We start from the raw sequence: 56,373 nt of genomic DNA, 5'->3' as shown, positions 1-56,373 counted from the left end.
CACTTCTCCTGCCCGACATAGTGCGCCCAGCCGCCGCCGTTGCGGCCCATCGCACCGGTCAGCAACACCAGCGCCAGCACCGCCCGGTAGGTGGCATCGCCGTGGAACCACTGGCATATCCCGGCGCCCATGATGATCATCGACCGGCCACCGGATTCCTCGGCGTTGCGCGCGAACTCGGTAGCGATCCGAATCGCTTGGGACGCGGCCACTCCGGTGATCGCCTCCTGCCAGGCCGGGGTGTACGGCTTGGGATCGTCGTAGCCGGCGGGCCAGTCGCCGGGCAGGTCGGGTCGGGCCACGCCGTACTGCGCCAGCATGAGGTCGAACACCGTGCACACCAGGTGTTCGCCGGCCCGTCGCACCGGCACGCCGCGAACCAGCGTCTCGCCGTGGCCGTCGAAGGTGTCGAAGCGCGGCAGCGTGATTTCGGCTGTTTCGCCGCCCTCGGTGAACAGCACCGTCAACGCCGGTACGAGGTCACCCAGTTCGAGGTTCCACTTGGTGACGCCGTCGTCGCCGAAGCGGAATCCCAGTGAGCCGTGTGGAACGGCGACGGAGTCGGTGGCCGCGTCGAGGAACACCGGTTTGAACGCCGCGTTCTCCTGTGCCGCCGCTTCACCGCCGAGGTCGGCCGCGGTCAGGTTCTTGCCGGGAACGAGCCGGCCGTCGCGGTCCTCGAGCTTGACCAGGAACGGTAGATCGGTGAACTTGCGGACGTAGTCGACGAAGAACGGAACGCGCTGTCTGACAAAGAATTCCGACAGCACCACGTGGCCCATCGCCATGGCCAACGCACCGTCGGTGCCCGCTGCGCACGGCATCCACTCGTCGGCGAACTTGGTGTTGTCGGCGTAGTCGGGGCTGACGCTGACGACCTTCGTGCCGCGGTAGCGCACCTCGGTCATCCAGTGCGCGTCCGGCGTGCGGGTGACCGGCACATTGGAACCCCACATCATGAGATACGAGGCGTCCCACCAGTCGCCGGATTCCGGTACGTCGGTCTGGTCGCCGAAGACTTGCGGGGAGGCCACGGGAAGGTCGGCGTACCAGTCGTAGAACGACGTCATCACGCCGCCGAGCAGTTCGATGAAGCGCGACCCTGCGGCGAAGGACACCATGGACATCGCGGGAATGGGGGAGAACCCCGCTATCCGGTCGGGCCCGTAGCGCTTGATCGCGTGCACGTGGGCGGCCGCGATCATCTCGGTCGCCTCGGCCCAACTGACCCGCACCAGACCGCCTTTGCCCCTGGCCCGTTGGTAGCGGCGGCGGCGTTCGGGGTCGTTCTGGATGTCGGCCCACGCGAAGACCGGATCCGACAGACGCGACTTCGCCTCGCGGTACATCCGGACGAGTTCGCCACGCGCGTACGGGTAACGCACCCGCGTCGGCGAATAGGTGTACCAGGAGAACGCCGCGCCGCGCGGACAACCGCGCGGCTCGTACTCCGGTCTGTCCGGCCCCACCGACGGGTAATCGGTCTCCTGGGTCTCCCAGGTGATGATGCCGTCCTTGACGTAGATCTTCCACGAGCACGAACCGGTGCAGTTCACGCCGTGCGTGGAGCGGACCACCTTGTCGTGGCTCCATCGGTCGCGGTAGAAGATGTCGCCTTCGCGTCCCCCACGACGGTGGATGGTCCGCCCGTCGTCGGAAGCCTCACCGGGAGTGAAGAATCGGCCGCTGCGCTCGAGCAGTTCTTCGATCGGGCCGCCGATGTGCGGCGGAGTGATCGTCACCGTGTGGCCTCCTTCGGTTGCGGCTCGTGAGCGTGCAGCCGCAGTGCGGTGTAGGCGAACGCGATCAGCGCGGTCGCCACGAGCAGGATCAAGCCGACGGAGTAGTCGTTCTCGACCGCGTCGTAGGTCGAGCCCATCACCAGCGGCGGGAAGTAGCCGCCCAAACCACCGGCGGCCGAGACGATTCCGGTGATCGAGCCGACGGACTTCGGCGGTGACCGGCGGGCCACCCATGCGAACACGCCGCCGGTGCCGATGCCGAGGAACACCGCCAGCGCGATGAACGTGACGGCTGACCACACGTCCGGCGGCGGTTGCAGCATGGCGATCAGCGCCATCAGTGCGGTGCCGCCGAAGGAGCCCAGCACGACGTACTTCGGCGCGATGCGGTCGGCCAGCGCCCCGCCGACCGGACGCGCGAGGACGGCGGCCAGTGCGAACCCCGCCGTGCGCGCGCCGGCGTCGACGGCGGAGAAGTGGTAGATCGTCTTGATGTAGGTGGGCAGATAGTTGCTGAACGCCACGAACCCGCCGAACACGATCGCGTAGAGGAACGACATCTCCCACGTGACGCGAAGCTTGGCCGCCGCCTTCAACTTGGGCAGCACCCGGTCGGTATTGGGGGCAAAGGTCGGTGAGTCGCGCATCACCAGCAGGCACACCCCCGCGGTCAGCGCCAACGCGACCGCAATGATCACATGGGTGGGAAACAGCCCGAACCATCCGACGAACCGCGGCGTGAAGAACGCCGAGAGCGCGGTGCCCACCATCCCCATCCCGAAGACCCCGGTGGCGAATCCGCGGCGCGACGGGTCATACCAGTTGTTGGCGAACGGAATCCCGACGGCGAAGATCGTCCCCGCGATACCCAGGAAGAAGCCGCACACCAGCAGCATCGGATACGACCCCGCCGAACCTGCGGCGCCGACCGCCAGCACCGGCACGATCGAGATCAGGGAGATCGCGATGAACAACGCGCGGCCGCCGAACCGGTCGGTCAGCGAACCCACGACGATCCGCCCCAGCGCGCCCACCAGGATCGGTGTGGCCACCAGCATCGAGGCCTCGGCGCTGCTCAGCGACAGATCGCCGGCGTACGTGGTGGACAGCGGGCCGATCATGTTCCACGCCCAGAAGTTGATGGCCGAGACCCACGTCGCCAGTGCCAAGTTCAGTGTGCGTCGAGCGCCCGTGTCCGGCGCGACCGCCGTGTTCACTCATCCAGACAACCATGTGTCGAAGACGTGCGCGTGGCTTTCGCGTGAAGGACTGGGACACAACGAAGCCCAGACGTCTAGCTACTCAGGGACAACCCGGCGGCGACGGCGAACCCCAGCACCGCGGCCAGTCCCGCCTGATCGCGAGCTTTCTCGGTGGCTTCGGGGATCATCGACGTGACCAGCATGACGAGCAAGGCGCCCGCGGCGAAACCGTCTATTGCGCCTTGTAATTGGCGGCCCGCCGTTTCCTGCAACTGGTATCCGGCCAGCGTGGCCAGCGTGCACAGCAGCGCCACGGCGATCCAGCCGACCACGATCCGCTGCCGTGGTGTGCCTGCGGCCTTCAGGTCGCTGGCCGACCCGACCGCCTCGGGAAGGTTGGAGACGAAGATCGCGACGAGTAGCGACGCGCTAACCGCGCCGCCACCGGCGATCCCGATGCCCAGTACCGCCTGCTCGGGTATACCGTCGAGCAACGCACCCAAACCGAGGGGCAGACCCGCGGCGCCCCCGTTTCGACCGCCGATCCGGGCGACCCCCTTGTCGGCGAGGAAGAACACGACGCCTCCGATCGCCAGACCCAGGGCGACGGGAACGGCCCCGCCGACGTTGAAACCCTCCTCGGCCAGTTCGAACGAGATGCTGGCAACCAACGCTCCGGCGCCGAAGCCGAGGACCAGACCGATCAGCCGCGCGTTCCAGTCCCGTGCGACCCCGGCGAGTGCGCCGATGATCAACGAGGCTGCCGCGACGCCACCCCAGAGCAATGCGGTGAGCATCGCCTCAGCCTAGGCGCGAATTGTCCTGCGACGCTTGGTCGGGTCGTGCTGGCCGGCGAGTGTCAGCCCGAGGATCGACATGACGACACCCAGACCGAACCACATCCAGTCGAACGCGTTGCCCACCGCGTACCCGTACGCGAACAGTGCGAAGTAGACCAATCCGGCCCCGAGGAAGTATGCGCGGGCGGCCGCATAGGTGCGTGCCATCACCAGCCCCAGTGCCCCGAGTACCAGGTTGGCCACGTTGCCCAGTCCGGACACCGAGATCATGCCGAACAGGGTGGCCCCGGATCGGTGGTCGGCCCACGCCAGCCGGTCATAATCCTGGGTGAGGCCGGGGATGAAGCCGAGGGCGCCGAGCAGGATCAGGACGACGCCCGCGATCACCGCCGCGGCCTGTACGGCCATGTACTTCGGGTCCTTCGCCATCCCTGCCTCCGTCCGAACCCTCGTCGACGGACTCGCAGGTGATACCCGCCGGGCGCGGTCGCTAACCGGCGCGGGACGGCGTGGACGCCTACCGGGTGTTCCGGTTCAACGGGGTGTTGGCGTCGCGGCGGCGCGACAGCAGCACGCCCAGCGCGATCATTGCGACCCCGAGGAACAGGTGAAGCCAGTTGTCGGCGGTGTTCAACGGCACGAAGTTTGCCGCGCTGTCGTGGTCGATGATCAGGCCGTACAGGAAGAGCAGCAGGTAGATGACGCCGCCGACGATCAGGTAGATGCGGGCGGCATCGAACGTGCGCGCCATCAGTACGCCGGCCACACCGAACAGCAGATGCACGATGTTGTGCAGGATCGAGACGTTGAAGATGCCGAGCAGCATGGCTCCGGAATGATGGCCGGCGAACGTCATGGTGTCGTAGTTCGTCGTGATTCCCGGGATGAAGCCCAGGATGCCGACCAGCAGGAAAACTGCGCCGACCGCAAGGGCGGCCTTCTGAACATGTGAGCCGTACCGGGACGCGGCCGTCCGCCCCGGAGGGTGACTGCTGACCATCGTTTGTTCCTTTCCTCGGGTGAGCGCAGTTCTACCCACGAAAAGGCGAGGCAAACGTTGTTTCGCGACCTTGTCGCAACAGGACATGCGGCTGAGGTCTGCGAGCGAACCTGAGCCGATCCCGTCCGGCGTCGACTTTTTCCTCGATGTCGGCCTATTTCTTGATGTAGCAGTTCGGGGGGTTCCCGCAGTGATGACCTTGATCGCATTTGTGGCAATGGCAGGTACAGCCGCTCTTGGCCTTGACCGCAGAAGTACGCATCGCGAATCAACTCCTTTGGTTGAGAGCCGGCCTGCGTCGGGCAAGCACGGACTCAACACGAATATAGGCCGATACGAGCGGAGTCGGGGTGGCTCAGTTCTTCAGGATCGGCTTGAGCGTTTCGATCACCGCCGGGTCCTCGATCGTCGACGGCAACGGCTCGTCACGGCCGTGGGCGATGCCCCGCATCGTCTTGCGCAGGATTTTTCCGGACCTGGTCTTGGGCAGCGCGGGCACGACGTCGACGAGTTTGAAAGACGCTACGGCGCCGATGTTCTCGCGCACCGACTCGATGAGCTGCTCGGCCAGTCCCTCGGTCGAGGCACCCGACTTGAGCACCACGAAGCCGCGCGGCACCTGGCCTTTGATGTCGTCGCGGACCCCGATGACGGCACACTCCGCGACCGCCGGGTGGGTGGCCAGCACGGCCTCGATGGATCCTGTCGACAACCGGTGTCCAGCGACGTTGATGACGTCGTCGATGCGGCCCATCACGAAGAGGTAGCCGTCCTCGTCGAGATAGCCGCCGTCGCCCGTGAGGTAGTAGCCGGGGTGCTCGGACAGGTACGACGCCCGGTACCTGTCGTCGTCGCCCCACAGAGTGGTCAGGGTGCCCGGCGGAAGCGGGAGCCGGATGCAGATGTCGCCTTCCTCGTTGGCGGCGCAAGGCGAACCGTCGGCGTTCAGGATCTCCACGTTGTAGCCGGGCATCGGGACGGTGGGGGACCCGGGTTTGATGGGCAGGGGGTCCAAGCCCATCGGGTTGGCGGCGATCGCCCACCCGGTTTCCGTCTGCCACCAGTGGTCGACGACGGGAATGCCGAGTTTCTGCGCCGCCCACTCATAGGTGTCCGGGTCGAGCCGCTCGCCGGCCTGGAAGAGGTATTCCATCCTCGACAGGTCGTAGCGGCCGATGTGCGAGCCGTCGGGATCCTCCTTGCGGATCGCGCGCACGGCCGTCGGCGCGGTGAACAGTGCCTTGACCCCGTGCTCGGACGCGACCCTCCAGAACGCACCGGGATCCGGCGTGCCGACCGGCTTGCCCTCGTAGAGCACCGTCGTCGCGCCCAGCAGCAGCGGGCCGTAGACGATGTACGAGTGGCCCACCACCCAGCCGACATCGGATGCGGCCCAGAAGACCTCGCCGGGCGCGATGTCGTAGATGTTGCGCATGCTCCAGAGCAACGCCACCGCATGCCCGCCGTTGTCGCGGACGATGCCTTTCGGCTTGCCCGTGGTTCCGGACGTGTAGAGCACATACAGCGGGTCCGTTGCCGCCACCGGCACGGGGTCGACGGGCGCCGCCACCGCGACGTCCTCCCAGTCGAGGTCGCGGTCGGGAGCCAGCTCGCAGCGCTGTCGGTCGCGCTGCGCGATGACGCAGGTGCGCGGCGGGTGCTCGGACATCTCGAGTGCGGCGTCCAGCATCGGCTTGTATGCGACGGTGCGCGACGGTTCGATACCGCAGGACGCGGAGATGACGACCTTGGGTCGCGCATCGTCGATGCGCACCGCGAGTTCGTGCGCGGCGAACCCGCCGAACACGACCGAGTGGATCGCCCCCAGTCGCGCACACGCCAGCATCGCGATCACCGCCTCGGGGATCATCGGCATGTAGATCACCACGCGGTCGCCCTTGGCGACCCCGAGCCCGCGTAGCCCGCCGGCGAATTTGGCTGTGGCATCCCGCAATTCGCGGTACGTGAATGTGCGTTGTGACCCGGTGACCGGTGAGTCGTAGATCAGCGCGGGCTGGTCGCCTCGGCCGTCGTCGACATGTCGGTCGAGCGCGTTGGCGCAGGTGTTGAGCTCACCGTCGGCGAACCACCGGTAGAACGGCGGGTTGGAGTCGTCGAGGATCTTCTCGGGCTCGCGGGTCCACGTCACCGCGCGTGCGGCATCGGCCCAGAATCGTTCTGGATCAGCGATGCTGGCGTCGAACAGCGCTCGGTATCCGGCCATACCGGCACGGTAGCGCGATGGCAGTTCCTATAGTCGCGTTATGGCTTCTGCTCCTCCGCCGATCGAAGGTGCGCGCCGTTCTCACGTCACCGCCCGCGGTGTGCGCTTCCACGTCACCGAGGCCGGCCCCGGCGACGGACGTCCGGTCGTCGCGCTGCACGGGTGGCCGCAACACCATTGGGTGTACCGGGATCTGTTGGGAGACCCGCCCGCAGGCCTGCGCATCATCGCGCCGGACCTGCCCGGCTACGGCTGGTCGGGCCCTGCGCCGCACCGGTGGGAGAAGGACGACGTCGCCGCCGACGTACTCGCGCTGCTCGACGCGCTCGGTTTGGACCAGGTGTTGCTGACCGGTCACGACTGGGGCGCGTACGTCGGGTATCGCATGGTGTTGACGGCCCCCGAGCGGATCGACGGCTTCCTGGCGATGAACATGGCGCACCCGTGGATCACGCCCCGTGTCGTCGCACCGCAGCTGTGGCGGTTCTGGTATCAGGTGCCGCTGGCCACGTTCGGTGTTCCGGTACAGCGGTACACGGACTTCGTCGCCCGGGTGTTCAGAGTCGCCTCGCGGATGGACTCCGAGACGGCGCGGGTCTACGCGGATCGGTTCAAGGATCCGACGGTGGCGCGTGCCGGGCGTGACACGTACCGCAGCTTCGTGCTCCGTGAGCTACCCGCTGCCGCTCGCGGGCCGAAGCCGCCGCGCGCCACCGTACCGATCCGGTGTCTGTTCGGGCTCGGCGACACCGCCGTCCATCCGTCCCTTGCGGCCGAGGAGACGGCCGATGCCGACGACTACCGACTGCAGACGGTCGACGCCAGTCACTTCATCATCGACGAGCGACCCGATCTGGTGCGCGCGGCACTGATCGCCCTGGCGTCGGAGACGGCCGGCGTCTAATCGGTCGCGGCGGGCAGGTCGATCTCGACGGTCAGGCCGCCGCCGGGGGTGTCGGAAGCCGAGATCGTGCCGCCCATCGCCTCGACGAAACCCGAGGCAACCGACAGGCCGATGCCGATGCCGATCGAGTCGTCGTCGCTGAGCCGCTGGAATGGCGCGAACACCTGCTGTTCACTGCCCCGCGGAATACCCGGGCCCTCGTCGACGACGGCGATGAGCACCCGGTCGCCCACCTGCCCCGCGGTCACCCGCACCATGCTGCCGTCGGCGTAGCGCAGCGAGTTGTCGATCAGGTTGGCCAGAACACGCTCGAGCAGTTCGTTGTCGGCCAGGACCGCGTCGCAGTCGATCTCCACTTTCACCCGTTCACTGCCGGGTCGGGTGATCTCGTCTGTGTCGGCGCGGATTCCCAGCAGCGCGCGTTGCACGACGTGCTCCAGTTCGACACGAGCCATCTGCGGTCGGACCGCCCCGGCGGCCAGGCGTGCCGAGTCCAGCAGGTTGGCCACCAGCGTGGTCAGCTGATCGACAGACTCCTCCACCGTCGCCAGGAGTTCGGCGGTGTTGTCCGCGGAGAAGTCGACATCGCTGTTGCGGATCCGCGAGGTCCCCGCCCTGGCGGCCGCCAGCGGGGTGCGCAGGTCGTGGCTGACCGCTGCGAGCAGCGCATGCTGGAGTTTGTTCGCCTGACCGATGATTTCGGCCTTGTTCGCCTCGGCCAGTTCTCGTTGCTTGACCAGGTTGACGGCCTGCTTACCGACGCCGCTGAGGACGCGGCGGTCGCGTGTCGTCAACGCCGGCCCGGACAACAGCATCCAATACTCGTCGTCTCCGATTTCGACAGAGGTGTCGGCGTCGTCGACGTCGGCGCACGGATCGGTGCCGGTGTGGGCGAGCACTTCGCCGGTCTGGCTTCGCACGAGGCTGACGGCGCGCTGGGAGTACGTCTCGCGGACCCGTTCCAGCAGGCCGTCGAGGTCCGCGTCGTGCAGCACGCCGTCGGCGAACAAGGTCAGCAGCGTGGCTTCCTGACCGGCTCGCCGCGCTTCTCGCGCCCGTCTCGAGGTGCGATCGACCAGGGCGGCGACCGCGGCGGCGACAACGAGCATCACCAGCGACGCGATGACGTTGTCGCTGTTGTGCACGGAGAAGGTGTTCGGCGGAGCCACCAGGAAGAAGGTGATCAGCGCTCCCGACAGCGCGGCGGCCGTGACGGCCGGAGCGAGCCCGCCGAGCAGCGCGGTGCCGAGCACCCCGAGGAAGAACAGCGCGCCCGGACCTCCGACCTGGGAGAACCGTTCCGGCAGCAGCAATGTCAGCGCGCAGACCGCGATCGGTATGGCCACGGCGGCAAGCCATGACGTGAGTCGGCGCTGGCGAGGCGAGAGCCGCGACCACGAGATGCCCGTGCTGGCCTGGTCGTGGGTGACCATGTGCACGTCCAGGCCGCCGGCCTGCTGGACGACGGCCTCACTGATGCCCTCGTCGAACATGCGCGACAGCCGCGAACGTCGGGATGTTCCGACGACCAGCTGCGTCGCGTTGATGTCGTGCGCGTAGGCGATCAGTGAGGACGCGACGTCGTCACCGACCACGGTGTGCATGGTGGCGCCCAGGCTGGCCGCCAGCTCGCGCACAGCCTTCTTCTGCTGGTCGGATATCGCCGTCAGGCCTCCGCCGTCGACGACGTGGACCACTCGCAGGTCCGCCCCCGAACGGGAGGCGATTCGCGACGCCCGTCGCACCAGGATCTCGGACTCCGGACCGCCCGTCACCCCGACCACCACGCGTTCACGGGGCGCCCACCGGTCGCTGATCTTCTTGTCGGAGCGGTACTTGGCCAGCGCGGCGTCGACCTGATCGGCGAGCCACAGCAGGGTCAATTGCCGCAGGGCGGTGAGGTTCTCGGGTCGGAAGTAGTTCGACAATGCGGCATCAACGCGTTCCGGCGGATACACGTTGCCGTGAGCCAGCCTGCGCCGCAACGCCTCCGGCGTGATGTCGACCAACTCGATCTGGTCGGCGGCGCGCACCACCTCGTCGGGGATGCGGTCCGGTTCTTCCACTCCGGTGATCTGGGCGGCGAGGTCGGAAACGCTCTCCAGGTTCTGGATGTTGACGGTGGTGATCACCGTGATCCCGGCGTTGAGCAGTTCTTCCACGTCTTGCCAACGCTTCTTGTTCTTGCTGCCCGGGGCGTTGGTATGGGCGAAGTCGTCGACGAGCACGACCTTGGGCCGTCGCTGAATGACCGCGGTGACGTCGATCTCCTGGTATTCGGCGCCGGGTCTGCCGGTGTTCTCGATGGTGCGCGGAGGTATGACTTCGATGCCCGCGAGCTGCTGGGCGACCTTGCGCCGACCGTGGGTGTCGACCACGGCGGCGACCACGTCGGTTCCGCGCTCGAGACGGCGGTGCGCCTCGGCGAGCATCGAGTAGGTCTTGCCGACACCGGGCGCCGCGCCGAGGTAGACGCGCAGGTCCCCGGTCTTTCGTCCCAGTATTCCCATCCCTACATCATTCACGTTGTGCCGGGGGTGGCTCAAACCCTTCTGGGGCACCCTTGTTTTGCCGCCTCTCTGGGCTCGCCGCCTCCGCGGCTCGCGGTGCCACGTGAAATCACTTGTGCCTCTTTGGTTTCAGCGGTCACAACCGGGCCTGGTTTGTCGGTGGGCGCAGTTAGCGTTAAAGTGTGGAATTCGAACGTATGAGCGAAGTGATCGCGGGGATGGCCGAGCAGCTGTCCGCGCTGGTCGCCGAGTCGTTCGACACCTTGACCACCTCTGAGCAGTTGGCGCTGGCCGCGCAGTGGGAGAGCTTCACGCGCGGTTCGGCGACGGTGGGGCACCGCCTAGTGGCTGGACTCCAGCAGGCCCCGCTCGCGGAGTTGGGTGAAAACAGCGTGGCCGGCGCGCTGACGGTGTTGCTGCGCCTCTCCAAGGCCGAGGCGAGCCGCAGGGTGGCCGAGGCAAAAGAGTTGGCGCCGCGGCGGGCGATGACAGGCGAGGCACTCGAACCGGTGCTGGTGCAGACGGCGGCCGCCGTCGAGAAGGGCCTGGTGGGCGCGGAGCATGTGCGGGTGATCCGGCGGTTCTTCGCCAAGCAGGTCCCGGTCTCGATGGCCTTCGACGTGCGTGAGGCCGCCGAAGCGCAGCTGGCCGAGCTGGCCACCAAGCACACGCCCGAGGAGTTGCGTGCGGCGGCGGAGCGGTTGGCGGCGTATCTGAACCCGGATGGGGATTTCTCCGATGAAGTGCGCGCGGCGCACCGTTGGCTGCGACTGGGCCGGCAGCGTCTCGATGGGATGAGTGAGCTGCGCGGACTGATTGATCCCGCCACGCGGGCGGCGTTGGAGGCGGTGCTGGCGGTGTGGGCCGCCCCCGGCAAGAACAACCCGGCCGATGACGCCCCGTCTGTGGACGGCGACCCGCCGCCCGAAGCGGTGTCGGCTGACACCCGTACGACCGGACAGCGCAACCACGATGCGCTGAATGCCATGTGTCGGGCACTGCTCGCGTCGGGCACGTTGGGCAGCCATAACGGGTTGCCGGCCACCATGCTCATCACCGCCGGGCTCAAGGAACTCGAAGCGGGCACCGGGCATGGGTTCACCGGCGGCGGGTCGCTGCTGCCGATGAGCGAGGTGATCCGCCAGGCCGCCGAAGCGCATCACTATCTGGCGATCTTCGATGACCACACCGAAGAGATTCTGTACCTAGGTCGGGCTAAACGCTTGGCGTCCAAAGCTCAGCGGCTGGCCCTGTTTGCCCGCGATCATGGCTGCACCCGACCCGGCTGCACCGCCTCGGCTTACCAGTGCCAGGTGCATCACGGGGACAACGATTGGGCCGCTGGCGGTCAGACCAACATCGATGAGCTGACCCTGGCGTGTAGCCCCGACAATCGGCGGGTCAAACCCGGCGGCTGGCGCACCTACATACGCAAAGACGGGCGCACCGCGTGGCTTCCTCCTCCGCAGCTCGACAACGGCCAAGCCCGCGTCAACAACTATCACCACCCCAACCGCTACCTCGTCCCCGACGAGGGAGACGACGAGGACGGCGGAGAGTGTCCCGACGACGGCGGTCCCGACCACGGCGATGATCGCGACGCGGGCTGACGGCTGGTTTCTTACGCGGTTATGAGGACAGGGGCTGACGTCGGCGTGTGCAGCGTGCGTTTGGTGAAGGCCCCGTCGGGTAGCCCGCCACCATGGCTCAAGGACGACCACTCGCGCTTGTGACGGGCGCTTCGAGCGGGATCGGTTTCGAGTTGGCGAAGCTGTTCGCCGACGACGGCTACGACCTCATCGTGGCCGCCGATGACGACGGCATTCATGCCAGCGCCGACAAACTCGCCGCCGGTGGGACAGAGGTCCGCGCGGTTCAGGTGGATCTGCGCAAAGAGGACGAAGTCGACCGGTTGTACGGCACCGCCACCGCGGACGGTCGCCGGTTGGACGCCGTCGCCCTCAACGCCGGTACCGGTGGCGGCGGTCGGTTCGTCGACCGGGGACTGGAAGAGGATTTCAACATCATCGATCTCAACGTCCGGGGAACCATGCAACTGGCCAAGCTGGTGCTGGCTGACATGGTGAGTGCCAACTCGGGCAAGCTGCTGTTCACGTCGTCGATCGTGGCGACGATGCCCGGCTCGTACCAGACCATCTACAACGCCTCCAAGTCGTTCGTGCAGTCGTTCGCCGAAGCCTTGCAGGACGAATTGCGCGACACCGATGTCACCGTCACCTCGCTGATGCCCGGCCCCACCGACACCGACTTCTTCCGGCGCGTCGGCATGCTCGACACCTTGGTCGGGCGGATGCCCAAGGACGACCCCGGGAAGGTCGCCAAACAGGGGTACGACGCCCTGATGCGGGGACGAAAGAAAGTCGTTGCGTCGTCGCCGCTTTCGAAAGGATTCGGCCTGTTGAACCGGTTCCTTCCCGACTCGGTGAAGGCCGCCTCGAACAGGTTGATCTCGAGGTGAGCGTGTCGGGCTCCGCCGATGCTGTGGTGATCGGGGCCGGCCACAACGGTTTGGTTGCCGCGGCCATGCTCGCCGACGAGGGCTGGGATGTGCTGGTTCTCGAAGAGCAGGAACAACCCGGCGGCGCGGTCAAGAGCGCCGAGTTGTTTCCCGGCTATGTCAGCGACCTGTACAGCGCGTTCTATCCGCTGTCGGTCACTTCACCCGCGCTCAAGGCACTGCACCTCGAGGACCACGGGCTGCGATGGTCACACTCGCCGGCGGTCGTCGGCCACGCGAGCTCCGCAGACGACGAGGACGCTCCGCTGATCTGGCGCGAACTCGACCGCACAGCAGGGGATCTCGACCGTCGCACACCCGGTGACGGGGCACGCTGGCGCAACTTGTTCGCCCAGTGGCAGCGCATCAAGGAACCGTTGCTGGAGACGTTGTTCGCGCCGTTCCCACCGATGCGTGGGGCGGTAGGCCTGCTGCGCGAGCTGGGTACCGCCGAGGCGCTGCGGCTGGCGCATCTGCTGCTTCTGCCCGCGGGGGTGATGGGCAAGCAGCTGTTCGAAGGCGAGGCCGCGCGACTCCTGTTGTTGGGCAACGCGATGCACGCCGATGTTCCCATCGACGCGCCGGGCAGCGGCGTCATGGGATACATGCTGATCATGATGGCGCAGGACGGCGGCTTTCCCGTCCCGGTCGGCGGCGCGGGCCAACTGACGGCGGCGCTGGTGAACCGGGCGACGTCGGCGGGCGCCCGCATCCAGTGCGGGCAGCGGGTCGATCAAATCGACGTCCGAGGCCGACGCGCGGTGTCCGTCCACACCGCGGGCGGCGAGACCGTGCGAGTGCGTCGAGCGGTGATCGCCGATACCTCAGCGCCGCTGCTGTACCGTGAGCTGCTTCCGTCCGACGCCCTGCCCGAATCGGTGGTCCAGAGCATCGACCGGTTCGTCTGGGACACACCGGTGTTGAAGATCAACTATGCACTCGACGCACCGATCCCATGGCGTTCTGAGAGCCTGAGCGAGGCCGGAACGGTCCATCTCGGCGCCGACCATGACGGCCTGATCCGGTGGATGGCCGACCTCAACACCGGCACCGTGCCGCTGCATCCGTTCCTGCTGTTCGGGCAGATGACCACCGCCGATCCGACTCGCTCACCGGCGGGCACCGAAAGTGCCTGGGCGTACACGCATCTGCCACGAGGTGTCGCCGACGATGCTTCCGCTGACCAGCTGTCGGCGGCGGTGGACGTGGTGTTGGAGAAGCACGCACCGGGGTTCAGCGACCACATCGTCGGCAAGTCGATTCAGCGGCCGTCGGACCTGGAGGCCAGTGACGCGAATCTGCATGCCGGTGCGGTGAACGGCGGAACGTCACAGTTGTTCCAGCAGTTGATCTTCCGGCCGTTCCCGGGTTTCGGCGGCGCGGAGACGCCGGTCGAGAACGTCTTCCTCGGCAGCGCGGGCGCGTCGCCGGGTGGGGGAGTGCACGGTGTGTGCGGCCGCAATGCGGCGCGCGCCGCGCTTTCGGCCGCGGGGCGGTTGGGTTGGCCACGCCGACAGGTCAACCGCGCGATCCTGTCGCTAATGACGCGATGAGCCGGTGAACGACTCCGATCGGTTACGCGACGTCGCCCAGAAGGTGTTCGGATGGCAGACGCTGCGGCCAGAGCAACTCGAGGCGATGACCGCGATCCTGGATGGTCGCGACGTGCTGGCGGTGATGCCGACCGGCTCGGGTAAGTCGGCGATCTACCAGGTTCCCGCGGTGCTGCTGCCGCGTGCGGTCATCGTGATATCGCCGTTGATTGCGTTGCAGTACGACCAGATCGCCGCGCTCGAGGAGTCCGATGCTCCCGATGCGGTGGCGATCAACTCGCGGCAGGGCGCGAAGGCCCTCGACCGGGCGTGGGCCGCCGTTGAGCGCGGTGAGGTCCGGTATGTGTTTCTCGGGCCAGAGCAGCTGATGAAGGACGATGTGATGAAGCGGCTGGCCGCGGTGAAGCCGTCGCTCGTCGTCGTCGACGAGGCGCACTGCGTGTCGGCGTGGGGACATGAGTTTCGGCCCACGTACCTTCGGGTCGGCGATGCGATCGAGCGGTTGGGCCGGCCGCCGGTCGCCGCGCTGACCGCGACGGCGTCGGCGGTGGTCCGTCGCGAGATCGCCGACTTCCTGGGCCTGCGTGAGCCGACGGTGATCGCCGGCGGATTCGATCGGCCGAACATCTCGCTCGACGTCCGCCACCACATCGACGACGCGCGCAAACGCCAGGACGTTCTCGATCTGGTGCAGCAGCTCGCGCGGCCGGGCCTGCTGTACTGCGCCACCCGCAGGGACACCGAGTTCTATGCCGAGCAGCTGACGCAGCGCGGGGTGTCCGCCGTCAGCTATCACGCCGGGCTGAACACCAAGCAGCGCAACGAAGTTCACGATGGGTTCCGCGATGACGAGGTCGGTGTCGTCGTGGCCACTTCGGCGTTCGGCATGGGCATCGACAAACCGAATGTCCGATTCGTGGTGCACGCATCGGTGCCGGTCTCCGTCGACGCGTACTACCAGCAGATCGGGCGGGCCGGCCGTGACGACGGTCCCGCGGACGCCATTCTGTTTTACCGGGCGGAGGACCTCACGCTCGGGAACTTCTACGCCACCCGCAACCCGGACGAGGAGTTGCTGCGGCGGGTGTACGGTGCTCTGGATGTCCGGAAGCCGAAGCGGCTCAAGCAAATCCGCGAGGAACTCGGCGAGCGTGGCCGCCGGCTCACGTCGTCGATCAATTTGCTTGAGCAGGCGGGCGCGGTGGAGTCGGCCAGGTCGGGGTTCACCAGCACCGGTATGCGCGCCGATGACGCGGTACGCAGGGCCGTGGAGATGGCCGAGATCGGGGAGCGGGTCGATCGGACGCGTGTGGAGATGATGCGTTCCTACGCCGAGACGCCGGACTGCCGCAGGCAGTTCCTGTTGGCCTACTTCGGTGATTACCTGCCCGAGGCGTGCGGCAACTGTGACCGCTGCCGCGACCACACGGCCACCGACCGCGGTGAGTCGGCCATCGCCATGGGAACGGCCGTCGAACATCGCGAATGGGGTGCGGGCACCGTGCTCGGCGGAGACGCGGACCGGATCACCGTGTTGTTCGACCTCTACGGGTACCGGACGCTGGACGTCGACGCGGTGCGGCACAACGATCTGCTCGATGTGCGCGCGGCTAGTAGCCCGGCGTGACGACGTCTTCCAGTTCTTGTAACTCGGGCGACGGTCCGGGCGGCGCGTGGGGTGGCACTTGATTGCCGGTCGAGCCGGTGCATTCGGCGCCGCTGACTCCGGGCGGGCAGGCGTTGTTGACCGCTGAGGCGGTGTTGGGCACCAGGAAGGGCACGCACGTCCCGCTGTAGAGGTCGCTGTCCTCGCCGGCTGGGCAGGCTGCTAACTGACTGGGACCGCTTGGCGAGGCAGCGACGACAGCCGTAAGTATTGGCGCCGCCGACGCGAGCGCGAGACCACCGGCGATTCTGAGCCGCCGACCGTTGCGGAACCTCGTCACCGCTGACATCTTCGTGCCTTTCCTAGTGGAACGACCAGCACGTCGAGATTATCTTGAGCTTGCCTTGGGCGCGCCATGTCGGGTTGCGCGACGATTGCGCGCGGTAGCGTGCTCGTCGGCACGCTGATAGCGGCGGCCCCCATAGCCCAATTGGCAGAGGCAGCGGACTTAAAATCCGCCCAGTGTCGGTTCGAGTCCGACTGGGGGCACCGGAGTCTTGCAGGCAGGGGTCGATTGCGACTCGAAGAGTCGAGCGGTCGCTGTGGTTGGCAGCTCCCCGCGGCAGCACCGCGTCAGCGAAGAACTTCGACCAATACCTAGACTCCGAGAATGCGCGTTTCTCGCCGAATCGCAGATTTCAACAAGCGAGTCACCAATCCGGCGGCTCGCACGATCACACCGTGGCTTCCGAACCTCGGGACGCTCGAGCACGTCGGGCGGAAGTCGGGTAAGCGATATCGAACGCCCCTTCTGGTATTCAAGACCCATGATGGCTACGCGATCCTTATCGGCTACGGCCTACAGACGGACTGGCTGAAGAACGTGCTGGCCGGCGGACCGACGGTGCTACGCAAGCGTGGACGGGCTGTCACGCTCGTCAACCCGCGGGTGGTCAGCAAGGCCGATGCCGCGGCCCTCGTCATTCCGCGTTCTCGCCTGCTCTACCGAGCGTTTCCCTACAACGAGGCAGCCGTGCTGCTGACGAATGTGGGCTCGGCGGGTTGACCTCTGTACCGCACCGGACTTAGAGCCGAGGAAGCGGCTCAAATCCGCCCAGTGTCGGTTCGACTCCGACTGTGGGCACCTTGTTTGTACCGGTTAGAACGCATTTCACGGCGGTTAGAGCCCGTAGGGAAGCGATCATCACGATCGGCAGTGCTTGTCAGTGCGTGTCAGCGATGGGCGAAGAGATAACAGCGACGACTGGGGTACTCGACGCGCTCAAGGGGCTTTCGCTCTAGCCGCACTTCGAGGGTGAACCCAGCCGCCACAAGCTGCGAGACCACGTCGTCGGGCTCGAGGAAGTACCCGTCGAGTTCAACGGGCTCCCCGAACCAGCTCTTGAGGTGATTGATGTCGCCGGCCGCGAACTCGATGCTATCGACGTGAAAGGCAAGCAGGAGCCATCCCCCTGGCCGTACCACCCGGGCGAACTCGTGGAACGCCGCGGAGCGCTCGGAAGGCGTCAGGTGGATGATCGAATACAGCGACACCGCACCACCCAAGGCATTGTTCGCAACCGGCAGGTTCAGCATCGAACCCACCGTGAAAGCCAGGCGGGGGGCATGCTGGCGAGCTATTTCGATCATCGCCGCGGAGAGGTCTAGGCCGATGATCTCTGCGTGTCGGTCTGCTAGGAAACGAGTGATATGCCCAGGGCCACAACCGATGTCGCAGATGAGGCCCGGGCCGGCAAGATCCGCGAATGCCGTCAGAAGAGCGCGGTCCAGGGGCTTGGCGTCAAGTTCATCGGCGAACGCGGCGTCGTATGCAGCTGCGACCGCGTCATAGGTCGCCCGAGCACCGACGGCTGGATACCCGTCGCCGCTGACTTCATTGGGCATGCCGCGAGATTATCGCCCGCCGGCCCGTCCAGGTCCCCGAGTCTACCGATGGGAAGGATCCTCTTCCTTGTCGGCCGGAATCGGCGCAGGCTGATCGTCATGACCGATGACATGTGGGGGACCGGCGACTATCGGGCGGTAGCAGAGAAGGTGACGTCCATCGCCGACGTCCTGATTGGGCGGGTGGGTATCGAAGCGGGGATGGCCGTGCTTGACGTCGCATGCGGCACCGGCAACGCATCCATCCCGGCGGCTAGGCTGGGGGCGCATGTATGCGGCCTGGACTTCTCGCCGGGCCTGATCGCGATTGCCCGACAACGCGGCACCGAGGCCAACGTAGAGATCGACTGGCGGGTAGGCGATGCCCAGCCCTTCCATTCGAGGACGATAGCTTCGACCGAGTCATTTCCGCGATCGGCCACATGTTCGCGCCCGACCACAAGCGCACCGCGGATGAACTGCTCCGCGTGTGCCGGCCGGAGGGTCGCATTGCGGTCGCTTGCTGGACGCCAAACGGCGCCATCGGCGAGATGTTCGAACGCCTCGGCGCGATTTCTGCCGCGCCGCCGGAGGGCTTCCAGCCACCGGTGCTGTGGGGCACCGAAGAGCATGTGCGTGAGCTGCTCGGCGAGTCAGTCGAATTCGAGCGGCATTACGTCGATTTCGATGAACCCTCGCCCGAGAGCTATACCGATTTCATGCTGGGCAGCTTTCCTCCGTTGATCGCCCTGCGAGCCGAACTCGGCGACGACCTGGTGCGCGAGACCTACCTTGGCTGGGCCACAGATGTGAACGAGGCCGATGACGGAACCCTCCGCTTCCGCGGCGAGTACTTAGTGTCGGTGACCTGACGACAGACCCGCCGACCGAGGGCTGCGCACCTTCGAACGACAACTCGCCGGTCTCCGCGCAGGGTGTAGGGCGCCCACCCTAGGACCACCGAATCTGCGAGTCACCAGCGCAATGCCCAGTATCGTGGCCAGGTGCCGTCAGTCGGACCGATTCGACGCCGACGACCCGTCAGAAGTCTCGCAATCGCTCTGGCCCTGCTACTGGTCGGAGTCCTCAGTCTTGCCATCGATATCACCGCATTCAGCGGACGGTCGGACCCGGCGTCGGCGGACGCGGCCATCGTCCTGGGCGCGGCCGTCGATGACGACGAGCCGTCGCCGGTGTTCGAGGAGCGACTGCGACACGCGGCCGCCTTGTACGAATCTGGCCGGGTCGATTGGATCGTCCTGACGGGCGGCCTTGGACACGGAGACACGCTGTCCGAAGCCGAGGCAGGCCGGAATTGGTTGATGGCCACCGGGATTCCGGTGGACCGTCTGCTCGTCGAGACGCAATCGCGCACCACGAAGCAGAATTTCGCCTACGCCTTACCTCTGCTTGCCGCACATGACGTCGACCGGGTGCTCATCGTCAGCGATCCGCTGCACATGCGTCGTGCCACCCGTGTGGCCGCCGACCTCGGGCTTGACGCGCACGCGTCGCCCACGCCCAGCAGCCGCTTCAAGACCTTCCACACCCAGATTCCGATGCTGCTGCGCGAGGTTTACCACAGCGTGCGGTACTTCCTGACGCGTCAGTGAGGCGCGTGGATGGTCTTATGCCGAGGCGGCCAGCGCCTTCTCGTCCTCGTCCGCGAAGGTGTCCTCCAGCGTCAGGGGCGAGTAGTCCAGGTCGATCTCGCCGACCGGGCGGCCCCTGGCACTGCTGATGGTGCCGAACCGCCGCATTCCCTTGTCGCTCGCGTACTGCTGGAACTCGTCCATCGTCAGATCGAACGGAACCTCGTCATACAGCGCGAACCCATCTTCGGTGTTCTTCAGCGCCAACGGAATCAGTTCGTTCATCCGCTCCTCGAACACCTTCCAGTTCGAGTCATCCGCGGCGACGTGACGTCGGCAGGTGAACGTTCCCCACGCCATGTGGCGCCGTTCGTCGTCGCCGATGCGCCGCACCAACTCCTGCATGCCGGGCAGAATTCCGCGGTCAACGCAAATGCGGTGCCACGCATAGTATCCCGTCAACGCCATCATGCCTTCAATGACGTGGTTGTAGGTCACCGACGCCCGCACCTGCGCGGCGGGGGAGGGGTCGGCGGTCAACGCATCGAGTGAACTCGGCAGTTCCTCGTAGAACATCTGGCGGTAGGCCGGAAGCTCGTCGAGGTAGTGGTGAAGGTCTTCGGTCAGCCCGACGGCGTCGAGCCACATCCGAAACACCTGGGTGTGCTTGGCTTCCTCGAACGCGAACTGGGTCAGATACATCTCGTCGCCGAGGCGTCCCTCGGCCCGCATCGCCGCCATGAACGGCTGGATGTCCTGCGTGACCGCTTCCTCGCCCGCGATGAACTCGGCGCACAGCCGGGCGGCCCAGTCCCGCTCGAGTTCGGTCAGCGACTCCCAATCCTCCCTATCGCGGGAGAAGTCGATGTCGGCGGGGTTCCAGAACTTCGCATTGCCCCCGGCGAACAACTTCAACGGCAGGCTGTCCCAGTTGAGGCCACCCGCATCGAGTGAGGCTGAGTTCTTCCGTGTCATTGTTGAACCTCCTTGAGCGTCTTCCGGGCTGGGCTGTTAGAAGCGAATGCGTCCGCGAGGACGGATACCAGCCTGCGCACTGCGAGCGCCGGCTGATCAGGCGTGGGGTCGTCGAGCCCGAGAACCGGATCCATGCCGCGCACATAGGGCGCCAGCGCCATGTGGGGAAAGATCATCAGCAGCAACGACAACAGCGCGTCGGTGTCGCAATCGGCACGCAGATCACCCCGCGCATGCGCATCGCGCACCAGCGGCCGCAGCACCTCCAGATAGTGGCGGTGGATGACTGTGTGCACCGAAACCCTAGCGTCGGTGTCGATTTCGAAGTTCGACGCGGCATGCAGGGCGCGGTCCCGCGGGTGGTCGGCGAAGTACGCCACCCAGGTGTCGAGCAGATCGGTGAGGAACTCGAAGAAGGGTCGGCTCGGGTCGAGCTCCCGGATTCGCCCTTCGATGTATGAGCGCACCCGCTGGCTGCCGAGGTCTGCGATGTACGCGTAGAGGTCACGCTTGTCGGCGAAGTACTGGAACAGGCTGCCCTTCGCGACGCCCGCGCGGCGCGCGATGACGTTCAGGCTGCCCTGCGAGTAGCCGTGCGCCCCGAACTCCGCCTCTGCCGCGTCGATCACAGCGGCGCGGCGGCTCGGATCAACCCGAGCCCATGTCACAGTTGGCATCGACACCCTCCGGATGATGACCAGTGGTCATACTACTGTGATACGGGTCACAGTCAAGAGGTTCAGTCCGACCACCATCAATGGCGAGACGTCGCATGCGTGCGCCCGGTGCATTGGTGACGCGATGGGAAGCATTGCGAGCGGCCACAATTGGCAGGGTCCATCAGGTGGCGCGGGGGAACTTCCCTACGCCACGTCCAGCAGCACCCCCGAGTTCGAGATCCGGTGGGATTCCGGTCCTGGCGTCGATGTTGCGGGCTGCTTTCGCTCAGCAACGGTTGTCTCATAGTCATCGGTCTGCCATGCCTTCATGAAGACGCCGAGGGGAACCTTCATGTTCTTGCCCTCTTCGGCGAACCCGCTGTCGTTGATGTAGACGATGTTCTTGATGCGGTCCACGCCGAGGATGACCACCTGATGGTCCGCTTTGGTGACGCCCTCGGGTAGCGGCTTGCCTTCGACGGCATTCCAAATGGTTTCGCCGTGAACGCCGACCATCACTGCCTTGTTCGCGGCCAGCGCCATCGTCAGGTCATCGAGCGCCTTCATGCCGTCCGCCCTGTCGTATTCCGTTGTGGTGGCCGTGACGCCGTGGCGGTCCAGCAGAGCGACAGCATCCTGGATGTGGACACCGTCCTTGTGCGTCGGGCCTAGGTACATCATTTGGCCTGGCTTGGCGACACTCTCGGTCTCCGACGCCTCCTTGACGATGTCTTCTTCGGAGGGCATGGTTCCGGTCAGTTGCCCGATGACCATCGTCGTCGCCATCAGAACGCAGTTGTTGCCGTGCGACTGCGCTTGCCAGTACTGCGCGTTCTTCTCCGGATCGCCGTACAGGCTGCCGGTACCGGCCCCACCACCGCCGCCCACCGGGGGGACGAAGTGGTCCGCAAGCGCGTAGAGGTGCTCTGTCACCGCGAACTGGGCGACGTAGATCGCTTCGACAGCGTCATATCCCACCCGCTGCACGGCTTCTGCGACCGCGAGCAGCTGGGTGCGGACGAGTGCGCCAACCGAGGAGTCCGGGAACTTCGCGGGTAGCTCCTGCGCCATTCTCGATATCAGCTCGACTTGCCGGTCGAAAAGCGCCGATATCAGCTCGGCTTGCTTGTCGAAGAGCGCCGATATCCGCTCGGCTTGCTCCCTGACGAGCGCAGCCGCCCGCTCGTTCGGCGTGGCCACCGCTGTCGGAACTTCATGTCCCCCAAGGCCGGACGCCGGGGAGTCGTTCGACGGGGTGTCGAGGATCAGCGTGTTCGTCGTCACCCGCTGTGTGTCGGCGGCCAATCGGTCATCGTTCATCCGCTCCAGATCGCGGCGCACCAAGTCCAGCGAGCCCACCACTATCACACCCGGCAGAGGCGCCACCGGGCCGTCGACTGTGGACAGCGGCGAGCCGACGCCGACCGCCGACAGCAGGCCCGAGACGACATCGATCGGCGCTGTAGCCGGGTCGGGGTCGGGCGCCCGGGTGACGACGGTGCTGTGGTTGTCCGCACCCGAGCGTCCCGCAACCACCAGCGGCGTGTCGACCACCAGCGTGCCTGTGGTCGCTTCGGTGGCGGTCTTGACGCCGGTGCGTTGATCTGACGCTACGACATCGGTTGGGCCGGAATCGCTTACGCGTGGCAGGGATCGAGCGTTGATAGCACTGTCTGGCCCCGGCGTGCCGGTCGCCCCGATGGCGGCCGCGGTGCGCTTCAGCAGCCTGGTCACCGAGGACTCGGTGACCACTCGGTCCAATCGATTCTTCCTCTGCTCCCGCTCGGGCTGAGCCTGGGAAACCTTCGGGTTGGCCGGCGGTGTCGAAATATCAACCAGCACAGGGGGACTGGCCGATGGGCCTTCGGCTGTGTCGCCGACCGGCGTCGCATCCGACGTCGACGCGGTGTCAGTCGCGCGGGCCGCGGTCACCGACTCGGTTGCCGACTGCTTGGCCGGTGAGCCGGGCGACGAAGTTCGCGTCCGCCGTGTCTCCGACGAACCTCGGGTGGGCGCAGTGCCCGACCGTCCCGCACCGACAGACGTCCTCGGTTTCGTACCCGAGGGTTTGAGACTCGGAGAACTGCCCGTCGAGTCCGAAACCACGTCGTTGGTCGACGAAGAGCGAGTCGACCCGGACGTTCCCGTCGATTCCGATGTGTTGGTCGACCCCGACGAACTCGCCGACCCCGACGAGGAGCTCGACTGCCCTCCGTCCTCGGCGAACGCCGACCCCATACCTCCGGTTCCGACCAACCCCGCTACGCCGAGCGAGAAGGCAACGGCCCCGACCCGCAACGCCACCTTCGCCGAATTCACGAGCGGTCGTACACCTCCGTCGGAACGCGGATCGGACCGGTCATCAGCTGCTCAGCCAGACGTACCAGAGGCCGTCACCACCCTCGCGGCAATCCCAATGTCCGTAGTTGGCGTCGCCCTGCGTGATCTCGACGTTCGGGCCATCCACCTGGCAGGCTTCGAGCGTCGAGTAGCCGCCCTCCACCTGCACTTCGTCGGCGTGCGCCATGCCGACACCAAGGGCGAGTAGTCCTCCCAACGCCAGCGTTCCCGCGGCGATCATTCTCTTCATGTTCGTGCCCTCCGTTGATGAATGCGACCACCGCGGGCTTGGTGCCGGCATGGCACCGATTCGCACCGCGACTTGCGAAATATTTACGCCACCGTTATCCCATTGGCGGCAAAAAGTTATTAGTTCATCTGTTCAGATGACAGCGGCGAATCCTCAGGTCACAGGTCGTCGACGCTGAGGATGTCGTCCTGGATCGCTCGAGCGACCAGAGCCGCCTTGGTCGGGGCCGGCCGCCCGACGGCCGCATACTTCGCCCGCACCCGCTGCAGATGAGTCGCGACCGTGGAAGGTTCGATGTACAACCGCTCGGCGACCGCATTCTTGTTCTCGGTCTGAAACCAGGCGATGAGTACCTGTTGCTCGCGGTGAGTCAGCTGCGGCCGGGGCTGTCCGCCGATGTTCATCGTCTGGGCCATCCGCGGGACCGCGTGCGGGCGGTTGTCGTGGGCGGCGTCGATGGCCGCCGCCAGCACGTGCTCGGATTCATGTTTGGCGATACAGCTGACGGCCCCGGCATTGAGCGCTGCGGAGACGACGTCGTCGTTGTCCGAACAGGTGTAGACGACGACGGGGTGGCCTGAGGCGCAGATCCGGCGGAGCGCATCCAGGTCCGGGCCACCGCCGTCGCAGGGTAGGTCGAACAACACCACCAGTCCCGGGGCGGCGGTTCGATAGGCCGCGGTGAACTCCGCCGGACTCGTGAAATGGCCGATGATCTTGGTGCGTGGGCGGCTGCGCCTCAACCACGTCTCGATGCCCGCGTACACGATTCGTTGGTTGCCGACGACGACGACCGATGTCGGGCGCTCCCCGTCGTCCGGCGGTGGCATGCCGCAGACCCCCTATGTCATACAGACGCCGCTTGACCATAACCCTACTGATTGAAACGTGAAAAGAAGCGCAAAGGACACCGATAAGCCAGATCACCGTCGTGCCAGGAAGCCGGCCAAACCATCTCGATCTACCTTGGACGTATGGCGCGCATCCTGATCTTCGGTGGCCACGGCAAGGTGGCTATGCACCTGTCCCGGATCCTCAGTGCCCGCGGAGACGAGGTGACCTCGGTGTTCCGCAACCCAGATCACTCCGAAGAGGTGATGGTTACCGGAGCGCAGCCGGTGGTGGCCGATATCGAGGCACTGGACGTCGAAGCCCTCACCGAAATCGTCGAGGGACATGAGGCCGTGGTGTTCTCCGCCGGCGCCGGCGGTGGCAACCCGACGCGCACGTATGCGGTGGATCGCGACGCGGCCATCCGCGCGATCGATGCCGCCGAACGCGCGCGGGTGGCCAGGTTCATCATGGTGTCGTACTTCGGCGCGAAGGCCGATCACGGTGTGCCGAAGGACAACTCGTTCTTTCACTATGCCGAGGCGAAGGCCGCTGCCGATGCGCATCTGCGGGACAGCGGCCTGCGGTGGACGATACTGGGCCCGGGCCGCCTCACCCTGGAACCGGCCACCGGCCGGATCACCGTCGGCCCCGACGCCGTCGGCGGAGAAGTCTCCCGCGAAGACGTCGCACTGGTCGCTGCTGCCTGTCTGAGGGATGACACCACCGTGGGCCGCACCATCGAATTCAACAACGGCGATGTCCCGATTGGCCAAGCGTTGTCCCGACTCGGGTGAGCGCGCCGCGCCGACAACCCGGATCCCGAGCAGGCGAGGAATCAGCCGAGGGAAGCTCGATCCCTACTTCAAGTAGCGGTCAATCATCCAGGGGCCACAGCAGTGAGTGCACGACACCTGTTTCCATGTAATGGAATTCGTGCGCAGGACGCCGCAGAGGCTCGACGGTGGCGTCGTCATGCACGATGATCCCGCCACCGGAGGGGATGCCGATCCCGGTTGCGCTTCCCTCCAGCGCACCGATCGTTGCCGACAGCCGCGCCCACTCGGAGCGCTCGTCGTGTGTGTCGATGATCGCGGGAACGAACTTGAACACGTCGATCAGCTCTGTGGCCGCCGGCTTCGACGTCTCGACGATTCCGTAGCGGCCGAGCTGGACCGCGCCGGCGGAGATGCCGACCAAGACCGCTCCGTGTGTGTAGCGAGTCCGGATCACCTCCGCCATGCCGGTGCTCTCGAACGTGTTCCAGCCGAGCCGAACATCACCACCGGCGAGGACGATCACTCGGGCCCGCTCGAGGAAGGCGCGATCGTCCGGGCCGAAGGACGAATGGACCATTCGGCAGTCGGCGATTCCGACGGCCTCCATGGCGGCTTCGAAGATCTCGTAGAACTCCCGACGATCACCATTGGAGGCACCGATGTAGGCGGCGCTTACGGGGGCGTCTCGAGCCAACTCATCGACCGTGGACTCGAGCAGCAGTCGGTCCGTGCGCTTCCAGAACAACAGCTGGCTGTCCGCCAGCAGATAGAGCGGCCGGCTTTGGGGGCTCTGCGTCAACTGGCGTCCCGCGACCGAGGCCGGCCCAGGCGCCACTTGGTCTTCTTGGGCGTCTGGTACGCATCATGGGTCCAGGCGTCCCACATGGCCTCGGATTCCTCCTGAACGGGGCTGTTGGTGACCTGCCATCCCAGGTTGACGATTTCCGTTGTGCACCAGCGGAGCAGCGACCCGTCAGCACCGATCTCCTGGGCGAGGAGCACCCGCTCGTCAGGACTGAGCTTGTCGCTGAACGCCTGCATGGTGGTTTTCAGCCGCCAGTAGGGCACGATCCCGTCGCATTGCCGGCAGAGTCTGTGGAGTTCCACTCGCGCGTGCCCGAGCAGGGACGTCGGCTCGTCCTCGGCTGTTGGGAGGTCAGTTGGCTGCGCACTTTGGGAGCTGGGCTCGCGCGCTTCATCGCCGTGCCCGGTCAGTTGGCGATACTCCATGCGGAGCTCTGCGAGTTCGACCTCGAGGGCCAAGGCTCGTTCGCGCCACCATGCGGCGTGGTACTCCGCGACCTTCGCCTCGCAGTCCGGGCAGATCGTCCCTTCGCCCGCGGCTTCGCCGAGCTTCGTGGGGCTGGCGAGCGCCAGGCCGCAGAGCGGCTGGTGGAGGTCTCGGTTGAGGTAGTCCCCGTGGTGTACCACCGACGCGGATGTATCCAGGAGGTAGCTGTGGGGTGGTTCCACATGAGCCAAAGTAATTGAGCGGAACCGACGTTTCCGTTGGTTCTGTGAAAACGGTCGACAGCCCCGGCGCACCGCTGCCCGGGCCTGTCGAGTGGGTGACGTCGTGGTGTCGCCCTGAGCGGCGGCGGCCACCCGGCTCACGCCACCGGCACGTTCACCGCACCAGCGACGAAGTGCTGAACGGGTGACTTGCCCTGGCCGCCAGATATTCGGGTCTGGGAGTCTCGGCGCGATAGGGCGCCACGAGCTGGTTCTCGACCGAGTTAAAGACCAGGAAGACATTCGAGCGTGGGAACGGCGTGATGTTCGAGCCCGACCCGTGCATCACGTTCGAATCGAACCACAGCGCGGTACCGGCGGGCCCGGTGATCTGGTCGATGCCGTAACGTGCGGCGGCCTCGGTGAGCGTGGCCTGGCTCGGTACGCCGATCTCCTGTTTGACCAGCGAGGAGGTGTGGTGGTTGCGCGGAGTCTCACCGACGCAGGGGTAGAAGGTCTTGTGTGATCCCGGCATCACCATCAGCGAGCCGTTGTAAGGGAAGTTCTCGGTCAGCGAGATCGAACACGACACGGCCCGCATGGCAGGCATGCCGTCCTCGGCGTGCCATGTCTCGAAATCGGAATGCCAGTAGAACCCGGTCCCGGTGAATCCCGGCATCAGGTTGATCCGGGCCTGGTGCAGGTAGACGTCACTGCCCAGCAATTGACGGGCCACCGGCAACACGGTGTCGAGGGTGATCACCTCGGCGATGACATCGCTGAACAGGTGGGGCTGGAACACCGACCGGATGCTGCCGCCCCGCTCACGAATGACCCGCGGATCTTCGGGGTCGGCCTTGGCACCGATGTTGTTGAGCTCGCCGCGCAGCGTCGACAGCCAGTTGTCATCCACCGCCGAATGTCGCACCAGGCAACCATTGGCCTCGATGGACTGCAGGTCGGCCTCCCGCAGCGGACCGTCCGTCTCCCGGCCCCAAACGGTGGGCTCGGCGCGCGGGATCGGATCGGTCGGGTGCGCGAGCCGCGTGGGATACCGGTCCGCGGTATCGGTGAATCGGTTGTCGCTCAACTTGTCTGCACCGCCGGAGGAGGGTAGGCACCGGTTTCGTCGTGGACCTCTTGGCCGGTCACGGGGGGATTGAACACACACAGCATCCGCAGCTGAGTATGGCACGTGACGCGGTGGCGTTCATGCCCGTCGAGCAGATACATGGTGCCGGGCCGAAGCGGGTGCTCCTCGCCGGTCTCGTGGTTGGTGAGCGTGCCGGTGCCCTCGACCACCCACACCGCCTCGACATGGTGGCGGTAGTGGAACTCGCTGACGGAGTTCGCGTTGATCGTCGTCTCGTGGAAGGAGAAGCCGACGCCGTCACCCGCCAGGATGATGCGCTTGGATCTCCAGTCGTTCGCCGACACATCGCGTTCGGTGCCGGTGATCTCGTCAGTGGTGCGCACGATCATGTCGTGCTCCTTTCGGCGTGAGATGGTCAGGAAAGCGTTGCGGCGACCGACTCGGCGAGGATGTCGATGCCCGCATCGAGATCCGACTCGGACGTGGTCAGCGGCGGAAGCAGCTTGACGACCTCGTCCGCGGGACCGCTGGTCTCCATCAGTACTCCGCGGTCGAACGCCGCGCGGCACACGGCCGACGCCATCGGCGCATCATCGAACTTGAGTCCCTGCGCCATCCCACGCCCGCGCGCGCTGACGCCGGGATACTCGTCGGCGATCCTCTCCAGGCGGGCGCGGATCTGCTGGCCCTTGGCGATCGTGTCGTCACCGAAAGTTTCTGTCTGCCAATAGACCTCGAGTGCCTTGCTGGCGGTGACGAACGCCGGGTTGTGGCCACGGAAGGTCCCGTTGTGCTCGCCGGGAGCCCATACGTCCAAGTCCCTGCGGAACAAGGTCAATGCCATCGGGAGCCCGTATCCACTGATCGACTTGGACAACGTGACGATGTCGGGAACGATCCCGGCCTCCTCGAAGCTGAAGAACCGACCGGTTCGCCCGCAGCCCATCTGCACATCGTCGACGATCAACAGGATCTCGCGGCGGCTGCACAACTCGGCGAGCGCCTGCAACCACTCCATCCGCGCGACGTTGAGCCCGCCCTCGCCCTGCACGGTCTCGACGATCACCGCCGCCGGATGGTTCAGGCCGCCACCCGAGTCGTCGAGCACGCGCTCGAACCAGTGGAAGTCCTCGGTGGCGCCACCGAAGTAATTGTCGTACGGCATCGGGGTGGCGTGCACCAGGGGAATACCGGCACCGGCCCGCTTCATCGAGTTACCGGTGACCGACAGCGCACCCAGAGTCATACCGTGAAATGCGTTGGTGAAGTTGATGATCGATTCGCGACCTGTCACCTTGCGGGCCAGCTTGAGCGCTGATTCGACGGCGTTGGCGCCGGTCGGCCCGGGGAACTGCACCTTGTAGTCGAGCGCGCGAGGCTTGAGGATGAGCTTCTCGAAGTTCTGCAGGAAAGCCGTCTTGGCCGCTGTCGCCATATCGAGCGAGTGCACGATGTTGTCGTTGGTCAGGTACTCGATCAGCGGCCGCTTCAGTTCGGGGTTGTTGTGGCCGTAGTTCAGCGCGCCGGCTCCCGCGAAGAAGTCGAGATAGCGCCGGCCGGACGTGTCGGTCAGCCACGAGCCCTTGGCAACGGCCATGGTGGTCGGCCACCCGCGGCAGTAACTGCGCACTTCCGATTCGACCGAAGTGTACACCTCGGGAAGGTCGGATTCGTCGGGGCGGGGGAGTGTTGCTGGCGTAGACATGTGTCCTTTCTGCGGTGTCAGTCGGCCAAAGACGTTGCGATGGGGCCGATTCGGACAGTCGGCTCGTCCTCGTGGGACTCGTCGGCCGCCAGGTGCGCGGCGGTGAAGCGGGGCTCCTCGACGATGGGCACCCCGTGTCTCCGAGCGAAAGCGCCGAAGAACGCGCGCGAAGCCGAGTTGCTCGGTGCCACCGTGGCCTCGACGGTGACGGGACGGCCTCGGCGGTTGACGCGAACCCGGTGAACGAGGGCATCGAGCATGGCGCTGGCCAGTCCCGTACCCCGCGCGGCCGCCGACACGGCGACCTGCCAGACGAAGAGCACATCGGGCCGTGCCGGCGGATGATAACCAGTGATCAATCCGCAGATGTGGCCGTCTCTCTCCGCCACGATCGAGGTGCTGGCAAAGTCCGTAGCCATCAATAGGTAGGCATAGGTGGAGTTCAGATCGAGGACTTCGGTCTCAGCCACCAGACGATGCATCGCGATGGCATCGGCCTCATTCGGCGATCGGAGATGATTCGTCCGTGAATCCGGCTGCAATGCTGGGGATTTCACACCAGCTGTCCGCTCTCCCGGATCGGCATCCCGGTCGCGAATGGTCACTTACGTTGTCACCACCGAACAATTCATCGAATCACATCAGTTACGTCTCGGCGTTCTGACCGTATGCCAGCAAAAAATGGCAGGCAAGTCTCGGCGGCTCTCGCAACCGCTACGGGGCGGCGTCGGGCGCGGGAGTCACCTGCGCGGATGGCCAGGTTTGAGACAGCGGTCACTTTTTCAGCCGTTATCAAAACGTTATCTCCGCACCCGCCTGGTTTGATCGTCCGCCGTGATGCGCGGCCGCTCACTCGGCGGCTGAGGTTTGGTAACAAGCTGGTCAAGCGGTGCGTGGCACGCTGAGCACGCCGACGGGGGACTGCTAGCTTGCCCGCGTGAAATCGTCTGTCGGCAGACTCAGGGCTGCGATGTTTGCGCTGCTGCTGGTCTGCGCTGGAATCCAGACTCCGGTGGCTGCCGCGTATTCACGTGACGGGTTGCCGGTGGAGACGCTCGAGGTGCCGTCGCCGTCGATGGGCCGAAACATCCGCGTGCAGTTCCAGGGCGGAGGTCCGCACTCGGTGTACCTGCTCGACGGACTGCGCGCTCAGGAGGATGCCAACGGTTGGGACATCAACACGGGTGCGTTCGAGTGGTTCCACGAGTCCGGTGTCTCGGTCGTCATGCCCGTGGGCGGGCAGTCCAGTTTCTACACCGACTGGTACCAGCCGGCGGTTGGAAGCGCAGGCACCGTCACCTACAAATGGGAGACCTTCCTGACCCGGGAGCTGCCCGCGTGGTTGGCGGCCAACCGGGGACAGGCGCCGATCGGCAACGCCGTCGTGGGCCTTTCGATGTCGGGGAGTGCGGCGCTGACACTCGCCGTATGGCATCCGCGGCAGTTCATCTTCGCCGGCTCTCTGTCGGGCTACCTCAACCCGTCGAGCGGGCTGTGGCCCACGTTGATCGGCTTCTCGATGAAGGATGCGGGCGGCTACAGCGCGGCCCATATGTGGGGGCCGACGTCGGATCCGGCATGGCGCCGCAACGATCCGATGGTCAACGTCAACACGCTGGTCGCCAACAACACCGCGCTGTGGATCTACTGCGGAAACGGCGCAACCTCCGAACTCGACGACGGCGCGAACTTCGGAGCGCAGTACAGCGCGCAGTTCCTCGAGAACATCACGCTGTCGACGAACAAGGAGTTCCAGCGCAAGTACCTGGCGGCCGGCGGACGCAACGCGGTGTTCAACTTCCCGGCCGACGGGACGCACACCTGGGCCTACTGGGGTTCGCAGCTGCAGGCGATGAAGCCCGACCTGGTGCGCATCCTCGGAGGCGCCCGCCCCTGACAGGGTTCGGTCATACGATGGCCGGAACCGATCCTTGGGGGTGGGACGTGACCGATTCATCCGGCGGTTTCCACGACGAGATCGCGCGGTTGGCGCGCAGCCTATACAGCCAGAAGAGCGCGGACATGGACATCGACAATCTCGTCGACGAGGTCACCGCGACGGCGGTGCGGATCCTGCCGAACGTGCACCATGCGGGCATTTCGCTCGTCGACCCCAAGGGGCGGCGGGTGCGATCGGTGGCGGCCACGGGTCCGGTGCCCAAGAACCTCGACAACCTGCAGGAGGAGCTCCAGCAGGGACCCTGCGTGGACAGCATCCACGATCGGGTGACGGTGCGCATCGACGACTTCGAGACCGAGGACAGGTGGGCGCAGTTCATGGCACGCGCTCTCCAAACCACCCCGGTGCGCTCCAGCCTCTCCATTCAGCTTTACACCCACGAGTCGGAGATCGGTGCGCTGAGCCTCTACTCGGAGAGGCCGCGTGCCTTCACGCCCCAACTCGAGGACTTGGCGCTCGCGGTGGCGGCCCACGCGGCGATCGGTCTGGCGACGGCGCGCCGCGACGACCAGTTTCGGAACGCTATCGCATCGCGCGACATCATCGGTCAGGCCAAAGGCATGATCATGGAGCGTTTCGACGTCAACGCCGCCGACGCGTTCAACCTGCTGGTTCGGCTCTCCCAGGAGAAGAACACCCCGCTGCATTCGATCGCCGTGGAACTGGTTAATCGGGATCACCCGCCCGCCTAGCCGCCGCTGAAATCCCGGGCTCCTACTTGGCCCGATATCGGACTAGGGCACCTGACCGGCGAAGATGGGTCCCCGTTTAGGCATCGGTACGGTGAAGTCGCTACCCTATTGCGCGGGTTAAGACTGCAGCCTCGCGCGATCGGCCACGACCGCTACGGTGGTTGCCAAACAAGAGGTGAGGCTTGGACGGACAACTTTGTACCGAGAACTGGGTGGGACGCGTCGCTGTCGTCGCCGCTTCCGGTGACCTCGACATGCTCACTGCGCCGCAGCTGCGGGACGCCGTGCAGGCGGCGCTGGGCAAGGATCCGGTGGGGTTGGTCGTCGATCTGACCAGCGTCGAGTTCCTGGGGTCCGCGGGCATGCAGGTGCTGATGGAGACCCACAACCAGACCGACGGCACCCCGACCAGGTTCGCCGTCGTCGCGGAGGGATCCGCCACCAGCCGGCCCTTGAAGATCACGGGCATCGCCGACCTGATCGACCTGTTTTCCTCGTTGGACGCCGCTCTCGACAACATCACTGCGTGAGCTCGGGCCAGACGGGGTAACTAGAGAACACCATGAACGCTCCAACGGAACTCGGCTTCTCCAGCAACGGCCCCGCAGATGCGCAGACCGTCGCCGAGTTCCGCAATGCGTTCGCCGAGTGGCTCCGGACCAACTTCGCACTCGACGCCGACCGGCTCAGCGACATATTGCTGGCGGTGAACGAAGCGTTGACCAACGCCGCCGAGTTCGCCTACGTCCAGGCCGGCCAGGCCGGAACGATGTCGGTGACCGCCCGTTACGACGCCGAAGACCGGCGTCTGGTCGCCACCATCTCCGACCAGGGGGCCTGGCTGGAGAAGGAGCCTGACGGCAAACCGAACACCCGCGGTCGCGGCATCCAGTTGATGCGCGCACTGTCCGATCGGGCCACGATCGACGCCTCGGCGTCGGGCACCCGGGTAGAACTCGAGTTCGACGGCTGCGCATTCGCCTCGCAGGAGCCTTTCGCAACTTCCGCATGACGTTTGGCCGGCGGCCGGCGAGGGTGGAAGGTTCTTCCATCGCAGGAAGCGAGCGCAGAATGGGCGAGAACATCCCGGGCGTCGACGGCGCCCCACCCGACAGCTGCGCCGAGCGCGTGAATCCGCCGACGCCGCCCCGCAGACCCAGGCCGCGACTGGTGGGCTGAATCGCTGCGCGTTCTGTGACGGTCGTGGCGCCTGTTGCCAATTTGCTGTCGCGTCGGTTTGTGATTTACCGCTCAATTTGAACTCGGAATGTAAGAAACCGTGTTACGTGCGGTTGACCACATTCTTCGGAAGACATTGCAGCAGCGGCGTTTCCACAGGTCACCGGCTATCCCCGAGTCGGTGGATCACTGGTAACAATCGGGTAACGGGCGCTTTTCTAAGCGGTGTCTGAGAGGTTCACAGGTTGGCTCGGGGCGCCTCTTGGCACCGCCGTGGAATGCGGAATTTCGTCGCTAGACTCGGTTCAGACCGCGCCGATTCGGCGCGTTACGACTTGGAGTCTAGGGCCGGTTCACGCCATGCCGGCGGAGGTACCGAACAACGATGGTTGACTTTTTGATGCCTGAACATGCGCCTACCGCGATGAGTGCAGTGAACCTGACGCGGGGGCCGATCGGCGATATCGCCGCAACCGCCACGGGTACGACGGTGGTGACGCACCCCGGCGACGACAGCGTCGGGGTGCTCAATGCCCGCACCCTCGCCGCCGAGGCCATCGTCGCGGTTCACGGTGAGCCTTTCGCGGTGGCAGTCCACGACGACCGCGCTTATGTGAGCACGTCGTCATGGACCCACAAGGACGAGGTGACTGTCCTGGACACCGCCACCGGATCGGTGATCGCGTCGTACCCGCTGGCGGACAACGTCACGGCACTTGTTGTAAGCCCTGACGGCAAGCGTGTCTATGCGGGCCGAACCGGTGACGGGCACATCGACATCGCGGTGATCGACATCCCCGCCGACCGCGTGGGCACCATCGACGTCGCCACGGGCGCCGGCATCGGCATCGATGCTCTCGCGATCGACCCGAGCGGAACGCGGCTCTACGTCGCGACCACCGATGCGCGCGGCAGCGCGGTCCTCACCGTCGAACTCGAGACCGGGCGTGTGGGCGGGCCGGTGCGGATCGGTTCGCCGATTCGCGACATCGCGCTCGCCGACGGCACGGTGTTGGTCCTCAGTTCGGACCGAACCCGCGGCGGTGTGGTGCACGTGGTCGAGTCGTTCTCGGGACGTGTCACCGACGTCATCGAGATCGGCGGTGCCCCAACGCAGCTCGCGATGGGCGAAGACAAGAGCAGGGCCTACATCGTCGACTATGACCACGTCGCGGCGCTGTGCACGCTGACCTTGCGGATCGTCGACACGTTCACCGTCGACGGTCGGCCGTCCTGCGTGGCGGTCGATTCGCGCAGCGGTCGGCTGTACGTGGCCGACTACGCGGGCGGGGTGTCGATGTTCGCCGTGGACGCCTCGATGCCGTTGCTGTATTCGGAGTTCGTCGCGACCGATCGGATCGTGGCCCCCGAGGTGCGCGAGTTGGAGCCGGTCACCGTTTAGGTGTCACCGTTGAACCTTCGTCGGGGCTAGCCCGTCGTACCACCTGAAAGGCCACCGGGGTCTTCGGGCACGAAGGGAGCGCGGCAATGCGCGCAATACTGTTGACAATGGTCGGGTTGGCCGCGGCGGCATGCGGTGCGATTCTCGCGCCGGCGGCCATCGCGTCGGCGGCCGAATCGGCCGAACTGACGATCGCCACACTCGAGGCGCAAGGCTTCGATGTCAAGGTCAATCGGATCGGGAGTGCGCCCCTCGACGAATGCATCGTCACCGATGTCCGAAACGCCCGTGAGCGAACCGATTTGGTGCGCCGCGGCGACGATCTGGTCCAGGTGGTGGCCCAGCGCACGATCACCGTCACCGCCAATTGCTCGCGCTGATGCGAGGCTAGCGGCCGCTGCAGTCCAGCGACACCGAGATCGGCTTGCTGATGGTCACGGGGAACAGCACCCCATCCTGGTTACCGCCGAGCAGCGGCACCAACTGGGTGAACTGCTGGGGATTGCGAACGCTGGTGACCACGCAGTCGGACAGCGGGGCCGTGCCGATCTTGTCTATGGTCACGTTGTAGCCCTGATCCTGCAGCTTGCTGATGACCTCCTGCGCCGATTCCTGGTCGTCGGCCGATGCGACGCCGACGGGCACGGCCATCGTCGCGCACACGACGGCCGCAGCTCCGGCGAGGATCCAAGCAGTGCGCATGCGGTCCATGATCCCCTATCAGCGCTCCGCGCGCTGGTAAGCGGTCACAACTGCCGCGCCACCGAGCCCGATGTTGTGCTGCAGCGCGGCGGTGACGCCCTCGACCTGTCGCTTGTCGGCCGCACCACGCAACTGCCACGTGAGCTCCGCGCACTGCGCCAGACCCGTCGCACCGAGCGGATGCCCTTTGGAGATCAGCCCGCCGGAGGGGTTGACGACCCAACGCCCGCCGTACGTGGTGTCGTTGTTGTCGATGAGCTTGGGGGCCTCGCCCTCGCCGCACAGGCCGAGCGCCTCGTAGAGCAGTAGCTCGTTGGCCGAGAAGCAGTCGTGCAGCTCGATCACTTGGAAGTCGGCCGGTCCGAGGCCGCATTGATCGTAAACCTGCTGCGCGGCTTTGACATTCATGTCGTAGCCGATGAGATTCTTGGCGCTGCCGTCGAAGCTGGACTCGAAATCGGTGGTCATCGCCTGGCCCACGATTTCCACCGCTTGGCCCGCCAGACCGTGCTTGTCGACGAAGTCCTCGCCCGCCACGATCGCGGCTCCTGAGCCGTCCGACGTGGGGGAGCACTGCAGCTTGGTGAGTGGGTCGGAGATCATTTTCGCGGCCAGGATGTCCTCGAGGGTGTACTCCTCTTGGAACTGCGCGTAGGGATTGTTCACCGAATGTTTGTGGTTCTTGTACCCGATCTTCGCGAAATGCTCTGCGGTGCTTCCATGTTGGCGCATGTGCTCGCGACCCGCGGCGCCGAACATCCACGGCGCGACGGGGAAGCCGAACTCGTCGATCTCGGCCATCGCCGCGACATGTTTCGCCATCGGGGATTCACGGTCGTCGTGGCCGCCCTGCAGGGAGCCGGGCTGCATCTTCTCGAAACCGAGAGCGATGACGCAGTCGGCGAGCCCGCCGCGGATCGTCTGCGCGGCAAGGAACAGCGCAGTGGAACCGGTCGAGCAGTTGTTGTTGACGTTGGCGATCGGGATCCCGGTCAAGCCGAGCTCGTAGAGCGCCCGGTTGCCCGACGTCGAGTCGCCGGCGACGTAGCCGACGAACCCCTGCTGGACCTCGGAGTAGTCGATGCCGGCGTCTTCGAGGGCCTTGGTCCCCGACTCCTTCGCCATCTGGGGGTAGTCCCATCCTTCTCGGCGGCCCGGCTTCTCGAACTTCGTCATTCCGACACCGACGACGAAGACCCTGTTGCTTCTGGCGGTCGACATTCTGATCCTTTCGCAGCGTGCGATCTGACAGAAACATACAGTCGCGCCACCTGTCCAGCGGCCGGCGAAAGCGGGGCCCGCCATCGCGGCAGGGCCCCGCTTCGTCGAGGTGATCACCCGAAGAGCACGCCGTTCCCAGGGCAGTAGTGGTCGACCGACGCGACGACGAATGTCGCGACCTGTTCGGTGGTCAGGTCGGTGTTCTCGAGGATCTCCAGGCCGAGGTCGACCGGGTCCGCGCCCCCGTCGAGCCTCGCGCACACGTCGTGTGCGGTGCCGATGGCAGCCTTGGGAGTGTCGTAGGCGATGCCCTCGGCGCTGATCTCGGACAGGAACATGTCGTCTTCGGAACTGAGCGCGGCGGCGGTGCCCGCGCCCGCGACGGCGGCCAGTCCGAACGCACCTGCGGCGAGCGCGATGCCGGTCCATCGGCGAACGCGGGGAGCGGTGCCAGTCGTGGTGAGGTGGTGCTGAGTGAACATCGTGACTCCTCTGTGTCGGTTCCGGGTGGTCCCGGGCTGACATCAGAGTCGGACAGCGTCCTTGAAGGATTCTTGAAGCGATCTCGGCGGCCGGTCAGGCGTACTTGAGCCACCAGTTGTGCAGGTCGACGAGGTTCTGGCTCTGCGCGTCGCCCAGCAGCAAGTCGTCGTTACTGGTCCAGGTCACGTCCTGGTTGCCGTTGAAGACGCCGCAGGCGACGCGCCCCTCCACCTGGTCGGGAGTCTCGGTGTAATGCCATGTCGTCGGCGACTCCGCGCCACTGTTGGGACACGCCACCAATTCTTGATTGGCTGCGACCGAGTCGTCGAAGGCCTTGTCGAGGGTCGGCTGGTCGGCGAACAGCGAATACCGCGCGTTCGCCGGACCGCCCTGCGGTGTTGCGGCGTCGCAGTCCACCGTCGCCAGCGCGCCGGTGGCGGGCGGATGCACGGGCTGACATGCGCCCTGGTCGTAGCCGCGCGGCAGCAGCCCCAGCAACTGCGCGTCGAACGAGCTCGGTGTCGGCGAGACGGGTGTGGAGCGTGGGGTCCGCCGGGTGGTGCGCTCGGGGGATGTAGGCGCGGTCGACATGGAGGTCGTGGCGTCCGACGCCGAGGGTGTGTCATCGGATCCGGCGAGCAACCAGATTCCCACCGCACCGAGCACCAATACGAACACCGTGATCGCCGCGGCGATCGGCAGCCACGGCGTGCCCTTGCGCGGCGGGCCCGGTGGCCTCGGTCGGTTCGGTGGCGGGGCGGCCTGCATCGGCCCGCTCGGCGGCCCACCCCCCGGCGGCGGTGAGTAGAACGCGGCGGGACGCGCCGTGGGTGGCGGCGTTGGCGGTGGCGTGGGTGGCGGCGTTGGCGGCGGCGTGGGTGGTGGTGTGGGTGGCGGCGTCCGATACCAGGTGGGCGGCTGCGCCGAACCACCACCGGCCTGGCTGCGCTGCAGAATCGTGGCGGCTTGGTCCTGATCCCGTTGGGTCAGGGCGTTGGTCGCCGCTGCGGCCAGGTCGCCGGCGCTGGCGTACCGGTCCTCCGGCTTCTTGGCCATGCCGCGGGCGATCACCGCGTCGAAGGCGGCCGGGATACCCGGGCGCTGCTGGCTGGGCCTGGGTATGGGTTGCATCAGGTGCGCGGTGATGACCACGCTGACGCTGTCGCTCGGAAACGGTTGCGAGCCGGTGAGGCATTCGTGCAGAACACACGTCAGCGCATAGACGTCCGCGCGATAGGTCACCTCGTCGTTGGTGAAGCGTTCCGGCGCCATGTAGGCATACGTGCCGACCGCGGTGCCCAGTTCGGTGAGCTTCTCGTCGGTGGCCGCGTTGGCGATGCCGAAGTCGACGAGATAGGCGAAGTCGTCGCGGGTCAGAATTATGTTCTCGGGCTTGACATCACGGTGCATGATGCCGCTCTCGTGTGCGGCGTCCAGAGCCGAGGCGACCTGTTTGACGATGGCCACCGCACGCGCGGGCGTCATCGGACCGTAGTTCTTGAGCACCTTGCGCAGATCGGTGCCGTCGATCATGCGCATGTCGACGTAGAGCAGACCGTCGATCTCGCCGTAGTCGTGGATCGGCACCACGTGGGGTTCCTGCAGCCGGCCCGCCGAGTGTGCCTCGCGCCGCAGCCGTTTGCGGAACACCGGATCGTTGGAGGCCGACTCGGGCAACAGCTTCAGCGCCACGATTCGGTCCTTGGCGGTGTCCTCGGCTTCGTACACCTCGCCCATCCCGCCCTTGCCCAGTAGCCGACGCAGCCGATACGGACCGATCTGGGAACCCACACGTGATTCCCCCCGTTCGGGCTCGGTCATCGGATGCTCCTCGGGGCGGTTCGGTAGCCGGCGAAAACACCCTAATCCGGCATCAGGCCGGATGCGGCTCGATCCGAAACGTGAACTCGTGGTCGCAGATGCGGATGGAGTCGCCGTCGCCGAGCATCGCGGTGCCGCGGATTCGCTCCCCCCGCACATCGACGCCGTTGGCCGAGCGCAGGTCGGTGATCACGAAGCTGGTCCCGGTGTCGATGATCACGGCGTGGTGGCGGCTGACGCTGACGCCACTGAGCACGATGTCGTTGTCGGCCAACCGCCCGATTCGTGTCGCCGTCGCCGTGAGCCGATGAATCTGGCCGTTCGTCGAGTGCAGAGCCGCCACCGCAGCCGATGGCGCGATGGAGGTCCTGGCCTCGATGCCACCGATGGTGTGGACGGCGGTGGTCTGTGCGGCCTTTCGGACGTCCAGGGGCTCTTGACGAAGGATCCGCTCGTGCAGTGCGCGCATCGTGGGGTTTGGGTCGATGCCGAGATCCTCGGCGAGTGTGGTCTTGAGCCGCTGATACGCATCAAGGGCGTCGGACTGCCGCCCGGCGAGATAGTAGGCGGTGATCAGCTGGGCCCACAGCGGCTCCCGGTAGGGATGTTCACCGACCAGGCCCTCGAGCTCGGCGATTACGGCTGACGCACGCCCACAGGCGATTTCGGACTCAGCGTGCGCGGTGTGGGCTATCACCTTGTCTTCGGTGAGAGCGGTGGCGTATGCGCCGACGAACTGGAAGTCGCGCAGATCTTCGAGCACCGGACCGCGCCACTCGCCGAGTGCGTTGCGCAGGTGGCGGCTTGCCTGCTCGAACTGAGCGGCAGCAGCGGCTCGGACGCCGGCAGCCTTCTCGGCGACGAAGCGATCGAGGTCGCATGCGGCGTCGGCGACGTCGAGCCGGTACCCCGGTGGTGCGTTCACCAACACCGACCTCGGATCGGCGCCCGAGTTGGTCAGCAGCTTGCGCAGGTTCGAGATGTAGGAATGCAGGCTGGCCCTGGCTTCGGCGGGCGGCCACTGCTCCCAGGCCGCAGTGATCAACGAGTCGGTGGAGACCGGCCGATTGCGATTCATCACCAGCACCGCCAGCACGGCCCGTTGTTTGGGGGTGCCCAGCGCGACCGGTGCACTGTCGACCGTCATCTGCAGCGGCCCCAGAACACCGAATGCGATCTTGATCGCGCCCATCGCGGCCATTGTGACCCGCACGGTGAGGGTTGTGGTGTAGACCTGCAAGAGTAGAACGTGTTCTAGTTTGGCGGTGAAGGAGTCGGTATGGGCCTACGGGTGGTGCAGTGGGCGACCGGTGGCGTTGGTATCGCAGCGATCAAGGGTGTGCTCGAACACCCCGACCTCGAACTCGTCGGATGCTGGGTGCACTCGCCGGAGAAGGCGGGCAAGGACGTCGGCGAGATCATCGGCACCGATGCACTCGGCGTGACCGCGACCAACAGCCTCGACGACATCCTCACCCTCGACGCCGACGCCGTGATCTACTCGCCGCTGCTGCCCAACCCGGATGAGGTGGCGGCGCTGTTGCGGTCCGGTAAGAACGTCGTCACCCCGGTCGGCTGGGTGTATCCCAGCGACCGGCAGGGCGCCCCTTTGCAGGAGGCGGCTGTCGCGGGAAACGCGACGCTGCACGGCACCGGCATCGCGCCCGGCGGGATCAGCGAGAAGTTCCCGCTATTGTTCTCGGCCTTCTCGACCGGCGTGACATTCGTTCGGGCCGAAGAATTCTCCGATCTCCGCACCTACGAAGCCCCCGACGTCGTACGGCATGTGATGGGGTTCGGTGAGGTGCCTGAAAAGGCGCTCAGCGGGCCGATGCAGAAGTTGCTCGACGGCGGCTTCATCCAGGCGGTGAAGATGATCGTCGACAAGGTGGGTTTCCGCGCCGACCCGAAAGTTCGTTCCACACAGGAGATCGCGGTCGCCACCGCGCCCATCGAATCACCGATCGGTGTCATCGAGCCGGGGCAGGTCGCGGGACGCAGATTCCACTGGGAGGCCCTCGTCGACGAAGAGGCGGTGGTGCGCGTCACCGTGAACTGGTTGATGGGTGAGCAAAACCTCGATCCCGCTTGGACGTTCGGCCCCGAAGGTCAGCGTTACGAGATGGAGGTCCGCGGTAACCCCGACATCGACATCGTCGTCAAAGGGTTCCAGTCGGCGGTCGGCGGGCAGGGGCCGGAGTACGGCATCGTCGGCACCGCGGCGCACTGCGTGAACTCGGTGCCCGCGGTGTGCGCCGCAGAACCCGGTATCGCGACATATCTGGACCTGCCGTTGATCAGCGGCAAGGCGGCGCCGCAACTCGCATAGCGGGCTGCGGGGCGTTGTCGACGCCTGGCACACTCACGGGCTGTGACGAGACGTGCACTGGTACTTGCCGGCGGCGGCGTGGCGGGCATCGCCTGGGAGACCGGCATCCTCGCCGGAATCGCCGACGAGTCGCCCGCCACCGCGGAGGCGTTGCTCACCTCTGACGTCCTGGTCGGCACGTCTGCGGGGTCCACGGTCGCGGCGCAACTGGGAAGCGGACTCGGTTTGGCCGCGTTGTTCGACCGGCAGACCGCGGTGACGTCTGCCGAGATCAAGCCCGGCACGGGGATCGAGACCATCACCGAGATGTTCCTCGACGCGATGACCGCTGCCGGCTCGAAAACCGAGAAACTGCAGCGGATCGGCGCGATCGCGCTGAGCGCGGACACCGTCACCGAAGAGGTGCGGCGGAGTGTGATCGAACAGCGACTGCCGTCGCACGACTGGCCCGACCGCGACTTGCGCATCACCGCCATCGATACCGAGACCGGGGAACTGGTGGCGTTCGACCGCGCCTCGGGCGTCTCGCTGGTCGATGCGGTCGCGGCCAGTTGCGCGGTGCCCGGCGTATGGCCGCCGGTCACCATCGGCGAGCGCCGGTTCATGGACGGCGGCGTCGGCAGCACCGTCAACCTGGCGGTGGCCGACGACTGCGACAGCGTGGTCGCGCTGATCCCACAGGGCCTGTCGTCCCCGTCGCCGTTCGGGGCGGGGGCCAGGGACGAAGTGACCGCGCGGAACGCCTTCGGCGTGTTCGCCGACGACGAGTCGCTGGCGGCGTTCGGCGCCAACCCGCTCGATCCCGCGTGCAGGGCCCCTTCGGCGCATGCCGGACGCAGGCAGGGCCGCAGCGTCGCCGCCCAGCTCGCCGAGCACCTCGGGCTCTAATCCTCGGCGGCGGTTGGATTCTCGGGCTTGGTGTCGAACGCGTCCAGTGCTGCGGCGGCCAACTCGATACCGATGTCGATCACTTCCGCGGCGCGGTGGAACTCAAGGCTCCGGCAGGCCGAACGGGGCACCTCGATCAGCATGTCGGGCGGATAGCCGGCCAGCTGGTGTCGCGCGAGCGCGGCCTGCGCGATGTCGATCGTGCGGTTCATCACCTCGAAGCTGCCGAGCTTGGGCACCACGGACGCTTCCTTCGTCGCGACGACGAGCTCCTCCTCGCTGTCCCCGGCGCCCGGATAGTCGTCCGATCCGGAGCCGAAGCGGTTCAACATCGCGTTCGACTCGAACAACGACGCTGTGCTGCGCCATACCCGAGCCAGCCACTCGGTGGTCGCGCGCGGGCCCTGTTCGGTGGGTTCTTCGACGCCGCCGGACTCGCTGCCGGCCAAGGAGACCGCGATGGTGAGGTCGGCGTTGACGGCCGCGATCGGCGCCATCGGCAGCGGTTCGAGGATGCCGCCGTCGGCGAGGAGGCGGCCGTCGAGCACATGGGGTGCGATCACCCCGGGGATCGCGATCGACGCGCGGATGGCGGCGTCCACGGGACCTCGTTGCAGCCACACCGACTTGCCAGCGATGAGATCGGTCGAGACCGCCGTGTAGGGGATCGGCAGGTTCTCGATCCGCACCTCACCGAGGATGTCGCGGACCGCGTCGAGGATCTTGGTCGCGCGCAGCACGCCCGCGGCGGTGATCGAGGGATCGAGCAGCCGTAGCACGGCGCCCTGGGTGAGCGACTTCGCCCAGTCGGCGAACTGGTCGAGCTTGCCCGCCGCGTAGAGGCCCCCGACCAGAGCGCCCATGGACGACGCGGCGATGCCGACGATCTCGTAGCCGCGGTCCTGAAGTTCCTCGATCACCCCGATGTGGGCGTAGCCGCGGGCGCCGCCGCTGCCCAGCGCCAGCGCGACCCGCTTGCCAGCCATGCCGCCATTGTCGCGCGCGGGTGCCGGTTCTGGCCGCCGGTTTCAGCCGCAGAGGCCATCGGCCGCCGCTTGCACGGCGACGATGACAGCGGCCTGACGCGGCGGTGCCAACTGCGTCCACGGAGTGCCGTACGTCCCGGGTCCCGCCGAATCCGTGGATTGCAACATCGCGAGGTACGGCTCGATCTGTGACTTCGGCTCGCCGCCTTGTTCGACCATCCACTGCCGAGCCGTCGCGCAGGCCTGGAAGTACTCCTCCTCGGTCGAATCGGCCGGAGCGCCTACCGCGGTGGTGACACCGCCGGGCGAGACGGCGACCGAACCCGGTGGTGCGGTGGGTGTTTCCGTGCTGGTGGCCGTGGATGTGTTGTCGGTCGGCGACTCGGAGGTGTCGTCGTCACCTGACGAGCATCCCGCGACGACACCCACCATCACTGCGGCCGCCGCGACGCCGTGACGCATGCCCATGCCCGTCAATCTAGGCAATGGCGCGCCGGTGACGGACACCGCCCGCCCGGATCGCCGCGATTGCGCTCACGGTGAATCTATCCGGCGACCCGGCGCACAGCGTTCTGGCCTGCGACGACGGACCTACAGCCCGGCGCGCGGTCACCTCGGGCCGGGTGCGGACGGCGGTCCCATGCCAGACTTGCCTCCGTGACGACCGGACGTCAGGAGTGTTGTAGGCCCTAGCGCCCCACCCTGTCCCTTTCCGGTTCACTTGGAGCTTTCATGGCCTCCCCTGCAGTCCTGCCCTCTGCCGTCCCCGCAGTCTCCGCGCCGACCCGGCTGCGGCTGCCCGATCTGTTGCTCGCCACCGACCGCGCCGCCGACGATGTGCTCACCGGTCGTTACGACCATCTGCTGCCCGTCGGAGGGCCGCCCCGCGGCGAGCGGTGGTTCACGCGGTTGCACGGTGATGACGAGCTCGACATCTGGTTGATCAGCTGGGTGCCCGACCGGTCGACCGAGATGCACGACCACGGCGGTTCCCTCGGCGCGCTGACCGTGATCTCCGGAGCGCTGCGCGAGACCCGCTGGGACGGTGGGGCCTTGAGACGCCGCCGGCTGCTCGCCGGGGATCAGGCCGCCTTCCCGCTGGGGTGGGTGCACGACGTGGTGTGGGCACCAGATCGGGACACTTCGGCTCCAGTCACACCCACGCTGAGCGTGCACGCCTATTCACCGCCGTTGACCGCGATGTCGTACTACGAGGTGACGGATCGGAACACGTTGCGGCGCAATCGGACCGAGCTGACCGATGCACCGGAGGGGTGATCATGGCGAGTCGTATCGACCGAATCCTGGACGACGCCCGGGCCCGCCTGCGCCGGTTGCCGGCGTCCGAGGTGCCCGCTGCGTTGGACCGCGGTGCGATCCTGGTCGACATCCGACCGCAGGCCCAGCGCGCGGACGAGGGGGAGGTGGTGGGAGCATTGGTGGTCGAACGCAATGTGCTCGAGTGGCGTTGCGATCCGACCAGCACGGCGCGGCTGCCGCAGGCCGTCGACGATGACGTCGAGTGGGTGGTGCTGTGTTCGCAGGGCTACACCTCGAGCCTCGCGGCGGCGTCGTTGCTCGATCTGGGCCTGCACCGCGCGACCGATGTCATCGGCGGATATCACGCGTTGAAAAAGGTTCTGGTCTAGTCTTTCTCGTCGCTGCTCAGCAGCGGCCGAAGACGTTCGGTCTTCTCCGGTGTCCAGCCCGGTGGCTGCAGGATCGCCGCCCAGGCGTTGGCCACATCCTTGACGTACACGTGACCGTGCCCGTCGGGCACGTCGACGGCCACCGCCATGTCCGCCGACACCTGGAGGAACGTCACCACCGGGATCCACTGCATCCGCCCGGAGACGTCGTAGCCGCGTGGCTCCTTGAGCCAATCCGGTTCGGCGAACAGCAGATCCGGGTTGAACCACGCGATCGGGTCGGACGCGTGCTGCAGGTACACCACGCGCGGACTTCCCCACGGTCCGTCCGGCCGGCTCAAATTCTCTGCGCGCGCAGCAAAGTGGACGTTCTCACCCTTGTCGTAGATCGGCAGCCACATCGGCGAGCCAGGGTCGCGATCGCGGGTCAACTGCGTCCAGATCGTGTTGTTGAACGTCGGGCCGCTGAAGAGCGCACCGTCTGTCCGTGCGATGAGGTTGTTCAGCGCGAGGAAAGGCGCTTCGCCGCCGAACGATCCGAGGCTCTCACCGAAGACCACCAGGCGCGGCCGCTCCGCCTCGGGCATCTCCCGGATCAGCCCGTCGACGGCCTCGAACAACGCCTGGCCCGCCTGCCGTGCGTTCTCCTTGTCCACCAGGAACGACAACCAACTCGGCAGGAACGAGTACTGCATCGACACGATCGCGGTGTCGCCGTTGTACATGTATTCCAGCGCCGAGGCCTCCGCTTCGTTGATCCACCCGGTGCCGGTGGTGGTGGCCACGGCGACGACTTCGCGGTCCAGGCCCCCGGTGCGCACCAACTCCCGGGCCGCCAGCGCGGCGGTCGCTTTGATTCCGTCGGCCGAATTCAGACCCGCGTAGGTCCGGATCGGTTCGATGGCCGGCCGCCCGTTGAACGTCGTCAACTGTTCGACCGTCGGGCCCGCGGCCACGAATATCCGGCCCTGATGGCCGAGGGATTCCCAGTTGACCAACGACTCCGGACCGCCCGACCGCAGCGGTGTGGTGGGCGCCGCGAAGTCGGGATCGGTCTCGTTGTTGACGGCCTCGAACGTGTTGTTGATGGTGCTCATCGCGAAACGCACCACGATGCCGTTCAGGAGCGCGATGGTGAGCGCGATCAGCAGCACCACGACCACGACCGCCGAAACCCGGGGCGGTGCAACGCGTTCGAGTTGGCGGACAAGGAAACGGACGAGCCTACCGATCAGCTGTCCGATCTCGACGAGCACGAACAGCGTCACGATGGACAGCACGGCGGTCAGCGGATGATCCCAGAAGCCCATGCGCGGTACGCCGTTGAGATCGCGCACCTCGTCCTGCCAGATGTGGAAGTAGACGATCATCAGGATCTGGCCGACGACGCCGATGATCAGCAGCGCGATCCAGGCCTGGCGCGGGGCGGGTGGGCTGCTGTCCTTGGACCGCATGTAGCGCACGAGCCACACGACGAACACGCCGAGCATGTACCCGAAAGCGCCTGCGCCGCCGCTGACCAGCCCCTGGAACAGCGGGCCCCGCGGGAGTAGCGACGGCGTCATCGACAGCCACAGGAACACCAGGCCCAGCGCGGTGCCGGTGAAGGTGTAGTGGCGCACCCACCACGGGGTGTCCTTGGATGTTCTGGCCGGCTGTTGCCGCGGCTCGTCGAGCGTGGTGGCGGTGTCGCCGCGGGTGTCGGTCACCCCCGCAGATTAACGGTGGCGGAAGGCCGCTGGGCGCTTCTCGGTGAACGCGTTCATGCCCTCGGTCTGGTCTTCGGTCGCGAACGCCGAGTGGAACAACCTGCGCTCGTAGAGAAGGCCCTCGGCCAGAGTCGATTCGAAGGCCCGGTTGACGGCCTCCTTGGCCATCCGCGACGCCGACAGCGACATTGCGGCAATGGTCTTGGCGACGGCGTCGGCCTCGTCGAGCAGCTTGTCGGCGGGCACCACCCGCGACACCAGACCGGCGCGTTCGGCTTCCTCGGCATCCATGTTGCGACCGGTGAGGATCAGGTCCATCGCCTTGGCCTTACCGATCGCGCGGGTGAGCCGCTGCGAGCCGCCCATGCCGGGCAGCACGCCGAGCTTGATCTCGGGCTGGCCGAATTTCGCGGTGTCCGCGGCGATCAGCAGGTCGCACATCATCGCCAGCTCGCAGCCACCGCCGAGCGCGTAGCCGGCGACCGCGGCGATCGTCGGGGTGCGGGTGGCGGCGAACTTGCCCCAGGCTGCGAAGAAGTCGCTGGCGAAGACGTCGGCGAACGACAGCGCTGCCATCTCCTTGATGTCGGCGCCCGCCGCGAACGCCTTCTCGCCGGATCCGGTGATGATGATGGCGCCGATACCCGGGTCGTTGTCGAATTCAGCTGCGGCCGAGACGACTTCGTTCATCACCTGGCTGTTGAGTGCGTTGAGCGCCTTCGGCCGGTTCAGCGTGATGGTGCCGACGCGATCGTCACGGGTGACGAGGATCGTGTCGTAATCGGTCATGAGAACTCCAGTTCGCGATCGGCCGGCGCGAAGTAGTCCTCGACGTCGGCTGTGGTGACGGCCGCCAACGAGGCGGGCGACCATTTCGGGTTGCGGTCCTTGTCGACGACCTGGGCGCGAATGCCCTCGACGAAGTCGTGGGAGCGCAGGGCCCCGCACGACGTCCGGTACTCCTGGCGCAGCACGTCTTCGAGTGTGTCGAGTTTCGCGGCGCGGCGCAGCGCTTCCAGTGCGACGGAAACCGAGACGGGGGAGCGGCTCTCGATGAGCTCGGCCGCGTCGCGGGCAGCGGCGTCGTCGTGACCGCGCAGCGCGGCGACGATGTCGAGCGCGGTCCGGCCGGCAAAGCACCGGTCGATCCAATCGCGTTGCTGCACAAGGCTACTCGGCGGCGACTCGACGGCATGGGCGGCCAGGGCGGCATCGATCCCGTTCGCGACGATCGCAGCCTTGAAACCGGCGAGCTCGTCGTGCGGTACGAAGTGGTCGGCGAAGCCCATCGCGATGGCGTCGGCACCATCGAAGTTCGCGCCGGTGAGCGCGGCGTGGTAGCCGAGCAACCCCGGCGCGCGCGACAGGATCAGCGTGCCGCCGACGTCGGGGACGAAGCCGATGCCGACCTCGGGCATCGCCATCTTGGTGGTGTCGGTGACGACGCGGACGCTGCCGTGTGCGCTGACCCCGACGCCACCGCCCATGACGATGCCGTCCATCAGGGCCACATACGGTTTGCCGAACCGACCGATCTGGGCGTTGAGGAGATACTCGTCGTACCAGAAGGCGCGCGCTTCACGCCCTTTGTCGGGCCCCTCGGCCTTGGCGCTGTGATAGAGCGCGACGATGTCGCCGCCCGCACACAAGCCGCGTTCACCGGCGCCGTCGACCACGACGGCGGTGACGGCGTCGTCGTGCGCCCATTCGGCCAGCACACGCGACATCGTGGCGACCATGGAGTGGTTCAGCGAATTGATGGCCTTGGGCCGGTTGAGGGTGATCAGACCGACCCCGCGGTCAACGGTTACTAGGACATCCTCGTTTTCACCCACGAGTATGCAATGTAGAACGTTGTTCGACCTGCAACTGCTTTGGGTAGGGTTTCTTGTGAACCAGCTGGGAAAGTTGACGGTGCAGCCGGGAACTCGACCAGGGACATGATTCGTTGACGGTGTGTTCGCCGATTGACGATCGACATCATCAGGAGAGGAACCGACGGTGCGGGAATCCAGCAACCCCGTATTTCGATCCCTGCCAAAGACGCAGGGCGGATATGCGCAATTCGGTACCGGGGCCGCCGGCTACGGTACGCAGGCCGTACATGCCGACCCCTATGTGACGCAGTACCCGGAGCAGCGCCAGGCAGGCGTTGCCCGGCCGATGACCATCGACGATGTCGTCACCAAGACCGGCGTCACGTTGGCCGTCCTGGGCGCTGTCGGGGTGGTCTCCTATTTCCTCGTCGGCATGAACCCCGGCCTGGCGATGCCGCTCGCCCTGGTGGGCGCGCTCGGCGGCCTGGCGCTGGTGCTTGTCGCGACGTTCGGCCGTAAGCAGGACAACCCGGCCATCGTGCTCAGCTACGCGGGCCTGGAGGGTTTGTTCCTGGGCGCGATCTCGTGGGTGTTCGGCAACCTCGTGGTCGCGGGCGGCAACGCCGGTGCGTTGATCACCCAGGCGCTGCTGGCCACGTTCGGCGTGTTCTTCGGCATGCTGGTCGTCTACAAGACCGGCGCGATCCGCGTCACCCCTAAGTTCACCCGCATGATCGTCGCCGGCCTGTTCGGCGTGCTGGTACTGATGCTCGGCAACCTGGTGCTGGCGATGTTCGGCGTCGGCGGTGGCGAAGGCATGGGCCTGCGCGCCGGCGGCCCGATCGCGATCATCTTCTCGCTGGTCTGCATCGGCCTGGCCGCGTTCAGCTTCCTGATCGACTTCGACGCGGCCGACCAGATGATCCGCGCCGGTGCGCCGGAGAAGGCGGCGTGGGGCATCGCACTCGGCCTGACCGTCACGCTGGTCTGGCTGTACATCGAGATCCTGCGGCTGCTGTCCTACTTCCAAAGCGAGTAGCAGCCTGAGGAGAAGGCCCGGCACGAAATGTGCCGGGTCTTTTCTGTTTCGGGTTCTGTTTCGGGGTTATTCCCAACCGCGATCGTTTGCGTTGGTTATCCCCAACCGCGGCCGTCACTGCACCCGCAAACGCTGTTCCTGTCCGAGCACCGGTCTTCACTGCGGGCCATGGAGGTGCCGTTCCTCGGAAGCGAAGCGTTGCGCGATGGCCATGTCGCCAACAAGCATCAACTGCGGACCCGCTATCGAGCCCTGTTCCCCGGCGTGTACATCGACGACGGCGTGGTGCCGAACTTGTCGCAACGAACGATGGCCGCCTGGTTGTGGACTCGCCGGTGCGCAGTGGTTGCCGGCCTCGCGGCTGCGGCGCTACACGGTTCCCAGTACGTCGCCGACGATGTCCCGATCGAGCTCATCTGGTCGAACCCGCGTGCGCCGCGAGGGATCGTGACGCGACGAGATCGACTGGCTCGCAACGAATGGGAACTTGTGGCCGGCGTGCCCGTGACGATGCCGGAGCGCACGGCGTTCGACCTCGCCCGGCTGACCCGCGGTGACAAGGCGGTGGCCCGTCTCGACGCGCTCGGCAATGCAACTCGTTTCGACCGTGACCTCGTCGCCGGGCTTGTCGAACGGCACCGCGGATCTCCGGGTGTGCCACGAGTGTTGCCTGTTCTCGACCTGTACGACGCCGGCGCGGAGTCGCCACGCGAAACCTGGTTGCGTCTGCTGCTCATACGAGCCGGTTTTCCGCGCCCGCGCACGCAGATCCCCGTCTATGACGACTTCGGGCGAGCCCGCTACCGCTTGGACATGGGTTGGGGGGACGAGGTGATGATCGCCGTGGAGTACGACGGCGAATTGCACCGGCTGCCGTCGCGGCTCGGAGCCGACATCGTGCGCTCGGAGTTCATCGCGCACCGGGGTTGGACACATATTCGCGTCGTCGCGGGCGTCCATCCGGCCGACATCGTCAACCGGGTGCGGCGCGCCTGGGCCGCTAGTGTGCACTCAGATCGCGAAATCGCCTCGTAACGGTTGAATTCGCGATCTGGTTGCACACTAGACGCCGGCGGGACTGGGGCCGGTCGGCGGCCGCCCCGAGGGTTAGGACAGGCGCTCGATCACCATCGCCATGCCCTGGCCGCCGCCGACGCACATCGTCTCGAGGCCGAGCGTCTTGTCGTAGGTCGTCAGGTTGTTCAGCAGCGTGGCGGTGATCCGTGCGCCGGTCATGCCGAACGGATGGCCCAGGGCGATCGCACCGCCCGAGACGTTGAGCTTGTCCTCGTCCATGCCCAGTTCGCGCGCCGAGCCGAGCACCTGGACGGCGAACGCCTCGTTGATCTCGTAGAGGTCGATGTCGCCGATCGACATCCCGGCGTTGGCGAGCGCCTTGCGCGTCGCCTCGATCGGGCCGAGACCCATGATCTCCGGCGACAGCCCGCTCACCCCCGTCGAGACGACACGCGCCAGCGGCGTCAAGCCAAGCTCGCGAGCCTTGGTGTCCGACATGACGACCAGCGCGGCGGCGCCGTCGTTGAGCGGACACGCGTTACCGGCCGTCACGGTGCCGTTCGGCCGGAACACCGGCTTGAGTTGGCTGATCTTCTCGTATGTGGTGCCCGCGCGTGGTCCGTCATCGGTCGACACCACGGTCCCATCGGGCAGCGTGACCGGAACGATCTCGCGCTCGAAGAAGCCGTTCTTGATGGCCTCCTCGGCGCGGTTCTGCGACCGAACCCCCCAGTGGTCCTGGTCCTCGCGGCTGATGCCGGTGTGCAGCGCGACGTTCTCGGCGGTCTGGCCCATGGCGATGTAGACGTCCGGCAACAAGCCGTCCTCGCGCGGGTCGTGCCACTCCTCGACGCCCGCGGCCGCCTGATCCGAGCGGCTCATTGCGTCCGCGAACAACGGGTTCTTGCTGTCCGGCCAACCGTCGGCCGTGCCCTTCGGAAACCGCGAAACAGTCTCTACGCCAGCGGAAACGAACGCATGGCCCTCACCGGCCTTGATCGCGTGGAACGCCATGCGCGTGGTCTGCAGCGACGACGAACAGTAGCGGTTCACGGTCGTCCCGGGAAGGAAGTCATAGCCGAGCTGGACGGCCACCGCCCTGCCGATGTTGAAGCCGGCCTCGCCGGCGGGCTGACCGCAGCCCATGATCAGATCGTCGATCTCCCGCGGATCCAGGGCGGGCACTTTGTCCAGCACCGCGCGCACCATCTGCGCGGCCAGGTCGTCGGGCCGGATGTCGACCAGTGAACCCTTCGCGGCGCGGCCGATCGGCGACCGCGCGGTCGCGACAATGACGGCTTCAGGCATGGTGTCTCCTCGTATTGACGGCTATGAGGAGAACCTAGCTCGCGGACGCCACGATGGGTGCGGGGACCCCAGTCGACCGCCGCCAGAGCCTGCTCAAGCCGCCGACCCGGGCCAGCAGCGCGAAGCCCTCACCCGACCGTGTTCGCCACGGTAGCTCCGGCGCCGCGCCACCGAGCCAGTCGCCCAACGCATTACACAGTGCCGGCAGCAGTTGATTGGCCGCCAGCGCATACCCGGCGCCGGACGGGTGGAACATGTCGGGGGAGAACAGCACATCGGGGGTGGACCGGAAGTGGGGCGCCAGCAAGTCGGCCAGCGGCACGGGAACTCCGCCCTCGGCTCGCACCGCGGCCGTTTGAGCGCGGGCCAGCCGCAGGCCGCGACTGCGGGCAACCGCACGCAACGGCTGAGGTATCGCGGTGATGACACCGAAGTCGGGGCACGTACCGACCACCACGACGGCGCCCGCGGCGCGCAACCGACGCACCGCCTTCCCCAGTCGATTCGCCGACGGCCGGATGCCGTTCGGCCGGGTGATGTCGTTGGCGCCGATCATGATCACCGCGGCGTCGGGTGGAGGTCCGGCGACGAACATCGCGTCGATCTGACCCGACAGTCCCTTCGACGTCGCTCCGACGATCGCCTTGGTGCTCAGCCGGATTCGCCTTCCCGAAACCTCGGCCAGACCACGCGCCAGTAGCACGCCGGGCACCTCCTCGGCGGTGGTGGCGCCGTATCCGGTGGCGGTGGAGTCACCGAAGACCATCAGGTGCAGGTCGAACGGCACGTCGCGGTGCCAGCGCTCGACAGGTCCGCCGCTGGGCGCGTAGACACCGTCGGCGCGGGGCGGGATGTCCCACGCCTGCGGAATGACGCGCCGAGCCTGATCCGCCTGTCCGATCAGCAGGTTGCGCGCGCCGATGTAGGCCGAACCGACCGAGCCGAGCGTGGCCGCGGCCGCAAACGCGATGGTGGAAGTCCGGCGCGGTGTGCCCACGCAGGCAAGTTTAGGTGCCATTTCGTGGCTACCCGCGTGGCGGCAAGCGATAAGGGGTCACATTGCGGTATCAACTCTGGTATCGAATATGACTCGCTGATTGTTGAAACGAACGTAAAGTGTCAAGCTAAAACCCGAGTCACGTCCAGAAAATTAGGCGTACTCACCACTACGGCGGGGTTGAAACGTCGAAGGGGGTGGTTGTAATGACCGCACCTAGCAAGATCGGCCATGTTCGCCGGCCAGGAGTATCGCCTGTTCAGGCCCGTAAACCGCGCAAGTTCCCGGTCAGCGACGGAGCGCCGGTCGAGGTCGTCGAAGACGGCCCGAGCCTCGGTGGTCGCCTCGCATCGCTCGCGGCCCTGCTAACCGTTCGACCCACGCTAGCTATCGGCAGCTATGCGCCTCGCCTGCCGTGGCCCTGGGGTCTGGTCGACTTCGTCTCCCGCATCGCGCGCCCCGCCCCCGGCACCGTGCGCGCCACCATTTCTTTGCCGAACTGCACCGCGCAACTCGTGCGGGCGCCGGGCGTGTTGCCTGCGGACGGCAAACGCGGCGTCATCCTTTACATGCACGGCGGCGCCTTCCTGACCTGCGGCGTCAACTCGCACGGCCGCCTGGTGCAGGCGCTGTCGGGTTACGCAGACTGTCCGGTGTTGGTCGTCAACTACCGGATGATTCCCAAGCACTCAGTCGGCATGGCGGTTGACGACTGCTATGACGCCTACCAGTGGCTGCGGATGCACGGCTATGAGCCCGACCAGATCGTCCTGGCCGGCGACTCCGCGGGTGGCTACTTGGCGCTCACCCTGGCCGAACGCCTGCAGCGCGACAGCCTCGAGGGCGAGGTGCCGGCCGCGATGGTGACGATGTCTCCCCTCTTCGAAATCGACAACCAGACGCGAGCCAACCACCCCAACATCCGCACCGACGCGATGTTCCCGCCGCGGGCGTTCCACGCGCTCGTCGACCTCATCGAAGAAGCGGCGCAGCGCGGTCGAAAGGACGGGAAACCCGAAGAGGTCTACGAGCCGCTCGACCACATCGAACCCGGGCTGCCCCGCACGCTCATCCATGTTTCGGGCTCCGAGGTGCTGGTGAGCGACGCCCGCAAGGCCGCGCGGCGGCTGGCCGCGGCGGGTGTGCCGGTCGAAGTCCGTGTCTGGCCAGGACAGATGCACGTCTTCCAGATCGCGGCGCCGATCGTGCCCGAGGCGAAACGCTCGCTGCGCCAGATCGGCGACTACATCCGCGAAGCCACCTGGTAGCCCAGCTGGTGACGGCGAGAGCCGCCTGACACGATGGAGTCATGCGGATCGCCCGGCACGTCAGTGAGCTCATCGGCAATACGCCCCTGGTACAGCTGAACTCTGTTGTTCCCCCGGGGGCGGGCATGGTTGCTGCCAAGATCGAGTACCTCAACCCCGGCGGCAGCTCGAAAGACCGCATCGCGATCAAGATGATCGACGCCGCCGAGGCCAGCGGTGACCTCAAGCCCGGTGGCACCATCGTGGAACCGACGTCTGGCAACACGGGGGTCGGGCTGGCCCTGATCGCCCAGCAGCGCGGGTACAAGTGCATCTTCGTCTGCCCGGACAAGGTCGGGGAGGACAAGCGAAACGTGTTGCGCGCCTACGGCGCCGAGGTGGTGGTGTGCCCGACCGCGGTGCCACCCGACCATCCCGACAGCTACTACAGCGTCTCGGACCGGCTGGTGGGAGAGATCGACGGCGCGTGGAAGCCCGATCAGTACTCGAACCCGATGGGGCCCGAGTCGCATTACGAGACCACCGGCCCGGAGATCTGGGCAGACACCGACGGCAAGGTGACGCATTTCGTGGCGGGTGTGGGCACCGGCGGCACCATCACCGGCGCCGGTCGCTACCTGAAGGAAGTGTCCGACGGCAGGGTGCGCGTCATCGGCGCCGATCCGGAGGGTTCGGTGTACTCCGGCGGTTCCGGACGGCCGTATCTGGTGGAGGGCGTCGGAGAGGACTTTTGGCCCAAGGCGTACGACCCCGCGGTGCCCGACGAAATCATCGCGGTCTCGGATGCCGATTCGTTCGAGATGACGCGCAGGCTGGCGCGCGAAGAGGCGCTGCTCGTCGGCGGGTCCTGCGGTATGGCAGTGGTGGCCGCCAACAAGGTGGCCGAGCAGGCCGGTCCCGACGCGCTGGTCGTGGTGCTGTTGCCAGACGGCGGAAGAGGTTATCTCGCAAAGGTTTTCAACGACGATTGGATGTCGTCGTACGGCTTCCTGCGCAGCCGGATGGACGGGTCGGTGGACGAGTCGACGGTCGGCGAGGTGCTGCGCGGCAAGTCGGGGGCGTTGCCCGACCTCGTGCATACGCACCCGTCGGAAACCGTTCGCGACGCCATCGGGATCCTGCGGGAATACGGCGTCTCGCAGATGCCCGTCGTCGGTGCCGAACCGCCGGTGATGGCCGGCGAGGTCGCGGGCAGCGTGTCCGAACGCGAACTGCTCTCAGCGGTGTTCGAGGGACGGGCCAAGCTCGCCGATGCGGTGGCCGACCACATGAGCCCACCGCTGCCGCTGATCGGAGCAGGCGAACTGGTCAGCGCGGCGGCGAAAGAACTTCGCGAGTGCGACGCGGTGATGGTGGTCGAGGAAGGTAAGCCCGTCGGCGTGCTGACCCGCCACGACCTGCTCGGTTTCCTGTCAGACGGAAGTAAACGCCGGGTTCACTAGCGCCACACCGTCACATTGACTCCGACGTTCGGATTCCCGGTGAAATCCCTGTGCAAGAGCGCCTTTCCGGTAACGTAGGCACGCTTGATCCCAGCTAAGCAGCAGACTGGAGTCGACCGATGACCGATCCGCCCCCACCACCGCCCGCAGGCTATCCGCCGCCGCCACCGTCCGAAGATTATCCGCCACCGCCGCAAGGTGACGGCCCCCCGCCGGCGACGGCAACCGGTTATCCACCTCCGGCGCAACCGGTTCAGGCACTGCCGAAAGAGGCTTACACGCCGTGGTTCACCCGCGTGTTGGCGTGGCTGGTCGACTCCATCCCCATGTTCATCCTGTGGGGCATCGGGTATGCGCTGCTGCTCGGCACCCAGGAAACGGTATGCGTCACCGACAGTTCCGAATTCGAGGTCGTGGAGTCCTGCACAACCGACGCGTCCACAGTCGGCCAGCTCGCGCTCACTCTCACGTCGATCCTGGTTCTCGCATACGTCATCTGGAATTACGGGTATCGTCAGGGAACCACCGGCTCGAGCATCGGCAAGTCGATGCTGAAGTTTAAGGTCGTCAGCGAAAAAACCGGGCAGCCAATTGGTTTCGGCATGTCGCTCGTGCGGCAACTGGCGCATATCATCGATGCCGCGATCTGCTATGTCGGTTATCTGTTCCCGCTGTGGGACGCCAAACGGCAGACCATTGCGGATAAACTCATCGCCACCGTCTGCTTACCGTTGTAGTCAACCGTGGAGAAAATATGACTGATCAACCGCCCCCACGCCCATGAGAACGCCTCACCGACGCTATACCTCTGAGGGCCCGGGATCCCGGCCTCCTCGGCGGCGGAT

The 56,373-nt window shown here is 66.4% G+C and carries 56 protein-coding genes, 1 tRNA gene and 1 pseudogene (1 of these 58 only partly in view); 27 read left to right on the top strand and 31 right to left on the bottom strand.

The features are described 5' to 3' along the window. The 6 genes from AU193_RS09130 to AU193_RS09105 all read right to left on the bottom strand — a co-directional run. Positions 1–1,742 carry the start of a nitrate reductase subunit alpha gene (locus AU193_RS09130; RefSeq protein ID WP_064422048.1) on the bottom strand. It extends 1,954 nt beyond the left edge of the window, so the window shows 1,742 of its 3,696 coding nt (coding positions 1–1,742); it begins with the start codon at positions 1,740–1,742; the stop codon falls past the left edge of the window. Continuing rightward, positions 1,739–2,917 carry a NarK/NasA family nitrate transporter gene (locus tag AU193_RS09125; RefSeq protein ID WP_256364335.1) on the bottom strand — a complete coding sequence of 393 codons (1,179 nt, stop codon included), beginning with the start codon at positions 2,915–2,917 and terminating at the stop codon, positions 1,739–1,741. The genes AU193_RS09130 and AU193_RS09125 overlap by 4 nt, the downstream gene beginning before the upstream one ends. 119 nt (positions 2,918–3,036) lie before the next feature. Further along, entirely contained in the window at positions 3,037–3,741 is a 705-nt protein-coding gene (locus tag AU193_RS09120; RefSeq protein WP_064422046.1) for a ZIP family metal transporter, read from the bottom strand. 9 nt (positions 3,742–3,750) lie between these two features. Then, positions 3,751–4,173 carry a DUF4383 domain-containing protein gene (locus tag AU193_RS09115; RefSeq protein WP_064422045.1) on the bottom strand — a complete coding sequence of 141 codons (423 nt, stop codon included), beginning with the start codon at positions 4,171–4,173 and terminating at the stop codon, positions 3,751–3,753. Between the two features lie 88 nt (positions 4,174–4,261). Next, complete coding sequence (locus tag AU193_RS09110) at positions 4,262–4,744, bottom strand: DUF4383 domain-containing protein (RefSeq protein WP_064422044.1); 483 nt, start codon at positions 4,742–4,744, stop codon at positions 4,262–4,264. A gap of 355 nt (positions 4,745–5,099) precedes the next feature. Beyond that, on the bottom strand, positions 5,100–6,968 hold the full coding sequence (locus tag AU193_RS09105; RefSeq protein ID WP_064422043.1) for a propionyl-CoA synthetase: 1,869 nt from the start codon (positions 6,966–6,968) through the stop codon (positions 5,100–5,102). Between the two features lie 40 nt (positions 6,969–7,008). On the opposite strand from AU193_RS09105, the gene AU193_RS09100 reads away from it, so the two are divergent. Then, positions 7,009–7,872 (top strand): alpha/beta fold hydrolase, encoded by an 864-nt coding sequence (locus AU193_RS09100; RefSeq protein WP_064422042.1) that lies wholly within the window; start codon positions 7,009–7,011, stop codon positions 7,870–7,872. Here the strand turns inward: AU193_RS09100 and AU193_RS09095 are convergent. Next, the gene (locus tag AU193_RS09095; protein WP_064422041.1) at positions 7,869–10,382 is read right to left on the bottom strand and encodes a sensor histidine kinase KdpD; all 2,514 of its coding nucleotides are present in this window, start codon (positions 10,380–10,382) and stop codon (positions 7,869–7,871) included. The two genes, AU193_RS09100 and AU193_RS09095, sit on opposite strands and share 4 nt — an antisense overlap. A gap of 182 nt (positions 10,383–10,564) precedes the next feature. On the opposite strand from AU193_RS09095, the gene AU193_RS09090 reads away from it, so the two are divergent. From AU193_RS09090 to AU193_RS09075, 4 genes are all read left to right on the top strand, one after another. Then, positions 10,565–11,992: an HNH endonuclease signature motif containing protein gene (locus AU193_RS09090; protein ID WP_253867707.1), complete on the top strand. Its 1,428-nt coding sequence runs from the start codon at positions 10,565–10,567 to the stop codon at positions 11,990–11,992. A 92-nt stretch (positions 11,993–12,084) separates the two neighbouring features. Further along, positions 12,085–12,861 carry an SDR family oxidoreductase gene (locus AU193_RS09085; RefSeq protein ID WP_064422040.1) on the top strand — a complete coding sequence of 259 codons (777 nt, stop codon included), beginning with the start codon at positions 12,085–12,087 and terminating at the stop codon, positions 12,859–12,861. After that, positions 12,858–14,453, top strand: a complete 1,596-nt coding sequence (locus AU193_RS09080) for an NAD(P)/FAD-dependent oxidoreductase (protein ID WP_064422039.1) — start codon at positions 12,858–12,860, stop codon at positions 14,451–14,453. The genes AU193_RS09085 and AU193_RS09080 overlap by 4 nt, the downstream gene beginning before the upstream one ends. A gap of 4 nt (positions 14,454–14,457) precedes the next feature. After that, the gene (locus tag AU193_RS09075; protein ID WP_064422038.1) at positions 14,458–16,080 is read left to right on the top strand and encodes an ATP-dependent DNA helicase RecQ; all 1,623 of its coding nucleotides are present in this window, start codon (positions 14,458–14,460) and stop codon (positions 16,078–16,080) included. Here AU193_RS09075 and AU193_RS23555 read toward each other — a convergent pair. Next, entirely contained in the window at positions 16,064–16,234 is a 171-nt protein-coding gene (locus AU193_RS23555) for a hypothetical protein (RefSeq protein ID WP_253867705.1), read from the bottom strand. The genes AU193_RS09075 and AU193_RS23555 overlap by 17 nt on opposite strands. A 300-nt stretch (positions 16,235–16,534) precedes the next feature. On the opposite strand from AU193_RS23555, the gene AU193_RS09070 reads away from it, so the two are divergent. Together AU193_RS09070 and AU193_RS09065 are read left to right on the top strand one after the other, a co-directional pair. Continuing rightward, a tRNA-Leu gene (locus tag AU193_RS09070) sits at positions 16,535–16,608 on the top strand. A gap of 121 nt (positions 16,609–16,729) precedes the next feature. Continuing rightward, the gene (locus tag AU193_RS09065; RefSeq protein ID WP_064422037.1) at positions 16,730–17,125 is read left to right on the top strand and encodes a nitroreductase family deazaflavin-dependent oxidoreductase; all 396 of its coding nucleotides are present in this window, start codon (positions 16,730–16,732) and stop codon (positions 17,123–17,125) included. A gap of 167 nt (positions 17,126–17,292) precedes the next feature. On the opposite strand, the gene AU193_RS09060 is transcribed toward AU193_RS09065, so the two are convergent. Further along, positions 17,293–17,964 carry a class I SAM-dependent methyltransferase gene (locus tag AU193_RS09060; protein ID WP_064422036.1) on the bottom strand — a complete coding sequence of 224 codons (672 nt, stop codon included), beginning with the start codon at positions 17,962–17,964 and terminating at the stop codon, positions 17,293–17,295. Positions 17,965–18,012: 48 nt separating this feature from the next. Here AU193_RS09060 and AU193_RS23830 point away from each other — a divergent pair. The 3 genes and pseudogenes from AU193_RS23830 to AU193_RS09050 form a co-directional block, all read left to right on the top strand. Further along, a pseudogene (locus AU193_RS23830) lies at positions 18,013–18,279 on the top strand (class I SAM-dependent methyltransferase); the annotation flags it as partial. A 107-nt stretch (positions 18,280–18,386) separates the two neighbouring features. After that, complete coding sequence (locus AU193_RS09055; RefSeq protein ID WP_371259172.1) at positions 18,387–18,815, top strand: hypothetical protein; 429 nt, start codon at positions 18,387–18,389, stop codon at positions 18,813–18,815. Positions 18,816–18,947: 132 nt separating this feature from the next. Next, the gene (locus AU193_RS09050; protein WP_082682896.1) at positions 18,948–19,556 is read left to right on the top strand and encodes a YdcF family protein; all 609 of its coding nucleotides are present in this window, start codon (positions 18,948–18,950) and stop codon (positions 19,554–19,556) included. A gap of 15 nt (positions 19,557–19,571) precedes the next feature. Here the strand turns inward: AU193_RS09050 and AU193_RS09045 are convergent, their stop codons facing one another. From AU193_RS09045 to AU193_RS09035, 3 genes are all read right to left on the bottom strand, one after another. Continuing rightward, positions 19,572–20,510 (bottom strand): R2-like ligand-binding oxidase, encoded by a 939-nt coding sequence (locus tag AU193_RS09045; protein WP_064422035.1) that lies wholly within the window; start codon positions 20,508–20,510, stop codon positions 19,572–19,574. Beyond that, the gene (locus AU193_RS09040) at positions 20,507–21,187 is read right to left on the bottom strand and encodes a TetR/AcrR family transcriptional regulator (RefSeq protein WP_064422229.1); all 681 of its coding nucleotides are present in this window, start codon (positions 21,185–21,187) and stop codon (positions 20,507–20,509) included. Before AU193_RS09040 ends, AU193_RS09045 begins: the two co-directional genes overlap by 4 nt. Before the next feature lie 186 nt (positions 21,188–21,373). Next, complete coding sequence (locus AU193_RS09035) at positions 21,374–22,903, bottom strand: C39 family peptidase (RefSeq protein WP_172798251.1); 1,530 nt, start codon at positions 22,901–22,903, stop codon at positions 21,374–21,376. A gap of 136 nt (positions 22,904–23,039) precedes the next feature. On the opposite strand from AU193_RS09035, the gene AU193_RS23325 reads away from it, so the two are divergent. Then, on the top strand, positions 23,040–23,717 hold the full coding sequence (locus AU193_RS23325; protein ID WP_064422033.1) for a hypothetical protein: 678 nt from the start codon (positions 23,040–23,042) through the stop codon (positions 23,715–23,717). 200 nt (positions 23,718–23,917) lie between these two features. Here the strand turns inward: AU193_RS23325 and AU193_RS09025 are convergent, their stop codons facing one another. Further along, complete coding sequence (locus AU193_RS09025; protein WP_064422032.1) at positions 23,918–24,589, bottom strand: LuxR C-terminal-related transcriptional regulator; 672 nt, start codon at positions 24,587–24,589, stop codon at positions 23,918–23,920. Between the two features lie 144 nt (positions 24,590–24,733). Between AU193_RS09025 and AU193_RS09020 the strand changes: the two genes are divergently transcribed. Further along, the gene (locus AU193_RS09020) at positions 24,734–25,387 is read left to right on the top strand and encodes an SDR family oxidoreductase (protein ID WP_064422031.1); all 654 of its coding nucleotides are present in this window, start codon (positions 24,734–24,736) and stop codon (positions 25,385–25,387) included. Positions 25,388–25,466: 79 nt separating this feature from the next. Here AU193_RS09020 and AU193_RS09015 read toward each other — a convergent pair whose 3' ends face one another. The 6 genes from AU193_RS09015 to ectA form a co-directional block, all read right to left on the bottom strand. Then, positions 25,467–26,204, bottom strand: a complete 738-nt coding sequence (locus tag AU193_RS09015; RefSeq protein WP_253867701.1) for a Type 1 glutamine amidotransferase-like domain-containing protein — start codon at positions 26,202–26,204, stop codon at positions 25,467–25,469. Continuing rightward, the gene (locus AU193_RS09010; protein WP_253867699.1) at positions 26,165–26,842 is read right to left on the bottom strand and encodes a hypothetical protein; all 678 of its coding nucleotides are present in this window, start codon (positions 26,840–26,842) and stop codon (positions 26,165–26,167) included. The genes AU193_RS09015 and AU193_RS09010 overlap by 40 nt, the downstream gene beginning before the upstream one ends. 154 nt (positions 26,843–26,996) lie before the next feature. Beyond that, positions 26,997–27,911: an ectoine hydroxylase gene (thpD, locus tag AU193_RS09005; RefSeq protein ID WP_064422029.1), complete on the bottom strand. Its 915-nt coding sequence runs from the start codon at positions 27,909–27,911 to the stop codon at positions 26,997–26,999. Beyond that, positions 27,908–28,303 carry an ectoine synthase gene (locus AU193_RS09000; protein ID WP_064422028.1) on the bottom strand — a complete coding sequence of 132 codons (396 nt, stop codon included), beginning with the start codon at positions 28,301–28,303 and terminating at the stop codon, positions 27,908–27,910. Before AU193_RS09000 ends, thpD begins: the two co-directional genes overlap by 4 nt. A gap of 26 nt (positions 28,304–28,329) precedes the next feature. Then, positions 28,330–29,619: a diaminobutyrate--2-oxoglutarate transaminase gene (gene ectB / locus AU193_RS08995; protein ID WP_064422027.1), complete on the bottom strand. Its 1,290-nt coding sequence runs from the start codon at positions 29,617–29,619 to the stop codon at positions 28,330–28,332. A gap of 17 nt (positions 29,620–29,636) precedes the next feature. Continuing rightward, the gene (ectA, locus tag AU193_RS08990; RefSeq protein ID WP_064422227.1) at positions 29,637–30,176 is read right to left on the bottom strand and encodes a diaminobutyrate acetyltransferase; all 540 of its coding nucleotides are present in this window, start codon (positions 30,174–30,176) and stop codon (positions 29,637–29,639) included. Positions 30,177–30,589: 413 nt separating this feature from the next. Between ectA and AU193_RS08985 the strand changes: the two genes are divergently transcribed. The 6 genes from AU193_RS08985 to AU193_RS08960 all read left to right on the top strand — a co-directional run bounded on the left by AU193_RS08985 (position 30,590) and on the right by AU193_RS08960 (position 35,232). Further along, entirely contained in the window at positions 30,590–31,516 is a 927-nt protein-coding gene (locus AU193_RS08985; protein ID WP_064422026.1) for an esterase family protein, read from the top strand. A 47-nt stretch (positions 31,517–31,563) separates the two neighbouring features. Then, positions 31,564–32,271 carry a GAF and ANTAR domain-containing protein gene (locus tag AU193_RS08980; RefSeq protein WP_253867697.1) on the top strand — a complete coding sequence of 236 codons (708 nt, stop codon included), beginning with the start codon at positions 31,564–31,566 and terminating at the stop codon, positions 32,269–32,271. Positions 32,272–32,453: 182 nt separating this feature from the next. Then, positions 32,454–32,801 carry an STAS domain-containing protein gene (locus AU193_RS08975; protein WP_064422025.1) on the top strand — a complete coding sequence of 116 codons (348 nt, stop codon included), beginning with the start codon at positions 32,454–32,456 and terminating at the stop codon, positions 32,799–32,801. Positions 32,802–32,833: 32 nt separating this feature from the next. After that, positions 32,834–33,283 (top strand): ATP-binding protein, encoded by a 450-nt coding sequence (locus AU193_RS08970; protein WP_064422024.1) that lies wholly within the window; start codon positions 32,834–32,836, stop codon positions 33,281–33,283. 591 nt (positions 33,284–33,874) lie between these two features. Beyond that, positions 33,875–34,852: a YncE family protein gene (locus AU193_RS08965; protein WP_253867695.1), complete on the top strand. Its 978-nt coding sequence runs from the start codon at positions 33,875–33,877 to the stop codon at positions 34,850–34,852. 86 nt (positions 34,853–34,938) lie between these two features. After that, a complete protein-coding gene (locus tag AU193_RS08960) occupies positions 34,939–35,232 on the top strand; it encodes a hypothetical protein (protein ID WP_064422022.1) in 294 nt (97 codons plus the stop codon). Between the two features lie 7 nt (positions 35,233–35,239). Here AU193_RS08960 and AU193_RS08955 read toward each other — a convergent pair whose 3' ends face one another. The 5 genes from AU193_RS08955 to AU193_RS08935 form a co-directional block, all read right to left on the bottom strand. After that, entirely contained in the window at positions 35,240–35,554 is a 315-nt protein-coding gene (locus AU193_RS08955; RefSeq protein WP_064422225.1) for a hypothetical protein, read from the bottom strand. A gap of 18 nt (positions 35,555–35,572) precedes the next feature. Next, positions 35,573–36,775, bottom strand: coding sequence for a lipid-transfer protein (locus AU193_RS08950; RefSeq protein ID WP_064422021.1), 1,203 nt, complete (start codon positions 36,773–36,775; stop codon positions 35,573–35,575). A 113-nt stretch (positions 36,776–36,888) separates the two neighbouring features. Continuing rightward, positions 36,889–37,257: a DUF732 domain-containing protein gene (locus tag AU193_RS08945; RefSeq protein WP_064422020.1), complete on the bottom strand. Its 369-nt coding sequence runs from the start codon at positions 37,255–37,257 to the stop codon at positions 36,889–36,891. 94 nt (positions 37,258–37,351) lie between these two features. Next, entirely contained in the window at positions 37,352–39,079 is a 1,728-nt protein-coding gene (locus tag AU193_RS08940; protein WP_064422019.1) for a serine/threonine-protein kinase, read from the bottom strand. Positions 39,080–39,131: 52 nt separating this feature from the next. Next, on the bottom strand, positions 39,132–40,271 hold the full coding sequence (locus AU193_RS08935; RefSeq protein WP_156425164.1) for a BTAD domain-containing putative transcriptional regulator: 1,140 nt from the start codon (positions 40,269–40,271) through the stop codon (positions 39,132–39,134). Between the two features lie 87 nt (positions 40,272–40,358). On the opposite strand from AU193_RS08935, the gene AU193_RS08930 reads away from it, so the two are divergent. Together AU193_RS08930 and AU193_RS08925 are read left to right on the top strand one after the other, a co-directional pair. Next, positions 40,359–41,408 carry a dihydrodipicolinate reductase gene (locus AU193_RS08930; RefSeq protein WP_064422018.1) on the top strand — a complete coding sequence of 350 codons (1,050 nt, stop codon included), beginning with the start codon at positions 40,359–40,361 and terminating at the stop codon, positions 41,406–41,408. A 42-nt stretch (positions 41,409–41,450) separates the two neighbouring features. Then, positions 41,451–42,296 (top strand): patatin-like phospholipase family protein, encoded by an 846-nt coding sequence (locus tag AU193_RS08925; RefSeq protein WP_172798249.1) that lies wholly within the window; start codon positions 41,451–41,453, stop codon positions 42,294–42,296. Here AU193_RS08925 and AU193_RS08920 read toward each other — a convergent pair. Further along, positions 42,293–43,282 (bottom strand): patatin-like phospholipase family protein, encoded by a 990-nt coding sequence (locus AU193_RS08920; protein WP_064422016.1) that lies wholly within the window; start codon positions 43,280–43,282, stop codon positions 42,293–42,295. The two genes, AU193_RS08925 and AU193_RS08920, sit on opposite strands and share 4 nt — an antisense overlap. Positions 43,283–43,324: 42 nt before the next feature. Next, positions 43,325–43,750 carry a lipoprotein LpqV gene (locus AU193_RS08915; protein WP_156425158.1) on the bottom strand — a complete coding sequence of 142 codons (426 nt, stop codon included), beginning with the start codon at positions 43,748–43,750 and terminating at the stop codon, positions 43,325–43,327. A 264-nt stretch (positions 43,751–44,014) separates the two neighbouring features. On the opposite strand from AU193_RS08915, the gene AU193_RS08910 reads away from it, so the two are divergent. Together AU193_RS08910 and AU193_RS08905 are read left to right on the top strand one after the other, a co-directional pair. Then, on the top strand, positions 44,015–44,560 hold the full coding sequence (locus AU193_RS08910) for a cysteine dioxygenase family protein (protein ID WP_064422015.1): 546 nt from the start codon (positions 44,015–44,017) through the stop codon (positions 44,558–44,560). A 2-nt stretch (positions 44,561–44,562) separates the two neighbouring features. Continuing rightward, the gene (locus AU193_RS08905) at positions 44,563–44,931 is read left to right on the top strand and encodes a rhodanese-like domain-containing protein (protein ID WP_064422222.1); all 369 of its coding nucleotides are present in this window, start codon (positions 44,563–44,565) and stop codon (positions 44,929–44,931) included. Here the strand turns inward: AU193_RS08905 and AU193_RS08900 are convergent. Genes AU193_RS08900 through AU193_RS08890 form a run of 3 tightly spaced genes read right to left on the bottom strand, consistent with a single transcriptional unit; the run spans position 44,928 to position 48,475 of the window. Next, complete coding sequence (locus AU193_RS08900; RefSeq protein ID WP_064422014.1) at positions 44,928–46,640, bottom strand: alpha/beta-hydrolase family protein; 1,713 nt, start codon at positions 46,638–46,640, stop codon at positions 44,928–44,930. The genes AU193_RS08905 and AU193_RS08900 overlap by 4 nt on opposite strands. 9 nt (positions 46,641–46,649) lie before the next feature. Then, positions 46,650–47,429, bottom strand: a complete 780-nt coding sequence (locus AU193_RS08895; protein ID WP_064422013.1) for an enoyl-CoA hydratase — start codon at positions 47,427–47,429, stop codon at positions 46,650–46,652. Next, entirely contained in the window at positions 47,426–48,475 is a 1,050-nt protein-coding gene (locus AU193_RS08890; protein ID WP_064422012.1) for an enoyl-CoA hydratase/isomerase family protein, read from the bottom strand. Before AU193_RS08890 ends, AU193_RS08895 begins: the two co-directional genes overlap by 4 nt. 166 nt (positions 48,476–48,641) lie before the next feature. On the opposite strand from AU193_RS08890, the gene AU193_RS08885 reads away from it, so the two are divergent. Further along, positions 48,642–49,496: a Bax inhibitor-1/YccA family protein gene (locus AU193_RS08885; RefSeq protein ID WP_064422011.1), complete on the top strand. Its 855-nt coding sequence runs from the start codon at positions 48,642–48,644 to the stop codon at positions 49,494–49,496. Between the two features lie 168 nt (positions 49,497–49,664). After that, positions 49,665–50,531, top strand: coding sequence for a hypothetical protein (locus AU193_RS08880; protein WP_064422010.1), 867 nt, complete (start codon positions 49,665–49,667; stop codon positions 50,529–50,531). A 72-nt stretch (positions 50,532–50,603) separates the two neighbouring features. On the opposite strand, the gene AU193_RS08875 is transcribed toward AU193_RS08880, so the two are convergent. Continuing rightward, positions 50,604–51,821 (bottom strand): acetyl-CoA C-acetyltransferase, encoded by a 1,218-nt coding sequence (locus tag AU193_RS08875; protein WP_064422009.1) that lies wholly within the window; start codon positions 51,819–51,821, stop codon positions 50,604–50,606. A 34-nt stretch (positions 51,822–51,855) separates the two neighbouring features. Further along, positions 51,856–52,839 (bottom strand): SGNH/GDSL hydrolase family protein, encoded by a 984-nt coding sequence (locus tag AU193_RS08870; protein WP_064422008.1) that lies wholly within the window; start codon positions 52,837–52,839, stop codon positions 51,856–51,858. Between the two features lie 185 nt (positions 52,840–53,024). Here AU193_RS08870 and AU193_RS08865 point away from each other — a divergent pair, with 185 nt between their 5' ends. The 3 genes from AU193_RS08865 (at position 53,025) to AU193_RS08855 (ending at position 56,265) form a co-directional block, all read left to right on the top strand. After that, positions 53,025–54,086 carry an alpha/beta hydrolase gene (locus AU193_RS08865; RefSeq protein WP_064422007.1) on the top strand — a complete coding sequence of 354 codons (1,062 nt, stop codon included), beginning with the start codon at positions 53,025–53,027 and terminating at the stop codon, positions 54,084–54,086. Positions 54,087–54,127: 41 nt separating this feature from the next. After that, a complete protein-coding gene (locus AU193_RS08860) occupies positions 54,128–55,528 on the top strand; it encodes a cystathionine beta-synthase (protein WP_064422006.1) in 1,401 nt (466 codons plus the stop codon). 119 nt (positions 55,529–55,647) lie between these two features. After that, the gene (locus tag AU193_RS08855; RefSeq protein ID WP_064422005.1) at positions 55,648–56,265 is read left to right on the top strand and encodes an RDD family protein; all 618 of its coding nucleotides are present in this window, start codon (positions 55,648–55,650) and stop codon (positions 56,263–56,265) included. Positions 56,266–56,373 lie beyond the last annotated feature (108 nt).

The sequence above is a fragment of the Mycobacterium sp. GA-1285 genome (assembly GCF_001499905.1).
Lineage (GTDB): Bacteria > Actinomycetota > Actinomycetes > Mycobacteriales > Mycobacteriaceae > Mycobacterium.
This window is presented reverse-complemented; position numbering and strand designations above follow the sequence as displayed.

Excerpts from the sequence above, each read along its gene's own strand:
- AU193_RS08855 (WP_064422005.1), top strand. The coding sequence starts at position 55,648 with ATGACCGATCCGCCCCCACCACCGCCCGCAGGCTATCCGCCGCCGCCA.
- AU193_RS08985 (WP_064422026.1), top strand. The coding sequence starts at position 30,590 with ATGTTTGCGCTGCTGCTGGTCTGCGCTGGAATCCAGACTCCGGTGGCT.
- AU193_RS08945 (WP_064422020.1), bottom strand. The coding sequence starts at position 37,257 with ATGTTCACTCAGCACCACCTCACCACGACTGGCACCGCTCCCCGCGTT.
- AU193_RS09085 (WP_064422040.1), top strand. The coding sequence starts at position 12,085 with ATGGCTCAAGGACGACCACTCGCGCTTGTGACGGGCGCTTCGAGCGGG.
- AU193_RS09045 (WP_064422035.1), bottom strand. The coding sequence starts at position 20,510 with ATGACACGGAAGAACTCAGCCTCACTCGATGCGGGTGGCCTCAACTGG.
- AU193_RS09110 (WP_064422044.1), bottom strand. The coding sequence starts at position 4,744 with ATGGTCAGCAGTCACCCTCCGGGGCGGACGGCCGCGTCCCGGTACGGC.
- AU193_RS09065 (WP_064422037.1), top strand. The coding sequence starts at position 16,730 with ATGCGCGTTTCTCGCCGAATCGCAGATTTCAACAAGCGAGTCACCAAT.
- AU193_RS08950 (WP_064422021.1), bottom strand. The coding sequence starts at position 36,775 with ATGTCGACCGCCAGAAGCAACAGGGTCTTCGTCGTCGGTGTCGGAATG.
- AU193_RS09040 (WP_064422229.1), bottom strand. The coding sequence starts at position 21,187 with ATGCCAACTGTGACATGGGCTCGGGTTGATCCGAGCCGCCGCGCCGCT.
- AU193_RS09100 (WP_064422042.1), top strand. The coding sequence starts at position 7,009 with ATGGCTTCTGCTCCTCCGCCGATCGAAGGTGCGCGCCGTTCTCACGTC.
- AU193_RS09105 (WP_064422043.1), bottom strand. The coding sequence starts at position 6,968 with ATGGCCGGATACCGAGCGCTGTTCGACGCCAGCATCGCTGATCCAGAA.
- AU193_RS08880 (WP_064422010.1), top strand. The coding sequence starts at position 49,665 with ATGGAGGTGCCGTTCCTCGGAAGCGAAGCGTTGCGCGATGGCCATGTC.
- AU193_RS09115 (WP_064422045.1), bottom strand. The coding sequence starts at position 4,173 with ATGGCGAAGGACCCGAAGTACATGGCCGTACAGGCCGCGGCGGTGATC.
- AU193_RS09120 (WP_064422046.1), bottom strand. The coding sequence starts at position 3,741 with ATGCTCACCGCATTGCTCTGGGGTGGCGTCGCGGCAGCCTCGTTGATC.
- AU193_RS08955 (WP_064422225.1), bottom strand. The coding sequence starts at position 35,554 with ATGCGCACTGCTTGGATCCTCGCCGGAGCTGCGGCCGTCGTGTGCGCG.
- AU193_RS08915 (WP_156425158.1), bottom strand. The coding sequence starts at position 43,750 with ATGGGCATGCGTCACGGCGTCGCGGCGGCCGCAGTGATGGTGGGTGTC.
- AU193_RS08870 (WP_064422008.1), bottom strand. The coding sequence starts at position 52,839 with ATGGCACCTAAACTTGCCTGCGTGGGCACACCGCGCCGGACTTCCACC.
- AU193_RS09095 (WP_064422041.1), bottom strand. The coding sequence starts at position 10,382 with ATGGGAATACTGGGACGAAAGACCGGGGACCTGCGCGTCTACCTCGGC.
- AU193_RS08910 (WP_064422015.1), top strand. The coding sequence starts at position 44,015 with ATGGCCTCCCCTGCAGTCCTGCCCTCTGCCGTCCCCGCAGTCTCCGCG.
- AU193_RS08940 (WP_064422019.1), bottom strand. The coding sequence starts at position 39,079 with ATGACCGAGCCCGAACGGGGGGAATCACGTGTGGGTTCCCAGATCGGT.
- ectB (WP_064422027.1), bottom strand. The coding sequence starts at position 29,619 with ATGTCTACGCCAGCAACACTCCCCCGCCCCGACGAATCCGACCTTCCC.
- AU193_RS09000 (WP_064422028.1), bottom strand. The coding sequence starts at position 28,303 with ATGATCGTGCGCACCACTGACGAGATCACCGGCACCGAACGCGATGTG.
- AU193_RS09055 (WP_371259172.1), top strand. The coding sequence starts at position 18,387 with ATGTTCGCGCCCGACCACAAGCGCACCGCGGATGAACTGCTCCGCGTG.
- AU193_RS08875 (WP_064422009.1), bottom strand. The coding sequence starts at position 51,821 with ATGCCTGAAGCCGTCATTGTCGCGACCGCGCGGTCGCCGATCGGCCGC.
- AU193_RS09060 (WP_064422036.1), bottom strand. The coding sequence starts at position 17,964 with ATGCCCAATGAAGTCAGCGGCGACGGGTATCCAGCCGTCGGTGCTCGG.
- AU193_RS08920 (WP_064422016.1), bottom strand. The coding sequence starts at position 43,282 with ATGGCTGGCAAGCGGGTCGCGCTGGCGCTGGGCAGCGGCGGCGCCCGC.
- AU193_RS08865 (WP_064422007.1), top strand. The coding sequence starts at position 53,025 with ATGACCGCACCTAGCAAGATCGGCCATGTTCGCCGGCCAGGAGTATCG.
- AU193_RS08935 (WP_156425164.1), bottom strand. The coding sequence starts at position 40,271 with ATGGGCGCGATCAAGATCGCATTCGGTGTTCTGGGGCCGCTGCAGATG.
- AU193_RS08970 (WP_064422024.1), top strand. The coding sequence starts at position 32,834 with ATGAACGCTCCAACGGAACTCGGCTTCTCCAGCAACGGCCCCGCAGAT.
- AU193_RS08905 (WP_064422222.1), top strand. The coding sequence starts at position 44,563 with ATGGCGAGTCGTATCGACCGAATCCTGGACGACGCCCGGGCCCGCCTG.
- AU193_RS08860 (WP_064422006.1), top strand. The coding sequence starts at position 54,128 with ATGCGGATCGCCCGGCACGTCAGTGAGCTCATCGGCAATACGCCCCTG.
- AU193_RS08960 (WP_064422022.1), top strand. The coding sequence starts at position 34,939 with ATGCGCGCAATACTGTTGACAATGGTCGGGTTGGCCGCGGCGGCATGC.
- AU193_RS09020 (WP_064422031.1), top strand. The coding sequence starts at position 24,734 with ATGGCGCGCATCCTGATCTTCGGTGGCCACGGCAAGGTGGCTATGCAC.
- AU193_RS09025 (WP_064422032.1), bottom strand. The coding sequence starts at position 24,589 with ATGCCACCGCCGGACGACGGGGAGCGCCCGACATCGGTCGTCGTCGTC.
- AU193_RS08930 (WP_064422018.1), top strand. The coding sequence starts at position 40,359 with ATGGGCCTACGGGTGGTGCAGTGGGCGACCGGTGGCGTTGGTATCGCA.
- AU193_RS08895 (WP_064422013.1), bottom strand. The coding sequence starts at position 47,429 with ATGACCGATTACGACACGATCCTCGTCACCCGTGACGATCGCGTCGGC.
- AU193_RS08965 (WP_253867695.1), top strand. The coding sequence starts at position 33,875 with ATGAGTGCAGTGAACCTGACGCGGGGGCCGATCGGCGATATCGCCGCA.